The organism is Nocardia pseudovaccinii, from assembly GCF_050942345.1.
Taxonomy (GTDB): Bacteria; Actinomycetota; Actinomycetes; order Mycobacteriales; family Mycobacteriaceae; genus Nocardia; species Nocardia pseudovaccinii.
Genome location: NZ_CP192074.1, coordinates 1,835,021 through 1,891,165, shown reverse-complemented (window position 1 = coordinate 1,891,165; position 56,145 = coordinate 1,835,021). Strand labels below are relative to the sequence as shown.

The window sequence follows — 56,145 nt, the reverse complement described above, 5'->3', positions numbered from 1 at the left end:
CGGTCGCCAGTCGGCCCAGGCGCTGGGTGGCCAGGTAGTCGATCTGTTCGGGTGTCAGTGCTGCGCTCATACCGGCGACCGTAGAACCTGAACCGAAGTAGAGGTCAAGTTGTTCAGCCGAGCAGCTTTTTCTGCACCTTCCCCATGGCATTGCGCGGCAGCGAATCCACCACGCGGACCTCGCGCGGGCGTTTGTGCACCGAAAGCTGTTCGGCCACATGCTCGATGAGATCCTTCTCGATGGAATCCGGTGCGGCACCGCGCAATACGACGTAGGCGACGATCCGCTGCCCCAGGTCGGCGTCGGGGATTCCTACTACCGCAACCTCGGCCACATCCGGATGTCCGAGCAGTACGGTCTCGACTTCGCCCGCGCCGATTCGATAACCACCGGACTTGATGAGATCGACCGATTCCCGGCCCACAATGCGGTGGAAACCATCGGCATCGACGGCCGCGACATCACCGGTCTTGAACCAGCCGTCCTCGGTCCAGCATTCGGCGGTGGCCTCGGCGCGGTTGCGGTAACCGTCGAACAGCATCGGACCGCGCACCTGCAGGCCACCGATGCTCTCACCGTCATGTGCGACATCCGCACCGGCCTCGTCCCGCAGCCGGGTCTCGACACCCGCGACGGGCGTGCCGACCCATCCGGGACGGCGCTCCCCATCGAACCGAGTGGACAGCGTGATCATCGTTTCGCTCATCCCGTACCGCTCGATCGGCGCGTGACCGGTGAGTTCGCGCAGCCGCTCGAACACTGGCACCGGCAGCGGCGCACTACCCGAGACGAGCAGCCGCGCTTCGGCCAATCGCCTTGCCGCATCGGGATCTTCGACCACTCGCGACCACACGGTCGGCACCCCGAAATACAGCGTGCCCCGCGCGTCCGCATATGCCTGCGGTGTCGGCTTCCCGGTGTGGATCAGCGGGCTGCCCACCCGCAGTGGCCCGAGCACACCGAGGATCAGCCCGTGCACGTGGAACAGCGGAAGGCCGTGCACCAGAATATCGTTCGGCGTCCAGGCCCACGCGTCGGCGAGCGCATCGAGCCCGGCGGCGATGGCACCGCGATTGAGCACGACCCCCTTGGGCAAACCGGTGGTCCCCGAGGTGTACAGCACGAATGCCGTTGTGGCGGCATCGGGTTCGGGATAGGTATGCCACGAGCGCGCGTGCACGCGCACCGGAACCACCGGCAGATCCGTCCCTTCCGGCGCCACACCCAACCACGCCTGCGCACCGGAGTCGGCGAGGATATGCGCCAGTTCAGCGGTCCCTGAATCCGGTGGCACCGGCACCACCGTTACCCCGGCGATCAGACAGCCGACCACCGCGAGCACCGTGGTCACGGTCGGTCGCGCCAGTACCGCGACCCGATCGGCGCGCGCGATGCGCTCTGCCACCGACGTTGCCGCACCGAGCAGATCACTGCGCGACAATGTCACCCCGTCGATGGTGACGGCATCCGGGATATCCGCTCCCCCGGCGACAGCGAGCGGATTGAGCGAACGAAGCAGCAGCGGCGGACCGAACGACATTCGCTCACGCTACTTCGGCACGACACCGCACCATCAAGCTCCCCCTCGACGAGAACGTGACGGTTGACACACCCATGAGGCGGTGAGAACGTCTAAGCAATTCCTTCTCAACGATGAGACCCGGGGTCGACAATGACCAGCCCGTTTCGCAAGCCCGCGTCCACACCTGGCGAGGACGCCTTCGATATCGAGCGATACCTCGACGGTGTCGCAGCGTTCTTCGGCGGAACGGCGAATGTCATCATGCAGCTCAGCACGCTGCCGGTCGGCTACGGCGTGCTGGAGAGCACCGTTGACAGCGGCAAGGTCATGCTGCATCCGATCAAGCGGCTGCGCACCACCCTCACCTATCTTGCGGTCGCCATGCTCGGCACCGATGACGAACGCGATGTCTATCGCGAGGCCGTGAACCTGTCGCATCATTCGGTCAAGTCGACCGCGGCGAGTCCGGTGAAGTACAACGCCTTCGATCCCGCACTGCAGCTCTGGGTGGCCGCCTGTCTCTATTGGGGCGCCCGCGATCTGTACGAGCGCATGCACGGGCGGATGCACGACGCCGATGCGGAAGCCTTCTACCGCTACGGGTCTCGCCTCGGCACCACATTGCAAATGCGTCCGGAAATGTGGCCCGCCGACCGTGCCGCCTTCGACAAGTACTGGACCGAACATCTCGCGAAGACCACCATCGATCCCCCGATCCGCGACTACTTCAACGATCTGATCGATCTGAAGATGCTCCCGCGCGCCGTCCGGTTACCGTTCGCCCGGTTCCAGCGCTTCGTGGTCACCGGCCTGCTGCCGGAGCATCTGCGCGACCAGATGGGCATGACCTGGACCGCGGACGACGATCGGAAACTCGCCAGAATCATGCACACCACCGGCTCGATCACCGCCCGAATGCCGAAGCAGGTCAGGATGTTTCCGATCAACGCCTACCTGTGGGATATGCGCATCCGCAGGCGGTTCGGCCTGCGGCTGGTGTGATTGAGGGGGATGGCAGTCGGCGGGGCCGACGGGGTGGGTCAGCTACAGCTTGAACGAAACGACCACGTGGTCGCGCGCGAACTTGCGGATCGCGGCGTCGTCGTCCAGCGGAAGGACCGTTTGCGGCGTCAGCGCCAAGGACAGCGCCGTCCGTGCGATCATCTCGGCGACCGGCTCCGGATCGTATTCGGGCAACTTGCCCTCCCACTGCAGCCGGGTGATGAATTCGGCCACATAGTCGCGGCCGAGCTCGAGCACCGGCGCACCCTTGACCGTGAGATACGGCAGCACGATCTCCGGCTCGGTCTTCAACAATCGGTCGAGCAGCTTGTTGCCGCGCAGTCCGTTCAGGAAGGCGACGAACAGCTCCACGATCTGATCCTCGGCGTCGGCATCGCGATCGACCTGCCGCTGCTGCGCCGCATCCACCTCCTCGACGAATTGCCGCGCCTGCCGCATCCCGACGGCCTGGATCAGATCGGATTTGCTCGCGAAACGCCGGTAGAGGGTGGCCAGCGACAGGCCACACCGCCGCGCGACCTCCACCATGCTGGTCCGCTTGATACCGAAATCCAGGAACGCCAGCAGAGCGGCATCCAGCACCCGTGTCTGGTTGCGGTCCTCCGGGCCAGTGCTGCGTACCAGCGCCAGCAGTCTGGTCAGCGTCGCCATAACTTCCACCCCTATTCCGCTCCGATGACACGATGACATCGCTAGCATCGCATGCCGTCAGCCAACGCCACCCACGAACGCCCCCGGAAAGCGTGATTGACACCCCGGCGAGGCAATGAGAAGGTTTATATAGAACCTTCTCATCCATCCGTCCATGTCCCGGATGGCCACAGAAAGGCGAGGTCAACGATGACCGAACCCCTCCGCAGTGCCGATTACCTGCCGATTCCCGACCGCGGCGGCCCCGTCGAGCCCATCACCCCGGAAACCGTCGAGGAGTACGTCGATGGAGTCGCGGCCTTCCTGGGCGGTGCCGCCAATGTGATCATGCAGCTGAGCCTGCGTCCGGTCGGGCGCGGCGTACTGGAGAGCACGGTCGACAGCGGCAAGGTCACACTGCACCCGATCAAACGGCTGCGCACCACGCTGAGCTACCTCGCGGTCGCACTGATGGGCTCCGACGAAGAGCGCGCGCGGTATCGGGAGGCGGTCAACGAATCGCATCGACCGGTCCGCTCTACCTCGGCGAGTCCGGTGAAATACAACGCCTTCGATCCCACACTGCAACTCTGGGTGGCCGCATGCCTCTACTGGGGCATCGACGACCTCTACACCCGCATGCACGGACCGATGAATCCCGATGTGGCCGAGGACTTTTACCAATACTGCGCCCGGCTCGGCACCACCTTGCAGATGCGGCCGGAGATGTGGCCCGCCAATCGTGCGGAATTCCAACGGTATTGGGACGAGAATCTGCCCGAGCGCGGTATCGAACCCGCCCTTCGCGACTACTTCGACAGTCTCATCGATCTGAAGATGATGCCGCGCCCCGTCCAATTCGCCTTCGCCCGGCTCCAGCGGTTCGTCGTAACCGGCCTGCTGCCACAGCATTTGCGCAATGAGATGCGAATGACCTGGTCCCAGCGCGATCAGCGCCGCTTCGATCGGCTGCTGCGGATGATTTCGGCGGTGCACACCCGGCTGCCGAAGCCGGTCCGAATGTTCCCGCTGAACGCCTACATGTTCGACGTTCGCCGCCGCATCCGACTGGGTAAACCGCTCGTATAAGGGGACCGTTTGACACGCTATCGAGGCGATGAGAAGGTAAATACCAATTCTTCTCATCACCTTTCGATTGCCGCTGATCAACCCCCCTGAAAGACGAGGCCAACGATGACCTTGCCACTACCCGTGGAGCCGCCCGATCCCGGACCGACCTGTCGCTACGGCACCATCGACAACTTCGCGATGGACGAATTCTGGAGCGGGGTCGCGGCCTTCCTCGGTGGAACGGCGAATGTCATCATGCAGCTCAGCCTGCGGCCGGTCGCGTACGGCGTCATGGAGAGCACGGTCGAATCGGGCCGGATCGATGTGCACCCGTGGAAGCGGACGCGTACCACGCTGACCTATCTCGCGGTGGCGCTGATGGGCACCGAGGAGGACCGTGCGAACTATCGCGAGGCCGTCAACGGCTCACATCGCGCGGTGCATTCCGAGCCGGGCGCCGCAGTCAAGTACAACGCCTTCGACCCGAAGCTGCAACTGTGGGTCGCCGCCTGTTTGTACTGGGGCCTGGTCGATCTGGAGGAGCGGCTGCACGGGCCGATGGACGAGGACACCGCGGATGTGCTCTACCAGTACGCCGCCCGGCTCGGCACCACCCTGCAGATGCGACCGGAAATGTGGCCCCGCGACCGAAAAGCCTTCCAGGAGTATTGGAATACCACTCTCGCGACCAAGACCGTCGATGCCCGCACCCGCGCGTACTTCAACGATCTCATCGATCTGAAAATGGTCGCCTGGCCGTTGCGCATACTATTCGCCCGGCTGCAGCGGTTCTTGGTGACCAGTCTGCTGCCGCCGCACCTGCGTGCCGAGATGCGCATGGATTGGAGCGAACGCCAGGAGCGCTTCGCGAACAAACTGCTGCGCGCGATCGGCGCCGTGCACCGCGTACTTCCCAAGCCCGCCAGGCTCTTTCCGATGAATCTCTGCCTGTGGGATATGCGCAGGCGGCATCGTCTCGGCAAGCCGCTCGTCTGAGCTCACCCACCCCACCGGCAGCCCCCGCTAGGACTTGCTGACCAATGCGCGCAGAAAGAATGTGAGGTTGGCCGGACGTTCGGCGAGGCGGCGGGTCAGGTAGCCGTACCACTGGCTGCCGTACGGCACATACACCCGCATGGCATTGCCCGCGGCGGCCAGCCGCAACTGCTCCGGGTCGCGGATGCCGTAGAGCATCTGGTACTCGAATCGGTCTGGGCCACGGACCGTTTCGGCGGCCAGCTGTTCGGCGGCGAGCATGAGCACCGGATCGTGGGTGGCCACCATCGGGTAGCCCGCACCGCCCATCAGAATCTCCAGACAGCGCAGATAGGAATCTCTCACTTCGGCGGAGCGCTGGTAGGCGACGGTATGCGGTTCCCGATATGCGCCCTTGCACAAGCGGATTCGCGATCCGGACAGCTCGCGACAGTCTTCCTCGGTGCGATGCAGATAGGCCTGCAGTACCGCACCGAGCCAGGGGAATTCGGCACGCACTTCACGAACCGTGGTCAGCGTGGCCTCGGTGGTGGTGTGGTCCTCCGCGTCGACGGTGACCCACACTCCGGCCTGGGCCGCCTTGGTGCACAGAATGCGCAGGTTCTCGGTGGCGATGGCCGGGCCGTCGGCGGGCAGCGCCTGCCCGAGCGCGGAGAGTTTCACCGACACCTCGGTACGCGCCGTGGCATCTCGGAAGCCGTTCATTGCCGCCAGATCGTTGATCAGCGAAAGATATTCGGCCACTGTGGCATCGGCCTGCGCCCGGTCGGTGGTGTTCTCCCCGAGGAAGTCGACGCTGATCAGCCGACGGCTCGCGAGCAGCTCCCGCACCACCGGAATCAACTCGGCACGGCCCGCACCGGCCACGAAGCGCCGGACGATCGCCGCGGCGACCGGCGTTCCGGTGACGATGCGCTTCATCCGCGGGGATGCGGAGGCCGCGAGAATGACCGGCCGCAGTGGATTCATTCCGATCCCATGTGCGGATACCGGTAGTCACCCGGCGGCACGAAGGTCTCCTTGATCGTGCGTGGCGCGACCCAGCGCAGCAGGTTCAGCGGCGAACCCGCCTTGTCGTCGGTGCCCGAGGCGCGCGCACCGCCGAACGGCTGCTGACCGACGACCGCACCGGTCGGCTTGTCGTTGATGTAGAAGTTGCCCGCGGCGAATCGCAGTGCGGCCGATGCCTGTTCGACGGCCTTGCGGTCCTGCGCGAAAATCGCGCCGGTCAGTGCGTAGGGTGCCGCCGACTCCACCTCGGCCAATACCGCCGCGTAGGAGCCGGGTTCGGCATCGTCGTAGACGTGCACCGCGAGGATGGGACCGAAATATTCGGTGGCGAAGGCGTCGTCGTGCGGATCGTCCACCACCAGCACCGTGGGCCGGACGAACCAGCCCTCGCTGTCGTCGTATTCGCCGCCCGCCGGGATGGCGATCCCCGCCGACTTGGCGCGCTCGATGGCGGCGACATTCTTGTCGTAGGCGCGCCGATCGATCAGTGCCCCACCGAAATTCGTCAGATCGGCGACATCGCCGTAGCTGATTTCGCGGGTCAGTTGCAGGAAGTCGTCACCGATCGTGCGCCACACCGAGCGAGCGATATACGCGCGCGAAGCCGCCGAGCATTTCTGGCCCTGATATTCGTAGGCACCGCGAATCAGTGCGGTACGCAAGGCATCCGGATCGGCGGACGGGTGCGCGACGATGAAGTCCTTACCGCCGGTCTCACCCACCAACCGTGGATACGAATGGTAACGGCCGATATTCGCGCCGACCTGGGACCACAGGAACTGAAATGTCTTGGTGGAGCCGGTGAAATGGATACCCGCGAGCCGCGGATCGACGAGCGCGACCTCCGACAGTTCGACACCGTCGCCGGTCACCATATTGATGACACCCGGTGGCAGTCCCGCCGCCTCGAGCAGCCGCATCGTGTAGAAGGCCGCGAGCGTCTGCGTCGGCGAGGGCTTCCACACCACGGTATTTCCCATCAACGCGGGCGCGGTCGGCAGATTGCCCGCGATCGCGGTGAAGTTGAAGGGCGTGATCGCGTAGACGAACCCCTCCAGCGGGCGGTAGTCCATCTGGTTCCACACCCCGGCACTCGACTGCGGCTGCTGCTGCAGAATCTGGCGCGCGAAGGCCACATTGAACCGCCAGAAGTCGACCAATTCGCACGGCGCATCGATTTCGGCCTGCTGGACCGTCTTGGATTGACCGAGCATGGTCGCGGCGGCGACCGTCTCCCGCCACGGCCCGGCCAGCAGATCCGCCGCACGCAGGAAGACGGCAGCCCGCTGATCGAAGGTCGTGCTGCGCCAGCCCGGCGCCGCCGCGATCGCGGCTTCGATGGCGCCGTGGGCTTCCGAATGTGTGGTGTCGGTGTAGGTGCCGAGCACCTGCCGATGTCGGTGCGGGGCGACGATATCGTGCCGAGCCCCGATGCCCGGCCGGTGTTTGCCACCGATGACCAGCGGAATGTCGATGGATTCGGCGGCGATCTCGGTGAGCTCGTTGATCAGCAGTTCCCGCTCGGGGCTGCCCGGCGCGTAGGAATGCACCGGCTCGTTGCTGGGGACAGGGACTACCGTGACAGCGTCCATACCCCAAGGCTATCGCCGTTCCCGGGTCATCGGGCACGACTGCGGGACGTGTCAGGCCAGGCGTTGCGCCGCGGCCTCGATGCGTTCGTCGGAAGCGGTCAGTGCGATGCGCACGTACTCCCCCGCACCCGGTCCGTAGAAGTCGCCCGGTGCGGCGAGAATGCCACGCTCGGCCAGCCAGTCCAGGGTAGTGCGGCACGGTTCGCCTCTTGTCGACCACAGGTAGAGGCCCGCTTCGGAGTGATCGATGCGGAAACCGGCTTCCTGCAAGGCCTTTCGCAGCACCTCGCGACGCGCACGGTAGCGCTCACGTTGTACTGCCTCGTGGGCGTCGTCACCGAGTGCGGCGGTCATCGCCGCCTGGATCGGGAACGGCACCATCATGCCGGAGTGTTTGCGCACCTCGAGCAATTCGGCGACGAGTTCCGCATCGCCCACCACGAACCCGGCGCGGTAGCTGGCCAGGTTGGAGGTCTTCGACAGCGAGTGCACCGCGAGCAGGCCGGTGTGGTCGCCGTCGCACACTTCCGGATCGAGGATCGAGACGGCACGACCCTCCCAAGCCAAGCCCAAGTAGCACTCGTCGGAGGCCACGACCGCGCCGCGCTCCCGCGCGAACTGCACCACCTTGCGCAGATGCTCGACACCGAGCACCTTCCCCGTCGGGTTCGATGGGGAGTTCACATAGATAAGGGCAGGCGATTGCGGACCCAACTGGGTCAGGCCATCCGCTCGCACCACTTCGGTACCGGCCAGCAGCGCACCCACCTCGTAGGTCGGGTAGGCGACCTCCGGGATGACGACCAGATCGTTCGCGCCGAGGCCGAGCAGCCGCGGCAGACCGGCGATCAGCTCCTTGGTGCCGATCACCGGCAGCACCGCGGCCGGGTCGAGTCCGGTGATCCCGTAACGCCGCTTCAACGCATCGACCGCCGCGGCCCGCAGTTCGGGCGTGCCGTGCGTAGTCGGATACCCGGGCACGTCGGCGACCGAACTCAATGCCGCACGGATCAGCGGGTCCACCGGATCGACCGGGGTGCCGACCGAAAGGTCGACGATCCCGTCCGGATGCGCGGCAGCCTTCGCCTTCACCGACGCGATGGTGTCCCATGGAAAATCGGGCAGCAGACTGCTGACCCGGCGACGCGGTGACACAGAACTCACTCAGTACCTAATTACTCATTCAGTCGCCATCGGCGGCAGCTCTTTGATGAACGGCGGGTCGTAATCCACCTTGCCGACCTTCGTCGCACCGCCGGGCGATCCCAGCTCGTCGAAGAAGTCGACATTGGCGTTCACGTAGCCGCTCCACTGGTCCGGGGTGTCGTCTTCGTAGAAGATCGCCTCCACCGGGCACACCGGCTCACATGCACCACAGTCCACGCACTCGTCGGGATGGATGTACAGCATGCGACCACCCTCGTAGATGCAGTCCACGGGGCATTCTTCGATGCATGCCTTGTCCTTCACGTCAACGCACGGTTCAGCGATGATGTACGGCACTGCCGCTCTCCTAGTCTGTCCTCACGGGGATACTCCGCCCAGCGTCACACTATCCCGGCAGCCCACGTTACTCCGGGGCAGCCTGCCCTAACCAACTTCGTCCTGCCTGCCACCCGCTGGATATGAAACACCCCTGGCATCCGCGCCTTTGCGAATACTCCGCGCCCGACGACCGGGAATCTGGTATCGACTAGCCCACCGTCAGTGGCAGCGCCGCGGAGATCTTCCGTGGTGGCACCCCATAAGTAGTGGTCCGTTCGCGCACCGGACGGCCGATGCCCTCGGCGATCTCGGTGAGTTCCGCGACGGTCTTGGCGGAACCGTGTTGCGATCCGGCCATGCGGGAGATGGTCTCCTCCATCAAGGTACCGCCCAGATCGTTGGCACCGCCGTTGAGCATCATGCGGGTGCCCGCTGTGCCGAGTTTCACCCAGCTGGTCTGGATGTTATCGATGCGGCCGTGCAACATGATCCGCGCGAGGGCGTGCGCCGCACGGTTGTCCCGGATGGTCGGGCCCGGTCGCGCCGCACCGGCGAGGTACAGCGGTGCGCTCTGATGCACGAACGGCAACAGCACGAATTCGGTGAAACCCCCTGTCTCGTCCTGGATTCCGCGCAGCACCCGCAGATGTCCGACCCAATGCTTCGGATTGTCGACGTGGCCGTACATCATCGTGGAACTCGAACGCACGCCGACCTGATGTGCGGTGGTGATCACCTCGACCCACGCGGAGGTCGGCAGTTTGCCCTTGGTGAGCACCCAGCGCACCTCGTCGTCGAGGATTTCCGCGGCCGTGCCGGGAATCGTGTCCAGCCCGGCTTCCTTCAACGCGACCAGCCAGTCGCGAATGCTCTGCCCGCCGCGAGATGCGCCGTTCACGATCTCCATCGGGCTGAACGCGTGCACATGCATCGATGGCACCCGCTGTTTGATCGCGCGCACCAAATCGGCATAGCCGGTGACCGGGAGGTCCGGATCGATGCCGCCCTGCATGCAGATTTCGGTCGCGCCGTCGACGTGCGCCTCCCAGGCGCGGTCGGCGACCTCGTCCATGCTCAGGGTGAAGGCGTCGGCATCACCCTTGCGCTGGGCGAACGCACAGAAGCGGCAGCCGGTGTAGCAGATATTGGTGAAGTTGATATTCCGGTTGACCACGTAGGTGACGTCGTCGCCGTTGACGTCGCGGCGCAGTTGGTCGGCGAGTGCGGCCACCGCATCCAGCGCCGGTCCCTCGGCCGTTGCCAGCGCCAGGTACTCGGTGTCGGTGAGCCCGGCCGGATCGTTTTCGGCGGCGCGCAGCGCGGCGAGCACATCGGAATCCAGTCGCTCGGGTGCCGCGACGGCGAGGTCACGAGCCTGTTCGCGAATGGTGTCCCAGTCGCCGAAGGCCCCGACGACATCGGTGTCTGATTGGCGGCGTTCGCGGGTCCCTTCGTGGTCACGCAAGCTACCGCCTCCGGGCCCGTCACTCACGCCGCGGCCGAGTGCGGAATCGCTGCGGCTCTCGGTATTTCGCCCCTCGGTATCGATCGAGGTATTGAGGTCGATCCGGCCCGCGGATTCCCACGACTCGTCCGGTTCCTGCCAGGGCAGGCCGACTGGGAGCGCCGCCGGATTCGCCAGACCGGTTTTCGGATCGGTGAGTGCGGCGACGTGTGCGCCGATACGCGGATCGACCCACGGGTTGCCCGCGCGCACGTATTTCGGGTGCGCCGAGGTGCGTTCGACGAGTTGGTAGCCCGCGGCCTCGGTGATTTCGCGCAGCGTATCGAGGTTCGGCCAGGGCCGTTCCGGATTCACGTGGTCGGGGGTGACCGGCGAGACGCCACCCCAGTCATCGATGCCCGCATCGATCAGGGCCTGGCATTCCTCGTGCGACACCAGGTTCGGCGGCGCCTGCACCGGAACGTCGGGGCCGAGCAGCAGCCGGGTAACCGCGATGGTGGCCCGGAACTCTGCCATACCGGCGTCGGGAACATCGCGCATGGCGGTGTTGTCCTTGGCGCGGAAGTTCTGGATGATCACTTCCTGGATATGCCCGAATGCCTTGTGCTGCTTGCGAATCGCCATGATCGACTCGGCGCGCTCGGTCAGCGTTTCGCCGATGCCGACCAGAATGCCGGTGGTGTAGGGCACCGAAAGCCGACCGGCGTCGGTGATGGCGCGCAACCGCACCGCCGGATCCTTGTCCGGACTTCCGTAGTGGCAGTTGCCCTTTTCGGTGAACAGGCGGGTGGCGGTGGTCTCGAGCATCATGCCCATGGACTGCGCCACCGGTTTGAGCCGCGAGATTTCCTCCCAGCTCATGACGCCCGGATTCAGATGCGGCAGCAGACCGGTCTCCTCGAGCACCATGATCGAAACGGCGCGCAGGTAGTCCAGCGTGGAGTCGTAACCGCGTTCGTCGAGCCACTGCGCGGCCTCCGGCCAGCGGTCCTCGGGCCGGTCACCGAGGGTGAACAGGGCCTCTTTACAGCCGAGTTCGGCACCCCGACGAGCGATTTCCAGCACCTCGTCGGGCTCCAGGAACATGCCCTTGCCCTCGGCGCGCAGCTTGCCCGGCACCGTGACGAAGGTGCAGTAGTGGCATTTGTCGCGGCAGAGCTTGGTCAGCGGGATGAAGACATTGCGGGAATAGCTGATGGTCTTCGGCCGACCCGCCGATTCCAGTCCGGCATCACGCACCCGGGCGGCGCTGCGACACAGGTCGACGAGGTCGGCACCGCGTGCGTGCAGCAGTACGGCCGCCTCGTCCACATTCAGTGTCACACCGTCACGGGCCCGCCGCAGCGCACGGCGCATTGCCGACGGCGTTGGCGGTGCGGGCGGGACGCTCGGGGTCGCTAGCTCGGTCACGCCCTCGATCATGCGCTACACATCCTGGGCTGTCTCCCTCCAGTGCTTGTGAGGGGTGATAACTGTGCGGTCTCACGCAGTATTCCGGTACGTCCGGGCGAATTATTCCCGTGCAGGTAGGCGGGTCGGGGGGCGGACGAAGGAGACGGCCGCGCCGTGACGTGGAACCATGGCAAGCATGTCGCAGCCGCGCACGATCATGGCCGATCCGGCCTGGCGTCCGAGCACCAAGGCCAAGCTCTTGTGGACGATTCAGGCCGCGCTCGGCTGGGTGATTCCCGTCGTGGCGCTGATCTTGTGGGTTGTCGTCGACGCCGAGCATCGCGGTGCGCAGCTGGTGGTGTTCGCGGTGGCGCTCGTACTCGCGGCGGTGAGCATCGGGGTGGTGCCGCTGTGGCGGTTCGCGGTGCATCGGTGGGAGGTGACCGATGAGGCGGTGTACACCCGGGTCGGGTGGTTGACGGTGGAAAGCCGGGTGGCGCCCATCTCCCGGGTGCAGACCGTCGATACCGAGCGCGGGCCGCTGGAGCGATTCCTCGGGCTGGCGACGGTGACGGTCACGACGGCGTCCTCGGCCGGTGCGGTGCGGATCTCCGCCCTCGATCTGCCGGTCGCCGAACAGACCGTCACGCGGTTGACCGAGGTCGCCGCGTCGCACCGCGGGGATGCGACGTGAGTTCGTACCTTCCGGAGACCGATCTCGCCCCGCCGTGGTTGCGGCTGGATAAGCGAATGTTGTTGGTACACCCCGTCAACGAGGTCGTGCGGTTCATTCCGGTGCTGATCGGGTCGGTAATCCTCGGCACCAATACCGGTAATCCCGTCTGGGGGCTCGCCGCACTGGCGGTGATCGTCGGCTTCGCGCTGACACGCTGGTTCACCACCACCTATCGGGTCGGGCCGACAGACGTCGAGTTGCGGACCGGGTTGATTCAGCGCAAGAAGCTGTCGGTACCGCGGTCGCGGATCCGGTCGGTCGATATCGAAGCCGATCTATTGCATCGGGTGCTCGGGCTCGCGGTGTTGGCGATCGGCACCGGGCAGCACGCGGATTCGGGTGAGAAGTTCAAGCTCGACGCGTTGGATGCGGATGTGGTGCCCGAGTTGCGGACGGCGCTGCTCGCCCATACCGCCGGTTCACCGGAATCCACTGCTGGACAACAGGTTCCCGACCTACGAAAAGACCGTCCGGTGTCCGGGAACGCCCGCGAGATCGGTCATTGGCGAGCGAGCTGGGTGCGTTATGCGCCGCTGTCGCTGACCGGTTTCGCCATCATCGCACCCGTTGTCGGTTTGGCGATTCAGTACGGGTTCGACCAGATCGTGGTCAGTTCGGACGCGGTGCACAGCATCGAGGACGGTAGCGCGGCGCTCATCGCCGTCGCCATCGCACTGCTGGTCGTCGCGATCGTGGTGATCGTCAGCCTCGCGGCCTGCGCACGTTATCTGACAACGTATTTCGGACTGCGAGTGCTCGATGACGACCGCACCTTGCATCTGCGCCACGGGCTGTTCACGACCAGACAGATCACGCTGGATCTGGCTCGTTTCCGCGGCGCGACCGTCAACGAGCCGCTGCTGCTCCGCATGGCCGGTGCCGCCGAGCTCGAAGCCATCATGACCGGCCAGAGCCCGCGCCAGAAGATCCTGCCCCAGGCGCCGCGCTCCGCCATCGAACGCACCCTCGCGGAATTGCTCGTACCCCGTGGCGCCCGACGTCCCCGTACCACGAACGAAATCGCACGGGCCGGGGATCCGGTGGGCCAAGCACCGCGACAGGAGCCGACCGGCCACACCCCGCGCGCGACGGTGAGCACCGCACCGCTGATCGCGCACGGCCCGGTCGCGCGCCGCCGCCGGTATACCCGCGCGCTGAGCCCGATCGCGCTGCTCGCGGTCGCGATGCTGTACATTTCCCATGCCGGAGAGCACTTTTCACCATGGTGGTGGCTGCTGCCCGCCCTCCCGGCCCTGATCGCCGCCGCGCTGGCCGCCGACCGTTACCGCGGCCTCGGCCACGCTGTGCTACCCGCCACCGACAGCAGTCCGGCCTGGCTCATCACCCGATCCGGCTCGCTCGACCGCGACCGTGACTGTCTCGAGGCCCCCGGCATCATCGGTTGGACTGTCCGCCAATCCTTTTGGCAGCGCCGCTCCGGCATCGCCACCGTCGTGGCCGCCACCGCAGCCGGTAAGAAGCGCTACCTCGTCGTCGACATTCCACTCGAGCAAGCCTGGGACCTCATCGAATCGGCAACCCCCGGCCGCCTGGGCACCCGCTGACCCCGCCGATACGTGCGGAGTCGATCAGCTTGCCGCCGGGCGGGATCGGCTCGGGTCGGTGAGGAAGTGCCGGAGTGCGGTGGCCACCCGTTCCGGTGTTTCGACGTTGGGTGAGTGGCCTGCGGTGTCGATCACCTCGATACGTGCACCTGCGGCGGCGTATCGGTCGATGGTGTTGCGCCAGCCGTAGAGGCTGTCGTGTCGGCCGTGAATTACCAAGGCGGGCAGGCCGAGAGCGCGGATCTGGGCGTCCAGCGGCCGTGCCGCCAGCGCCTGCGGGCGCTCCACCAGGACGGCGCGATATGCGCGCCAGGACATGGCGCGGTGATCCGAGCGCAGCTGAGACCAGCCCGGACCGGTGGCATCCGGATCGAATCCGGGTGCGAATCCGGCAGCCATCGCCTGACGCAATGCCCAGTTGTTGTTCAGCACCGCATGTACAGAACGCCCGATCGGAGCCAACGCGAGCAGCCGCAGCACCGGGCGCATTACTTGAAGAATTCGGAGCTCGTTGCAGTCCGGGGCCTGATCGACCACGACGACCTCGCTGACCCGATCGGACAGTTCGGCGAGTCCGAGCGCGCTGTCAGCACCCCACGAATGTCCGATCGCGGTGACGTCGGTGATATCGAGCCGTTCGAGCACCGCGGCCAGCATTTCGCTCTGCGAGCGCTGATCGAATCCGGGTTCGCCTGTGGTGCAACCGAATCCGAGCAGATCGATGCGGACCACGCGGTAGGTGTCGGCCAGCAGCGCGACCAGTGCGTCCCACCAGTGCACCGAACCCTCGAAACCGTGCAGCAATACGATGGGTTTGCCATCGGCGGGCCCGTCCTGCCGGACATGGATCGCCCCGGCGGGAACCTGGACAAGCTCCCCGATCATGCGCCGTTCCATCATTGCTCCGTACCTGAGTGAGTGTCTGAGACCGTTCGCTCCGAGAATAGAGCGCGACCGCGCCGATCCGACTCGCACAGTGTCGCTGACCGATTGCTGACACTGCGCCGAGTTCAATAGTGACCGTGGTCGAGACCCCGATATCACCGACGCGGGAGTTGCCCATCGCCGATCGCCGCGTGCGGCGGATGCAGCGGGGTGACAAATATCGACTGACCGCGATCGGCGGTTTGGCGGCGTTATCACTGGATGCGCTGTCCAGCGTGGCATACGGTCCCGAGGCGATCGTGCTGGTTCTTGTCGCGGCGGGCGCGGCGGCGGTGTCGTGGACATTGCCGGTGTCGCTGGCGATCGCGGCACTGTTGCTGGTATTGGTGCTGTCGTATCGGCAGGTTATCGCCGTGCATCCGGACGGCGGCGGGTCCTATGCGGTGGCGAAGAAGGATCTCGGGCGCGGTGCCAGTCTGCTCGCGGCGGCGAGTCTGGTGGTGGACTATGTGCTGACCGTCGCGGTGAGTCTCGCGGCCGGTGCGGCCAGTTTGGCCAGCGCGTTTCCGGTGCTGGCCGATCATCTGCTGCTGATCACGCTGAGCGGGCTGGCGCTGCTCACCGTGATCAATCTGATCGGGGTGGCCGAATCGGCGAAAGTGCTGATGGGGCCGACACTTCTGTTCATCGTCGCGATTCTCGCGGTGATCGTGGTCGGACTGTTCCGCACGACACCGGTCGCGGTGATCGGTACCGATCTGGGGCCGATCGTGCCGTATGACACCGTCGGAATTCTGTTACTGCTCAAGGCATTTTCGGCCGGGTGTTCGGCGCTGACCGGCGTCGAGGCGATTGCCAATGCCGTGCCGTCGTTCCGGACGCCCGCGGTGCGGCGGGCCCAGCACACCGAGGTCGCGCTCGGCATGCTGCTGTGCACGATGCTGCTCGGTTTGGCGGTGCTCATCCGTCGCCATCACGCGGTGCCGCGCGGCGACGTCACCCTGCTCGCGCAATTGTCCGCGGCGGCATTCGGGACCGGGTGGCCGTTCTACGTGACCAGTCTGGCCGTCACGCTGGCGCTGTGCCTGGCCGCGAATACCAGCTTCGGTGGACTGCCCGTATTGCTGTCTCTGCTCGCGAAGGATCATCGGGTCGCCCACTTGTTCGCGCTGCGCTCCGAGCGCCCGGTGTTTCGCTATGGCGTTGCGGCCCTTGCCATTCTGGCCGCCACCGTGTTGCTGGTCGTGCATGCCGAAACCCACCGCGTGCTACCGGTTTACGCCGTGGGCGTCTTCATCGGTTTCACCATCAGCCAGGCCGGGCTGGTGCGGCACTGGCGCGAACAGCGTGGCGCCGGTTGGATTCCGCGCGCCATCCTCAACGGCTTCGGTGCGGTGCTCACCGCCGTCGCCGCCGTGGTTCTGCTCATCGAGAAGTTCAACGAAGGCGCGTGGCTACTGCTGATCATCGTGCCCGCGTTGATAACCCTGTTCGCGCACACCGAAGACTACTACCGCAGCGTCGCCGATCAACTCAGCCTCGGCCGAATCCCTGTACTCCCACCGCAATCTCCCGATCAGGAACCGATGCTCGTCGTGGTTCCGGTGGTCGCGGTCAGCGAAGTCACCGCGCGCGCCTTGCGTACCGCCCAGGCCTTCGACGGCGAAATCGTCGCCGTCGCAGCCGAAATAGAACCCGCCGCAACTCGTCGGCTCAGCGCGCAATGGAAGCATTGGGATCCGGGCGTCCCCCTCACCGTCCTCCCGAGCCCACACCGCAGTCTCATCACCACCCTCGTCGGCTACGTCCGCGCCCAAACCCGAACCGGCCGCCAAGTCACCGTTCTCCTGGCCCAGGTAGAAGCCGCCCACTGGTACCACCGTCCCCTGCACAACCCCCGCGGTCCCGTCCTGGCCGCCGCACTCCGCGCCCGCACCGACGCCGTGATCGCCAGCCTGGCCATTCGCCTCGACTGAGTCCACGTTGCGCCCGTAGGCGTTGCCGCGATACCCGAATGTCAGGTCCGAATGAACCGGGGGGTTAGACATGATTCGACGGTGGTCCATCCATGCCACAGTGATCGCGGCGGTGCTGCTCGGCGCGGTCGGCTGCGGATCCGACGACCCGGCACCGCGGCACCGGGACCTGTACGCCTACGGCAGCGACCACGAATTGATCGTCGCGGACGGGACGACGGTGCTCTCGCGCACACCTGGGCAGTTCACCTCCGCCGACGAGCTCCGATTCTCTCGAGACGGCAAATACGTTGTACGCAACGAGTTCCCCGGCAATAACGACCCTGCCGGAATAGTCGCGGTGAACGTGGCGGAGCCCACCGAGGTGCGGCGATTGCAGTGTGGATGTGCGGAAGTCTTCCCGACCCAACTCGGAACCATCGCATGGCAAGCGCCCGACGGCTCCATCATGCGCGCCGATCTCACCGCACCGAACCCTGAGCCGACGGTATGGCGCACCCTACCCGTCGCCTTTCCACCGGAGGGCGTGCGCTACGACTTCCGCCTCCTGTCCACCGACGGCGATCGGCTTCTGTTCGTACGCACCGAATTCCGGTTCTACGACCACTCCTACCACCACGAACTCTTCACCATCGAGCCCGATGGCACGACTCGTTCGCTCGGGGGGATACCAGCAGGCACCGAACGCTTCATCGACGCGGCCTTCAGCCCCGACGGCACCTCCATCGCCGTCTCCGGCGACGCCCCGGCTCCCGGCCGAAACCCCTACCGCTGCCGCCGAACCACCCTCACCCTGGTCACCATCGGCTCAGCCGGTATGAAAACCACCATCCCAGACTTCGAAAACTGCACCACCCCAACCAAAATCCGGTGGGATAACCCGACCGGCGCATCTGTCACCATCAGGCAACGCGCCGAAACGGAAGACCTGACGGCCGGGCAGTCGATCCGCTGGCTGTCCCGAGGTGGTCTCTGGTTCCCCAGCGGCGACGCAACCGTCGACACAACGTCGACCGCCACCGGCACCGAATTAGAAGTCGACCAACCCACCGACACCCTCTACCGCACCGCCAACGGCACCCGAACGGAACTCGCCACCGACATCACCGCCGTAGCCGTCCCACAGTCCGAATCCCCATAGCGACAACAGGACTCAGCGGGTAGTGAACAACCCCGCGTTTGTTCGGATGTAGATATAGAGCAACGGCGGGACCAATCCGCAGAACAGGAGCAGCAGGGTGCGCCAGTCGCTGCCCAGCATGATGTCGCCGCCGGGGCCGGTTACGGCGCAGGTCAGGAAGCCGAGGGTCCAGGCGGCTATGGGGAGGAACATTGCGCCTACGCGGTGGGTTATGGAGCGGACTCCCATCACCAGGAGGACGTTGACCACACCGGCCAGCACTGCGGACAGGGGGAAGGCGACGGTGTTGATATAGGTGGGGAGGTAGAGGACCTCGAGGGCGAGGGTGATCAGAGCGTCCAGGACCAAGACGGCGATGATCACCGGCCCCAAGGGCAGAGTGTCATGGGTGCGGTCCGGAGCCTTGTCGAAAGTGACCCTCACGCGACCGGCGGGAAACCGAGGAGGGTGAGCAGGTGGCTCTGCATATCGACGAACGCGTACAGCACCGACATATAGAGGTCGTGCTGTTGCTGCGCGCCAGGGCGCAAGCTGTCCACGAAGGCGGCGATGGCGTTCTGCAGATCCCAGTTGTACATGATCGGAGTCTAAGCCGAAATCACTCGCCTTCAACTGGGGTTGTGCAAGGAATCCCGACCCCTTAGGGCTTTGGGCGGAAGTGCGGACCGGACGCTGGTCCAGTCGTTCTGCTGGTCGAGGTACTCCGTGATCACCGACAGCTGCGTACCGCCGCACGGTGTCGCGAAATACGACGGCGACCAGAAGTGCCTGCTCCACAAGAAGTTCCGAACATGATCGGGAAACTCCTGCCGTAATTTAGTGTGTTGGGGTGAAGCTGGTCGTGCAGGTCAAACTGCTCCCCGACGCGGGGACCGCGTCCGCGCTGTGGGAGACGCTGACGCTGTGCAACCGGGCCGCTAACCAGGTCTCCCGTGCCGCGTTCACCACCGGCATCATCGGTAAGCAGGCCCTGCAACGGCTGACCTATACCGCTGTCAAGCAACTCGGGGTATCAGCGCAGCCCGCCCTGCATTGCATCCGCAAGACCGCCGGGGCCTACGCCACACTGAAAGCGAATCTGGCGGCCGGGAACTACGGCCCGGCCGGGTCGAAACGACGCGAACGTGTTGAAGCTGAACCGATCCGGTTCCGCAAGGACGCCGCGCAACCGTTCGACGATCGCAGCCTGTCCTGGCAGCTCGACGCCCGCACCGTATCCATCTGGACCGTCCACGGCCGCGTCAGGAGCGTTCCGTTCGCCTGCTCCCCGCAACAGGCGAAGATACTCACCGATCACCGACACGGCGAATCAGACCTTGTGTATCGGGGCGGGCACTGGTACCTGTACGCGACCTGCGAGGTCCCCGAAGCTGAACCCATCACCCCGACTGCCGGGTTCGTCGGGGTGGATCTGGGCATCGCCAACATCGCTACCACCAGCGGCGGCGCTCGCCACGCCGGGAAACAGCTCAACCAGGTCCGGCACCGCAACCGGCGCATCCGCCAACGCCTGCAACGGAAGGGAACGAAATCGGCGAAGCGGCTGTTGCGTAAGATCTCCGGCCGCGAGAAGCGGTTCGCCGCCGACACCAACCACCGCGTTTCCAAGATGATCGTGACCGAGGCTCAACGCACCTCACGCGGTATCGCCCTAGAAGATCTGGGCGGTATCCGCGAGAGGGTACGGCTACGCAAGCCCCAGCGGGTCACGCTGCACTCCTGGAGTTTCGCGCAACTCGGCAGTTGCATCGCCTACAAGGCGCGACGCGCCGGGATCCCCGTCACCCACGTCGACCCGAGGTATACCTCCCAGCAATGCTCAGGGTGCGGGCATGTGTCGAAGAAGAACCGGCCGAACCAGGCCAGTTTTGTGTGCACGTCATGCGGTTTCGCTGAACACGCTGACGTGAACGCAGCCCGTAATATCGCCGCACGCGCTGCTGCGGGCTGGGCAGTGAGTCACGCTGCCGACGACGCGGCCGAGCCCACGCCAGCCAGGCGCGGGTAAGAGCTGCAAGCTCGGCCCTTCAAGGCCGAGAAGTTGACTGGGGATGTTCGCGAGGGTATCCGTGATCCTCGATGCTGAGGTGAGCTTTGTCGCCGACCGCTGTCATGAACCGCTATGCCCTCCGCATCGATGTCCGAAATCACAAAGACGGTACTCGCCGCCGAAACCAGCGACGACAGCAACCCTCAGGCAACGATCAGAGATCACAAGCCCGCGAACAAGTCGTGTTCACGCCCGTCGGCCCCGACCGGACCGCGCGTACCACGGATCAAGATGAAGTGCTCCTCCGGAAGAACCGGCTGCGCAACATTATTGGACAGCGCGAACTCGCGCCCCGACGGCGCGACCGTCACCTGCGTGGCATGCGCCCGCAAGGCCGCCCGCTTGGCGGCCAGCGAATCGGATACGTCGATGGTGGTCGTCACCGTATGACTCGGCACGCTCGCGAGTTCTCCCGCGGCGGGCAACCGCCAGCCACGCGGCAATGCGCCGGGCAGCCCCTCCGCGGTCCGCCGTGCCAGCGCCTCGGTGTGCAGGCGCAACATATCGGCGTCGGTGACCGTCCAATAGAACTTCGGGGTGTCCCAGCCCTGCTCGGCCGCCGCGGTCACCGCCGCCGAGGTGACCCAGTGCGCCCGAATATGGTCCGGATGCCCGTAACCGCCGCGCGGGTCATAGCCGATCACCACCTCGGGCCGCAGTTCCAGCACGATCGCGGTCAGTGCCTCCACCGCAGCGGCACCGGAATGCACGAAGGCCCGTGGATTATCGGCCGCCGCCGTGCCCGCCATACCGGAGTCGCGCCAGCACCCCGCACCGCCGAGGAACCGCGGCGGTCCGGCCTTCAGCGCGGTCAGCGCCTCGGTGAGCTCCGCGATCCGGTAGCCGCCCAACTGATCGGCCTGCTCGGCGGCCAGCTGTGCCCATTCGTCGCCGATCACCTCACCCTCTTCACCGAGGGTGCAGGTCACCACCGTCACCGGTACGCCGCGGCTACGGTAGTGCGCGATGGTGCCCCCGGTGGTGATGGACTCGTCGTCCGGGTGGGCGTGCACCAGCAGCAGTCCACCCTTCATGGGATCCTGCGCCACATCGCCGCATCGCCGAAGATGCCGACCTGGATGGCACCGCTCAGCGACGCACCGTCCACGCGCGGGCCGGATGCGGCGACCACATTGTCCTGCACGATCGGCAGCACCGTCGCCAATGCCCACAGCCGCGGCTCGGCATCGGCCAGCGCCCGGCCGACCTCTACACCACGCAACGATTCGTCGATCAGGGGCTGCAGTCCGGGCTCGCAGATGCCGGACAAATTGCTCGGCGCCTTCTTGGCCGCCTCGATGGCGGTCTGCGAATCCCCGTTGGCGGCACCGGTATCCACCGGCGGACAGCCGTAACGCGATGCGAGCACGGTGGCCGGATCCGAACCGGCGACCTCCCAGCCGACAATGGCGTCCACGCCGCCCTCGGTGAGTTCCTTGCCGTAGAGGGTATCGGCCGCGAGACTGCGCACGCTGGCATCGATTCCGGCACTGCGCAATTGGTCCGCGGCGGTATTGGCGACGGCGAGGGCGGTGGCGTCACCGGTTACCGCGCCGATCCGAATAGCAAGCGCCTTACCGTTTTTCGCGACCGAACGGGGCTGCGGTGCGGGTGAGGTAGGCGACTGCACCGGCGGTGTCTCCGGCGCCCGACCGTAACCTGCCTCGGCCAGCAGTGCGAACGCCTCCTCCGCGGACGGTCGCGGCGGCGCGGTCGGTGCGTATCCGGGATCCGACGGTGTCAGGATCTGCGCGCGCACCGGCTCGACCCAGCCGCCGGTCTGCCCGGCGACGGTGGCCAGCAGCGTCGGATCGATCAGCGCGGTCACCCCGCGCCGCACCCGCGGATCGCTGAGATCGCCACTGCGCCCATTGATTACGAACTGCAGCTCACGCGACTGCGGCATGATCACGGTGCGCACCGACGGGATCGCCGCCAGCTGCGCCTGGGTAGCGACACCACCGTGCACCAGCGCCATCTGCGCATCACCGGTGCGCAGCGAATCGGCCAGCTGCGCGGGAGTTCCGCCGCGGCGCAACAGAATCTGATCCGGAGCCGCGGGCGTACCCCAGTACCGATCGTTGCGTTCGAGCAGGATCTCGTCGCGTCCGCGGTCGGTCGATTTGATCCGGAAGTTGCCGCCCGACACCTGAACTCCCTCGACCAGACCGGTGGCGAAACCGCCGGGCTGGTCCTTGATCAGATGTGAGGGCAGCAGATTCGTGAACAGCTCACGCCAGGCCGGATACGGCTCGGTCATCGTGACGGTAACCGTCTTGCCGCCGCCGGAGGAGCTGATATCGGCAATGTGGCGATAGCCCGCCGGATCGACGACACCCGGCTGGGTGATCATCTGCTGCCACAGGAACCGGAAGTCCTCCGCCGCGATCGGCGCACCATCGGACCAATTCGCCTGGTTGCGCAGCGTATAGGTGATGGTGAACGGTTCCTGCGCGGTCACCTCGGCCGAGACCACCAGCGCGGTATCCGGCACCCACTCGGTGGCGCCGGGCACGCCGGGATTCGGCACCGGCCGGAACGGGCTCGGCAACACCATCGAACTCACCGCGGCGGTGGCCGGTGACTGATCGGAACGCAGGTGCGGATTGAACCCGATGCCGATGTCGTCGATGGCCACCACGACGGTGTTCTTGCCGGGCTTTGCCGGTGTCGTCTTCGGGCTGTCGGTGCTCTCGATCGGCGGTGGCGGATTCGCGGTGCAGCCGGCGAGCACCATGGAGGAGGCCGCCATCATGATCAGCAACGCGCGTCGTATAGCCCCCGAGCTCACGTGCCGCACTCTACTTGGCCTCGCCGTCGCTCGGCCGGATAGACCGCGACCTCGCCGAAATGGCCCCATGCCTTACAGCGCAGCCCGGTCCCGAGCCTTCCGTCGCGACAGTTCGCGCCCGCGTTCGGTGGCACCGAGGATGACCTTGCGCACCCGCACGATCTCCGGAGTCACCTCGACACATTCGTCGGCGGCACAGAACTCCATCGCCGCCTCCAGGTCGAGCTGCAGCGGCTTGGCGAGCGTCTCCATCACGTCGGCGGTCGAGCTGCGCATATTTGTCAGCTTCTTCTCGCGAGTGACATTGATATCGAGATCCTCGGCGCGCGGGTTGATGCCGACGACATGCCCCTCGTAGGTGTCCGCACCCGGCTCCACGAAGAACTGACCGCGATCGGCCAGCTGGATCATGGCGAACGGGGTCACCGAGCCCGCGCGGTCGGAGACCAGCGAACCGGTGTGGCGGGCGCGGATCTCACCGGCCCACGGCGCGTAGCCGTGCGAGACGGCGTTGGCGATACCGGTGCCGCGGGTTTCGGTGAGGAAGTCGGTGCGGAAGCCGATCAGGCCGCGCGAGGGAACGATGAACTCCATCCGCACCCAACCGGCGGCGTGGTTGTTCATCTGGACCATCTTGCCCTTGCGGGCGGCCAGCAGCTGGGTGATCGCGCCGAGGTACTCGTCGGGGCAGTCGATGGTCAGCTCTTCGTACGGCTCGTGCACCTTGCCGTCGACCTGCTTGGTGACCACCTGCGGCTTGCCGACGGTCAGCTCGAAGCCCTCGCGACGCATCTGCTCGACCAGGATGGCCAGCGCCAGCTCACCGCGGCCCTGCACCTCCCAGGCATCCGGGCGGCCGATATCGAGCACGCGCAGCGAGACATTGCCGACCAGTTCGGAGTCCAGGCGCGACTTCACCATGCGTGCGGTCAGCTTGTGGCCCTGCACCCGGCCGACCAGCGGCGAGGTATTGGTGCCGATGGTGACCGAGATGGCGGGCTCGTCGACCGTGATGCGCGGCAGCGCAACGGGATTGTCGATATCGGCGAGGGTGTCGCCGATCATGATCTCCGGGATGCCCGCGATGGCGACGATGTCACCGGCCACCGCGACCTCACCGGGCTGCCGCTCGACACCGATGGTCTGCAGCAACTCGGTGATCTTGACCTGCTTGATGCCGTCGGCGTGCATCCACGCGACATTCTGGCCCTTGCGCAGCTCACCGCTGTAGATGCGGACCAGCGCGAGGCGACCGAGGAAGGCCGAGGCGTCGAGGTTGGTGACGTGCGCCTGCAGCGGCGCGGTCGAATCGCCCTTGGGCGCCGGGATGTTCTCCAGCAGCACGTCGAACAGCGCGTCCAGGTTCTCCGCGGCGGGCGCGCTGCCGTTCTCGGGACGTTCCTTGGATGCCTTGCCCTCACGGCCGGAGGCGTAGAGGACCGGCAGGTCCAGCGCGAGTTCGGCGGCCTCGGCGGCCTCGTCGTCCAGATCGGAGGCCAGGTCGAGCAGCAGGTCGTGGCTCTCCTCGACGACTTCCTCGATGCGGGCGTCGGGACGGTCGGTCTTGTTCACCACCAGGATGACCGGCAACTTCGCGGCCAGCGCCTTGCGCAGTACGAAGCGGGTCTGCGGCAGCGGTCCCTCGGACGCGTCGACCAGCAGCACGACACCGTCGACCATGGACAGACCGCGCTCGACCTCACCACCGAAGTCGGCGTGGCCGGGGGTGTCGATGACGTTGATCACGGTGACCGAACCGTCCTGATGGTGCCGGTGCACCGCGGTGTTCTTGGCGAGAATGGTGATGCCCTTCTCGCGCTCCAGGTCACCGGAGTCCATCACACGATCGACGAGCTCGGCGCGTTCGGCGAAGGCGCCGGACTGGCGCAGCATGGCGTCGACCAGCGTCGTCTTACCGTGGTCGACGTGGGCCACGATGGCGACGTTGCGAAAATCGCGTGCAGACGACACGCCTCAATCCTCCTGCTGTTGGTATAGATGCCGGCCGACCCCTGCAAACAGGTGGAGAATCGAAACTCACCAGGGCATTGCGGCCAGTTACACAGTACCGGCATCCGAGCGGCTCGCAGACCGCGCACTCCGCTAAGGGTATGCTAACCAATCATGGGCAAGGTCAAGGCGAAGAAGGTTTCTAGCCTCAAACCGAAGAAGAAGTGCTGTCGCAAGAAGACGCGCTGCTTGAAGTGCCCGGTTGTCATCATGCGGATGAAACGCCTGGAAGCGGCCGGTTGCTGCGGCAAGGAACTGAAGAAGGGCCTCAAGAAGGCCCGCGCCGCCTGAGCGACGAATCCGGATTCCCTGATGCCTTCGCGCCCCCCGGGGTACAACTCGGATATGAGCGAACGCAGTGAGCGAACAGACAACACAGCCGCCCGAGCGGTCATGCCGGAGCCGAGCGCCAGCGAGGTGGAGGCATGAGCGAACGCAGTGAGCGAACAGACAACACAGCCGCCCGAGCGGTCATGCCGGAGCCGAGCGCCAGCGAGGTGGAGGCATGAGCGAACGCAGTGAGCGAACAGACAACACAGCCGCCCGAGCGGTCATGCCGGAGCCGAGCGCCAGCGAGGTGGAGGCATGAGCGCTCCGAAACTAACCGAGGCAGAACTCACCGAAGCTTTGACCGAACTGTCGGACTGGACCCGGTCCGGCGACACCATCACCCGCACGATCGCGGCCGCGAGCTTTCCCGCGGGCATCGAACTCGTGCGTCAGGTCGCCGAAGTCGCCGAGAAAGCGAACCATCACCCGGATATCGATATCCGCTGGCGCCGGGTGACCTTCGCCCTCTCGACCCACGACTCGGGCGGACTCACCGCGCTGGACGTGTCGCTGGCTCGCGAGATAGATCGGCTTGCGGCGCAATCCGATTGACCATGCGCCCGGACCAGATCACCCAGCCGTAGAGCACCAGCACGCCGAGCACGTCCACGGCGCCGAGCCAGGACAGCACCCCCGGGCGCGAGATGGTCCAGATCGACGGCTGGGCGAACGAGAGCACCCACGGCACGCCGACGAGGGTGGTAACCAACCAATATCCGGCGAGTATCCGAGCGCCGGGCGCCTGTCCCAGCGGCCCGTACCGCAACCACATCACCGTGGGCAGCAGCCACACGAAGTGATGCGACCAAGAGATGGGCGAAACCATCAGCCCGAACAGCTGCACGATGATCAGGGTGCCCAGCCGATCGTCGGGACCCAGTGCGCGCCAAGCGAATAAGGCCAGGACGGCTACGACGACAACAGCCGCCAGCCACCACGGCCCGGATTGGACGTCATGGCCGAGCAGACGGCTCAGCGCACCGCGCAGGGACTGATTCCAGACCGAGCCCACCGGACCGATCCGATCCGCGTCACCGAGCAGCGTGCCGAAGTACCGCTCGGCCTCTTTGTGGTTGATCAGGAAGCTGACCCCGACCGTCGCACCGAACACCACCGCCGACCACACCGCGGTCCCCCACCGCCGCCGCGCCACGAAGTACAGCCCCGAAATCGCCGGTGTCAGTTTGATTCCCGCGATCACACCGATCAGGCCGCCGGACAGCCACCAGCGCGAACTGCGCACCGCGAGCATGGCCCCGAGCACCAGGAACACATTGACCTGGCCGTAGTCGATGGTGGTCCGCACCGGCTCCATCCAGATGCCGATCGCGGTCCACCAGACCGCGGCGGTGCGCCACCGCGGCTCGTGCATCCGCTCCGCGCCGAGGATCAGTTCGAAGGCGATCCACACCACTACATAGAGCGCGACGGCAATGGCCAGCAGCCAGAGCACCGCGATCACGGTGAAGGGAAAATAGTGCAGCGGGAAGAAGACCAGCGCCGCGAACGGCGGATAGGTGAACGGCAGCGGGAAGTCCGGGGTCTTCTCGGCGTAGGTGAAGTCGTAGAGACGGTCGGTGAGCAGGGCCGCCGAACCGTCGACATAGACGTGCAGATCGACGAGATTCATCCCGTTCTTCGTCAGCAGCATCCACAGCAGCCTGGCCAACACGGACAGACCGAGCACCGGCACAGCCAATCGGAGACTTCGGTTCAATTCGCAGGCTTTCGAGTCGGTTCCGGGAAGGCTGCGACTAGCCTAACCGGCGCCGTGAGAGATCCCATCAATCCCCTGGACCGACCCCGGGGTGCGCGTCGAGCCCGGAGACGGTATCTTGCGTACCGCAACCCGCCGATTATCACTGATAACATTTGCATCACCTTTCACTCTGGTAACAGCGGAAAAGCGATAGCGTCTGATAACACTGATCGTCCACAACAGAAGTAGGGGCACGGCGGCTGTACAACACGGCGGTCATGTCCCTAGAGTGACCCCGAAACGATGGCTTTTTGCATCGCTCCTGTGATGTACCCGAGGTTAAGGACGGCTAGACCAGTGCTTCGCACCCGAGGATCGCGGATCGCCTTGTCCGCGCTCGCCATCGCAGCGAGCGCGTCGCTCGTTGCGCCGTCGACGGCAGTCGCGGCACCGGCCCCCGCACCCGTCGCACCGAGGAACACCATTCCGATGGTTCCCGAGGGCGTCCCGATCGATACGCTCGCCTCGCTGGCCCCGGCCATCGTCGGCGCCATCGCCGGACCCGCCGATGCCAAGCCCATCGCGGATGCCCCGAAGAACGCCATCCTCGACCAGGTCCGGGCGCTGCTCAATGCGCTGAACCTGCCGCCGCAGATCAAGTCCACGCTGGAACGGATCATCACCTTCCTGGACGGCAGCGGTGGCGGCGGCCCGGAGGTCCCGCAGGGTGGCCCGGCCATCGCCCAGTTCCTCTACCCGACCATCGGCAAGGGCTGCATCGCCGCCGGTGCCGATTCGATCGGCACCGCGCTGGCTGTCCCCGGCCCGGCCGAGCTGCCGCCGCCGGGACCGCAGGCCGGTCAGACCGGCTTCGTATTCACCGCGCTCGGCACCAAGTCGCCGACGCCGGAGCAGAATCCCCCGATGACGGTCCAGTGGCTGAATCTCGACACCCGTCAGTCCGGCGTCCAGCCGCTGACCGACGAGGCGCATATCAACCCGGACGGTCCAGCCACACTTTCGGCGATCGTCAACACCGGCTCGGGCCGGGTCGTCGCGGTCGTCGGTGGTTCGCTGACCACCAAGGCCGATGACGCCGACCCGCGGACCTGCTCGTTCCTGCCGACGCTCGGCTTCTTCACCGTCGCCTAGCTGCTGCTTTCGAAGCCCGGTGCACCTGAGGGGTCACCGGGCTTCGCTCTTTGTCGACACACGTGGTGCGAATCGCCGCGATAGCGCGCCGTCATGAAGGGACTGTGGTAGACCAAAGTCATGGCGACTGTCGATGATTCGCTTCGGTCCGGTCCCTCGATCCATCCGGGTCATTCGATCCGGAGCAGGCGTTCGCGTCGATCGATCCTGTCCTTCCGATCGGAGGGCTCGATTCTGTCCATCGGCTCGGCCTACTCGATCCTCTCGATCGGCAGCGTGGGCTCGGTGCTGTCCATCGGTGCCGTCGGATCCTTCGGCTCGGTGATCTCGTCCTTCTCCATCGGCAGCCTCGGCTCCGCCTTCTCCGGCATCTCCCGCTGGTCCCTGTTCTCCTGGCGCGGCGACCACGAAGCCCCCGACAACCGCCCCACCCTCCGCGTCGTCCCCGACGACGAACCCGAACTCCGCCTGGCCCCCACCTGCCACTCCCAAACCTGACGGATCAAGATCAGGTGGAATCCATGGCGGCATCGCCCGAGAAGCCGCCGCCACCAGTTCCACCTGATCTTGATCCGTTAGTCACCATTGGCCGTATTCGGCGGCGAGGATGTTGTTGACGTCGACGCCGATGCCGTCGATGGCGCGTTTGTCGATCTCGATCTGGTGCAGATGCGCGGACGGGTGTACGAAACCCTTGGGCGTGCCCCAATTGTGCTGCCAGTACCAGGAACCCAGGCCCGCGGCGCTGGCCAGTTCGATGGTCGGCGCGTTGGCGTAGATGCCGACGTTCTGTTTGCCGAGCACCGACTCCCAGCCGAGGATGTACGGCGCGATCATGGTCGCGAAATCGGCCGGGGTCGGATTGTCGTCGATAGAGGCGTAGATCGGCCGGTTTTCCGGACCGCCCGCGGCCAGATGCAGTTCCAGGCCTCGATCGGCATGCTTCTTGCCCGCCTCCATGCCACCGCGCCAGTCGGCGGTCGAGCCCTTGCCGAACTGGTAGTTCGACACGATCGTCAGCCCGGCGGCGTGCAGTTGATCGACCTCCTCGGCGCGCAATGGCTTCCCCTCCATCCATTCGGCGCCCGGACGACGATCGGAGACGTAGCGGATGGCGCCGAGGTGACCGTCATCCAGGATCGCCGCGGCGGACGGAACACCGCCCGCGTAGTCGACGAGGGTGCCGAGCACACCGGCCGCCGAAGCGCGGGGCGCGACGACTCCGACGGCGGCGGCCGCGGCGGTGTAGGCGAACAGCTGGCGGCGAGACACAGAGATGGAACGCATCGCAGGACTCCTTCGCGCAAACCCGACATGGACAGGTAGCGTGCCCGGCGCACCTTCCCCAAGGTTCATTCGCGCGCCGGGAGCCTCGAACGTGCACTTATTTCACCATATTCACATTGGAACCGCCAGACCCACTGGAAACAGGAATTCACACTTGTCACACGGGTCAAGGGCTGGTTCTAGGCGATGCTGTCGAGCCGCGCCGCGACATCGATGGTGCGACCCGAACTGTCGCCGAGCTCGTCACGCACCACCCCGGCCACCTGCGCGACGACCTGTTTCTTGATACCGGCCAGCACACCGAGCGTCGCCGCCCGCACACCGCGCGCCTTGAACTCCAGCCGCAGTTCATCGGCTGCGGGCGGCGGCACATCGACGACGATCAGCAGCGGATCGGCCGCCCGCGCGGTCAGCACCAGCGGAATCTCGACATCGGCGCGATACTGATTGGCCTTGAGCACATCGACGGTGATATCCAGGCTCACCGGCAGTGTGAGATCGAAGGAGACCGGCTCGTCCGAGCGATCCGTCAGCTGCGGCGTTCGAACATTGCCCTGCACCGTGACGGTGGCGGAGTCGCGCGGTCCGGCGCGCAGCGGCCCGACCTCGATGGGACGGCCCGCTATCCGCTCGACGAATTCGAAGACCCGATCGCGGGTCACGATGCGGGAGAAGAACTGATGCCCGAATTCGTCGTAGCCGATCCAGTCGAACTCGGCCTGGTCGACGTGCGCGGAACGGACGCCGTTGATGATGGCCTCGACGTCGAAGACCCGGCCGCGCCGCGCCTGCGGTTCGGCGAGCATCGCATTCACCCGATTGGCGACCTCGCGCTGCACCACCCCGGCGATCGGATCGAGCAACCACTCCCAGGCCGAATCGATGGCCTGGGCGCGCAGCACGAAGCTGACATCGCGTGAGGTGATCGGCGGGATATCGATGACGATGAGCAGCGGGTCCGCGGTGCGCGCATGCAGCGTGAGATCGATTTCGGCGACCGCCTCCAGCCGCATTTTCCGCCCGCCGAGCAGCACCTTCACCGACATCGTCAGCGGCACGGTCACCTCGAAGGTGACGTGCGGGCCGTTGCGCAGAATAACCGGCTTGCCCACCTTGCCCTCGGCCATGAATCCGGCCAAACCCACCGGTCCGAGGGAGAACGGACCGATCGCGATGCCGTGATCGGTCATCGCGGAGACGGCGGCCTCGATCCGTTCGGCCGTCACCGCGTGGGTGACGAATCGTTCCCCGAACGCGGCGTAGTCGATCCACGCGGGATCGTCGGTCTTTTCCTCGATTGGCAGCATCAGAGTTTCCGAAACCCTCACCTCTCAACGGACAACCGACACGGTACGCGACGCAGATTTCGGCAAGGCCGGGCCGACATCCCCCACCCAGAGGTCCCTGTCCTGCTGATGAGGGGGTAGCAGGACAGGGACCGAAAGACGGCGCTGCCGGGCGCCGCCTAGTCAATGGTAAGTGCTAGCGGAGGACCCGCCGACAATGCATAGCCACTAGAAAGACCGGCTGAGTCACAACACTATTCACAAACGACCGAATCCCACCACCCCAGGCACCTCCACCAGTGCGAAACGATGGATCGCGACCTCACCGAATTCATTGCCGCCGATGGTCGTGACGGTCCCGTTCGCGGCCGTGAGCACGAAATTCGTGTGCTGACTGAAGGGGCTCCCCTCGGCGTAGAGCAGCACGTCACCGGTGCGCGGCTGATATCCCGAACCGGTCGGCGCGAAGCGGTCCGTGCCCTGGTAGTACTCCTGCAGCGTGTAGACACCCGGGATCCGCCACGATCCGGAATTCGGATTGGCCAGCGGCGCCCCCGCCTCGCGCAGCACCCAGCTGACGAAGTCGGCGCACCACGGTTCGTCGGAACCTTCGGCGTACTTCGGACCATCGCCTTGCGCCTTGAATTCCCGTTCGAGAATCGCGACGATCCGTCCCTGTGTGGGGTCCAGCCCGGACCTGTCGATCGCGGGAAATGCGGTCAAGCGGTCTCCGGCGATTGCGGTTTGCGCGCGATCCTGCCACCAGCGCAGACCGACCACACCTGCCGCGACCAGCGCAACCACCACCAGGCCGAGCACCGGCCACCGATACCGTTGCCGCTGGGCCACCTCGTGCTCCGACATATCCCCCTCCAGGCTTTCGACTCTTGATCATTAGGACGAACGGGCCCGCCCCGCGGTTCCCGCAGATGTGGTTTCGACTGGATGGGTGTGGGGCAGTCTCTCGAAGGCATAGCGGCGGTGGGCAATTGCCGCCTGCGGTACCGCGAATCTCGTCCCGGCCGAGCGGCAGGCGCGATAGTCTCCGAGGACACCGGGCGACGGGGAGGTAAGGCCCTGGACACACTGTGGACATTCGTGGTGCATCGGCGCGCACAGCTGGTCACCGATTCGTATTTGCATGTCTCGGCGGTGGTGCAGTCGATACTGCTCGCGACGATCGTGGCCGTGCTGATCGGCATACTGGTCTACCGCAGCCCGTTCGGATCCTCGGTCGCGACGGCGCTGGCAAGCGCCGTACTCACCGTCCCGTCGTTCGCGCTGCTCGGGCTGCTGATTCCATTCCTCGGACTCGGTGTCGGTCCGACCATTACGGCGCTGGTGCTCTATGCCCTGCTGCCGATTCTGCGCAACACCATCATCGGTTTGGCCTCGGTGGACCCGGCGATCGTGGACGCCGCGCGCGGGGTCGGCATGAACCGGCTCCGGGTACTCGCGCGCATCGAATTGCCGCTGGCCTGGCCATCGATCCTGACCGGGATGCGGGTCAGCACCCAGATGATCATGGGCATTCTGGCCATTGCCGCCTATGCCAAAGGACCCGGACTCGGCAATCTGATCTTCTCCGGCCTGGCCCGGCTCGGTAGTCCGAATGCGGTGCCGCAGGCGCTGGTCGGGACGATCCTGATTGTCGTACTCGCGCTGATCCTCGATGGGATCTTCGTCATCGTCGGGCGACTCACCACCTCGAGGGGACTACGTGACTGATACCGAAATCCGCGGCGACAGTATGGCATCGGCGGTATCCGGCGTCGAGATCGTGCTCGACGAGGTCACCAAACACTATCCGGGCCAACGCGATCCGGCTGTCGACCGGGTTTCGCTGACCATCCCGGCGGGCGAAATCGTCGTCCTGGTCGGGCCGTCCGGCTGCGGTAAGACCACCACCATGCGGATGATCAACCGCCTCATCGAGCCGACCTCGGGCACCATCACGATCGGCGGACGCGATGTCATCGGCGTGAATCCGGACCAATTGCGTAGGGGCATCGGCTATTCCATCCAGCAGGCCGGTTTGTTCCCGCATCTGACGGTCGCGAAAAACGTTGCGACAGTGCCGGGTCTGATCGGCTGGGACCGAAAGAAGGTCGCCGCGCGGACCGACGAAATGCTCGAGCTGGTCGGCCTCGATCCCGACACCTACCGCCATCGCTATCCCAGGCAGCTCTCGGGCGGTCAGCAGCAGCGTGTCGGAGTGGCACGCGCATTGGCGGCCGATCCGCCGGTGCTGCTGATGGACGAGCCGTTCGGCGCGGTCGATCCGATCACCCGCGGCCTGCTGCAGGACGAGCTGCTGCGCCTGCAATCCGAACTGGGTAAAACCATCGTGTTCGTCACCCATGATTTCAACGAGGCGGTGAAGCTGGGCGATCGAATCGCGGTGCTGGGCAATCAATCCCGGATTCTGCAGTACGACACCCCTGCGGCGATCCTGGCCGATCCCGCGGATGAGACCGTGGCCGGTTTCGTCGGCGCGGATGCCTCGCTCAAGCAGCTCACGCTCACCCGGGTCCGCGATGTCGAGCTCGGCAGCTGCCCGACGGCCCCCGAGTCCGATTCGGTCGACAGCCTCCGCGCCGCGCTGGCCGGACGGGATTGGCCATGGGCGCTGATTCTCGACGCGCAACAGCGGCCATTGCGTTGGGTGTCGAGTGAGCAACTGGCACAGGCGAATTCGCTGCGCGATGTCGGCTCTTCGGTCGGTGAGCAGCTGTCACTGCAATCGACACTGCAGGATGCTTTGGAGGCCTTGCTCGCCGAGCAGACCGCCACCGCGGTCGTCACCGGTCGGCGCGGTGAATACGCCGGATTGATCACGATCGACACGCTCGTCGGTCATCTGTCGGCCATGCGCGCTACCCATGCGGGCGCGGAGACGGATGCGACGACATGACCACGGCGACCACCGCACCGGCCACGGCATCGCCGACGACACTGCGTCGGGCCGAACGCATTCGGCTGCTGGTCCAACCGGCGCTCGTGCTCGTGCTCACCGCGGGTGTGCTGGTGTGGGCATTCCGGCGCGACCTCACCGTCACCCAGCAGGCCAGTATCAGCGTTTCCAATATCGCGACGGTCACCTGGCAGCATGTGCTGATCACCGCGACGGTCGTGGTGATAGTCGTCGCGGTGGCGGTACCGCTGGGCACACTGCTCACCAGGCCCGGATATCGCCGTCCGGCACCGCTTTTCGTCGGCATCGCCAATATCGGCGCTGCCGCGCCCGCGATCGGTCTGATCGTGCTGTTCTACCTCGCCACCCGCACCACCGGGTTCTGGATCGGCGTAGCGCCGATCGCCTTCTATTCGCTGCTCCCGGTGCTGCGCAATACGATCCTGGGCTACCAGCAGGTGGATCCCGCAGTCATCGACGCCGGACGCGGCCAGGGCATGTCGGCGCTGACGGTATTGCGCCGCATCGAATTTCCGCTCGCCATCCCCTATATCCTTGCCGGACTGCGCACCTCGCTGGTGCTGGCCGTCGGCACCGCTACGCTGTCGTTCCTGGTGAGCGCGGGTGGTCTCGGCATTCTGATCGATACCGGGTACAAGTTGCGCGATAACGTCACGCTGGTGGTCGGAGCCGTCCTCGCGGTCGCGCTGGCGCTGCTCGTCGACTGGCTCGGTGCACTGGCCGAACAGTACCTGGGGCCGAGGGGGTTGAAGTGAGGGCGTGGGTGCTGGGCCTTGCGGCCGTATTCGTATTGAGCGCCTGCGGATTACAGTCCGGGAGCGCGGTCCCGCTGCGGGTGGGTCCCGGCAGTATTCGTCCAGTGCCCGAACTCGACGGTGTCTCGATTACGGTGGGTTCCAAGGACTTCACCGAGCAGAACATCCTGGGATATCTCATCGAATTCGCCCTGTCCGCAGCGGGTGCGCAGGTCCGGGACCTGACGAATATCCAGGGCTCCAACAGCGTTCGCGATGCCCAGCTGCACAGTCAGATCGACATCTCCTACGAATACACCGGCACCGGGTGGATCAACTATCTCGGCAACGAGACACCGGTCCCGGATGAAGTCGGACAGTTCGAGGCGGTTCGCGACGCGGATCTGGCCGCGCACGGCATCGTGTGGACGGATATGGCCCCCATGAACAACACTTACGCGCTGGTGATGAGCGCCGATACCGCGAAGGAAACCGGTGTCGTCACGCTGTCCGACTATGCCCGGCTGATCGCCACCGATCCGGCCGCCGCCGCCACGTGCGTCGGCACCGAATTCAATGTGCGCCAAGACGGTTATCCCGGAATGGCGCGTAAGTACGGGATCGATGTCGGCAAGGTGCACAAGCAGATCGTGCAGGATGCGGTGGTCTATCAGGCCACCGCCGATGCCGGGCAGTGCCGGTTCGGCTCGGTCGCCGCCACCGACGGCCGGATTCCGGCGCTCGGGCTCGTCCTGCTGAAGGACGATCTGGGCTTCTTCCCGAAATACAATGCGGCGCTGGTGATGCGGAAGTCCTTCGCGGACGCGCATCCACAGGTTGCCGACATCATGGCGCCGATATCGAAGAAGCTGACCAATGAGGCGATCACCGAATTGAATCGCCAGGTCGACGTGGATGGCCGCGAACCCGCTGAGGTAGCGCGGGATTGGATGGTGGCGGAAGGGTTCGTCACCGCGCGCTGACCGGTCCGAGCGTGCACTCTGCACGCTCGGACCCGGTCGCATCAGGCTTGCGGATCGCGACCCAGGTAGCGCAGCAATTCGGCGATCGCCGTGTCATCCGCCGCGCCGTCGACGATCGCGGCGTAGGCACCCCACTGACGCAGCGGCTCAACGATTTCCGCCTCTGGGCCGCCGCCGGGCGCCGGGTTCATGGTCCGCGCCGCGGTGAGCAGGTGTCCGGCGAGTTCATCGTTCAACGGGGACGGCTGTCCGGTCGCGATCGCGATATCCCAGGCGTGCACGGCCGCGTCCAAGGCGCACATGACCGCGGCGACGGGGGTCGGCAGGTCGCCGTGCGGCAGCGGGGTGGGTACGGTCTCCGTCTCGTCGGTGACGGTGGCCCAGGCGGTCGCGGTCTGCTCGACCGCATCGCGGACCAACTCGACGGCCGTGCCGTCGATGGCGCCGGACGGTGCGAAGGGGTTGTAGGTGGGGCCGATTCCGATACCGAGCGCCTTGGCGAAGGCGAGCTGATCGCCCGCGGCGTGCTGAATCACCTGCGTGACATCCCATTCCGAGCACGGGGTCGCCAGCTGCCACTGGCCGTCGCCGATACCCGCGACCACATCGGTCAGTGCGCGGTAGGAGGTGGCGAGGACATCACGCCAGACGGGGCGCAGGGTCGCGGTGGCGTCGGCGGCGGTGGTGATGTTCATGGCTGGCCTTTCTTTTTCCTTCTTGCTGATGTCACCAAGCCTATGAGGCCATTAGGCTAGTTTCATTCCTAATACATCGGCTTCATCCGAAAAGATTTCCGGAGGCGACAGTGGCGGCCACCACAACGCGCGTTCTTCGCCTGCTCTCGCTGCTGCAAGACCGCGCCCATACCGGCCGTGAGCTGGCCGAACGGCTCGATATCACGGACCGGACGCTGCGCAACGACATCCAGCGACTGCGCGAACTCGGCTATCCGGTGCATGCCGAGCGGGGTGCGATCGGCGGTTACCGACTCGGCCGCGGCAGCACCATGCCGCCGCTGCTGCTCGACGACGATGAGACTGTCGCGGTGGCCGTGGCCATCGGCTTGGCCGAGGACGGCTCCACCGGCATCGCCGATATCACCGAGAACGCGGCCCGCGCACTGGCCAAACTCGAGCAGATCCTGCCGAAACGCTTGCAGCGCAAGGTGACTGCGCTGCGCAACGCCACCGCCATCGGACCGGCGACCACCGGCTCACGCGAACCGGATGCACCGGTGCCGGCCGCGATACTGACCACACTCGCGAGCGCCATCCGCGATGGCGCCACCGTGCATATCGGCCTGAATCCCGACGCGGACAACGAAATCGAGCCCTACCGGCTGATCAACTGGCAGCGCCGCTGGTATCTGGTCGCCTATGACCTCGAAACCCATTCCTGGCGTGCGATTCCCGTCGCCCAGGTGCAGCGCGCCGTCGCGGGGTCACGTCGCTTCGCCGCACGGTCACTGCCCGACGACGATCTGGTGGCCTTCGTCATGCGCCATGTCGCCAGCACGGGCTGGAAGGTGCATGCCCGGGTGACGGTCCTGGCGCCCGCCGAGACGGTGATCGCCCGCATCAACCCGGCCGTCGGCGTGGTCGAGGCCGTCGACGCCGATACCTGCATTCTGCTGACCGGCGCGGATGCCCTGGAGACCATTGCCATCTACCTGAGCATGCTGATGATGGACTTCCGGGTCGACGGCCCACCGGAACTGGTTGCGCACCTGCGCACCCTCGCGCGGCGTTATGCCGAGTCGGTGGAACTGGCACCTTAGCGTTATCGAAAGCGTTATCGAAGGTTGCGGCAAGGCTTTTGGAGCGAGGCTAGGCTGCTGACCCGGCTACATGAACGGGGGGATCAACTCTTGATCCCGAGGGAATCAGGAGGCATACCACCATGGCGGCTACCCGCCCTTCGATCGCCCGCTACCTGCGCGAGCGCCGTGCAGCGGCCGGGCTCACCCAGGCCGCGATGGCCGTGGCCACCGGATTCCCGCAGACGGTGATCGAGGATTTCGAACAGGGGGTGGTCGCGCCGACCCCGGCGACACTTGGCCGGTTGTTCGATGCGCTGGGCGTACCGGTGTTCTTCCGCGACCACATTGTGAGTCTCACACAGGCGAGCCAGTTTCCGGAGACCTTCGGCCCGGCGCCGAGCGTGCCACTGCCCACCGATCTGCGCACTTTGCGCAGCCTTGCCCAGCCCGCCTGGTTCCAGATCGTGCCCACCTTCGATCTGGTCGCCGCGAACTCCGCTTACCTGCGGCTATTTCCCGGACTCGAGCCCGGCGACAATATCCTCGAGTGGACGATGCTGAATCCGGCGGCCCGACACGCCGTGCACGAGTGGCACAACGAGGCGCATCTGATGGTCTACGCGCTGCGGATGATGGCGCCTGGCCTGGTGCCGCAGGAGCGACTGGACAAGATCATCTCCGCCTGCCGGTCGGCGCCGGAGTGGGAGCAACTGTGGCTCACCGATGTCGCACCGGCCGATATCGCCAGACCGTGCATCCATGTGCGCGATCCGGCGCGTCGCGAACCGCGCCGAATGACATTGAACGTCTTCATGTCCGAATTCCCGCGGCGGCCATGGTGGATGTACACCCTGGTGCCGATCGACTGAACCGCAGGCCATCGAACGACAACGGGGCCGATCCTCGCCGTTGCGGATCGGCCCCGTGGCCGTTCGTGCTCATGACCCGATGATCAGGCGTGCCCGGTCTTATCGGCGGCATCGGCTGCCTTGCGCATCGGAATGACGAGCGTGAGCACGATGGCGACCAGAGCCGCGGCCGTGGCGATCAGGAAGGTGGTGTGGAAGCCGTCGCGCGAGGGCAGTACATGCGAGCCGAGCTGCATCGTCATGTGGGCGAGCACCACGCTCATCACCGCCGCCGAGGTCGAAGTACCGATCGAGCGCATCAGCGAATTGAGGCCGTTGGCCGCGGCGGTCTCCGTGAGCGGCACCGCGCCCATGATCAGCGCGGGCATCGCGGCATAGGCCAGACCGACACCGCCCGCGACGATCATCGCCGAGATCATGAGCTCCCAGACACTGTTCATCAGCACTACGGCACACAGATAACCGACCGCGATCACCGCCGAACCGAGCGCCAGCGTGACCTTCGGGCCGCGCGCCGCCGACAGCCGCGCCGACACCGGCGACAGCAGGATCATCACGAATCCCGTTGGGGCCAGCGCCAATCCGGCATTGACCATGGACAGGCCGAACCCGTATCCGGTCTGCTCCGGCGCCATCATCAGCTGCGGGAAGGTCAGCGACATGCCGTAGAGCGCGAAGCCGACCGCGATGGAAGCGAGGTTGGTGAACAGGACACGCGGCCGCGCCGAGACCCGCAGGTCGACCAGCGGTGAGCGCTGCTTCAGTTCGAAGTAGCCCCAGATGAGGAATGTCACGAGGGAGAGCGCGAACAGGCCGAGCGTGCTCGCACTGCCCCAGCCCCAGTCCGCACCCTTGGTGATCGGAATCAGCAAGGCCAGCAACGCAATCGACAGTCCGACCGCACCACCGAAATCGAAACGCGCGGGCGTGCGCACCGGTGACTCCGGTACGAAGACGAAAACCAGTGCGGCACAGACGACACCGAGCCCGGCCGCGGTCCAGAACAGCATGTGCCAGTCCGCATTCTGCGCGATCGCCGCCGCCAGCGGCAGGCCGAGCGCACCGCCGACACCGAGCGTGGCACTCATGATCGCCATCGCGGAACCCACCTTCTCGGCGGGCAATTCGTCACGCATGATGCTGATGCCGAGCGGGATCGCGCCGACCGCCGCACCCTGCAGCGAGCGCCCGATGATTTCGGGCGCGAGCGAGGAGGACAGCGCGCACACCACCGAACCGGCGACCATCGACACCAGATTGGCGAACAGCACCCGGCGCTTGCCGAACATATCGCCGAGTCGGCCACTGATCGGGGTCGCGACGGCACCGGCCAGCAGGGCCGCCGTGATCACCCAGGACGCATTGGACGCCGAGGTGTCCAGCAGCGTCGGCAGTGTGGGAATGATCGGAATGACCAGCGTCTGCATCAGCGATACGACGACACCGACCATGCCGAGGGTCGCGATGAGTAGGCCGGATGCGGGACGGCGCCGGGCGTCGTTCTCGGTGACGGTCGAGGACGCGTCGGCTGCAACAGTCATGAATATGTACGGTACACACCCTATGTATCGTGCACAATTTGCAATCGGCGTGATTCAGCCGACATAGTGTGGGCCATGCCCGAATCAGGCCCCGAGAATGACGATGAACTCACCCGCCTCGTCTTCGAGTTGACCCTGCTCTCCCGGCACTTCCCGGCCTCGCTGTTGCGCAGGCCCGGCTTCCAGCTCGACCGGTCGGCGTATCTGATCCTGACCAGACTGGAGATGGACTTCCCGCTCAGCCTGCGCGAGCTGTCGGAGGCCTTCCAGCTCGATATCTCCACCATCAACCGGCAGGTCGCCGCGATGCTCAAGCAGGGCTTGGTCGAGCGCGTCCCCGATCCGGACGGCGGCATTGCCCGCAAGATCCGGGCCAGCGCCAAGGGCCTGGAATTGGTGACCGCCGATCGCGAGCAGAGTCAGGAGGGCATCGGCGCGGTCGTCGCCGACTGGACGGCCGCCGATATCGCGCAGTTGAGCGGGCTCATCTCTCGGTTCAATATGTCGATAGAGCATCTCGAGGAGAATCCGTGGCCGCGTCCGCCCGCTCGGTAGGCCACCGAGTGGCGCGGCACCCGGGGCGTCGGGCAATATCGCTGCGGTGAGGTTCGGGTTCGGGGTGGTCGCGGCGTCACTGTTCGTGGCGTCGCCGCTCGCCGTGGGCTGCGGACTCGATACCGAGGCCGACGAATGGAACGGCTGGACGGTGACGGTGTACTACACCGCAGTCGAGTCCTACCACTCCGGACCGCTCGAAACCGTGCGCGGCTGCGGCGATCTCGAATGCACCGAGGCCAATGTCGAAATCGGCTCGTTACCAGAGGATTTCATCGATGTGGTGCGCGATGAGGGCACCGGCCGGATCACCAGCGGCGGGCACGCGGGTCAATATCTGAACTGGTCCTACGATGTCGGCTTCTGGCTCGACACCGAACCGCGGGACACCCGGGGCGAGGCGCTGCATCCGTTCGAGAGTGCGGCCGCCGATGGCATCGAGCCGGGAACTCGATTGCGGCTCACCGGTTGTGGGAACGCAAAATCCGACAACGTATGCGGCAAATTCAGCGCCGCGACTTGGACGATCGGCGACGAATTCACGCCGGGACTCGGCGGCCCACGGCATCTGGACCTTTACATCGGCGAGGAAACCTCCGAAAGTTTCACCGAGGGACCGGATTTCGTGACGTTCACCGGTGCGACACTCGAACCCGTCGAGCCCTGACCCCCTTCGAAATACACTCCGGGCGTAATGCCGTAGCAGCGCCGGAACCAGCGGGTCAGATGGGCTTGATCGGCGAATCCGGCATCGATCGCCGCCTGGCTGATCGGTCGGCCCGCGGCGATCAATCTGCGCGCCGTGCGCAGCCGCAGCAGTCGTTGGTAATCGCTCGGCGCCAGACCGTAATTGGTGCGGAAGGCACGATACAGTGCGAACCGGCTGCATTCCGCGGCTTCGGCCAGATCGTCCATCGAGATGGGGTCGAGATAGCGATCGTGCAGTACCGCGCGGACCCGTCGTGCGATATCGGCTGCCGAACCAGCCGGTACCACAGCGGTTCTCGTCGGCGTTCGGGTGCCGCGCTGGACCAGTGCCGCGACCGACGCGGCCAATGCCTCGTCGGCGGCGAGTTCGGTGGCGGGGCCGATCAGACTCGCACAAAGCCGGTGTAGAGCCGATGAGAGCACCGGATCTCGCAGCACCGGGTCGGCGAACAACGGCAGACCGGTCGCGCGGCCCGCGCGGTCGGAGAGCAGATCGGTGATCAACTCGGATCCGATATGCGCGATCCAATAGGTGAATCCGAGTTCGGTCGTGCTGTGGCCGTCGTGCGGCTCGTCCGGATTGAAGGCCATCACCATGCCCGCCGCGCTGGTGCGCGTGGCGCCGCGGCAGTCGAAGGTCTGCGCGCCGAATTCGGTCAGTCCGAACGAGTACGTCTCGTGACTGTGCAGGTCGTAGACGTGCCGTTCGAAATGCGCGTGCATGACCTCGACCGGGCGGTCCGCCATTCGCCGGTAGTCGACCCATTCACGCTCGGTCACCGGTCCATTGTCACCGCACCAGCGTTCAATACTCGGGCGCGGCCCCCGCCGATGATCGACCTGTGCGTATCCGATTGCTGTTGGTCCTGGTCATGGCGCTGTGGGGCAGCGCGTTCGCCTCCTCGAAACTTGCGGTGAACGAGGTGCCGCATGCGGTTGCCGGATTTCTGCGATTTCTGATCGGCACGGTTGTGCTGCTCATCGTGCTGCGAGCACCGCGGCTGCCCGCCGCCGATGCCGCTCGCGCGGCCGGGCTCGGATTGGTCGGGGTATTCGGCTATAACTTTCTGTTCTTTCTCGGGCTTGCCTTGGCCCCCGCGGCGGACGGCAGCGTGATCGTGCCGATGGCCGCACCAATTTTCACGGTAGCCGTGACGACATTGCTCGGCCGTACTCGGTTGTCTCGCATCCGAATGGTGGGGCTGACCCTCGCGATCGCCGGTGCCGGTGTGTTCTTTCTCGGCATCCCCGCGACCGGATCCCATCGGCTCCTCGGCGATCTCGTTTTCCTTGCGGCGGCGGCCTGTTGGGCGAGTTACACGATGCTCGGAGCGCCGCTGTTGTCTCGGCTGTCCGCTCCGACCGTCACCGTGTACGCCACCGCCGCGGGCACGCTCGCGCTCGGGCTCATCGCCGCTCCGGAACTTTCCGACGTCCGGTGGTCGGAGTTGGACCTCGGATTCTGGCTCAATCAGGCCTATCTCGGCGCGCTGCCCACCGCCCTCGCATATGTCCTCTATTACCGAGCGGTGAGTCAGGTCGGACCGGCGACCGCGGCGGCGGCGATGTTCCTCGTGCCCGCCTTCGGTCTCAGCTGCGCGTGGATATTGCTCGGGGAGTCCATCTCGCTGACGCAAGCCCTCGGGGCCGCACTGATGTTCGTCGGCGCCTGGCTGAACAGTCGCCGCACCGCGCCGCGCGAAGCGACGCCCGTGCCGGAGCCGGTCGACGTGCGTTCCTGAGGTTTGGATGGGCGTCGGCGAGGCATTACGTGGATGACACGACCGTCTGAGCTAGGAGGATCGCGTGTCTTCTGCAGTGATAGCAATTGTGGTCGTCGTGGTGGTGGTTTTGGTCGTGGCCGGGTTGCTGGTCGCGGCTTGGCCGGTGCTGCGGAGAAAGCGGCTGCGCGAGAAGTTCGGGCCCGAATACGACCGGACCAGGGAAGAGCTGGACAGCCGTAAAGCCACCGACCGTGAACTGACCGAGCGGGAGCGGCGTCATGCCGAGCTCGATATCCGGGAGCTGTCGGAGCAGGAGAAGCAGCGGTATCGCACCGAGTGGGCGCGGATGCAGGAGCGCTTCGTCGACGCTCCGGCGGATGCGGTGACCGCGGCCGATGTGCTGGTGGCCGACATCATGGCCGAGCGCGGCTACCCCACCGAAGGGTATGACCAGCAGCTCGCCGATCTGTCCGTCGAGCACGCGGCGACGGTGGGTCACTATCGCGCGGCGCACGAGATCGCGATCCGGCGCTCCGATACCCGAATCTCCACCGAGGACATGCGATTCGCGGTGGTGCAGTACCGCGAGTTGTTCGAGGACCTGCTCGGCGGTACGCCGGAAGAGAAGAAGGACGCAAAGCGATGAGTACGGAACAGGACCGGGAGCGAAATCTGGAAAACGAAGTGCCGAAAGGTGTTTCGCCGACCGGAACACGCACCGGAACCGAGGTCGATTCGGCTGCTTCGTATGGCTCGGCGCCGATTTCGGAGGCCGAGGCGAGCGGGGGCGGGGCCACTTCGGCTGAGCGGGAGGGCGCAGGCGAGAGCGCTGCGGACGAGCGCGAAGCTGCGGGCGGTGACACGGCTGCGGGCGAGAGCACAGCGGCGGCAGACGAGCGCACGGCCGCAGGGCAGCAGGAAATCGGAGATCAGCCGCTCTTCGGTGCTGCCGATGTCGAACGCCTGCGCACCGCATGGCGGCAGTTGCAGGGCGGTTTCGTGGACAGCCCGCACGACGCGGTGACACAGGCCGACGATCTGGTCATGGCGACGGTTCAGCAGTTGTCCGCCGCGCTGGCCGAGCGGAAGCAGTCGCTGGAACGGCTGTGGTCGCGCGAGGAGGACGGCGATACCGAGGATCTGCGGCTGGCGCTGCGCAGCTATCGCGCCTTCTTCGACCAGTTGGTCGGCACCGGGAAGTAGCGCGGTTCAGGCCGAGGCGGCGAATGAGTTCAGCTGCAGGCTCTTGTATCGAGCCCGGATCTTCTCGTATCGGAATCGGTTGTGGGCCAACGGCGTCAGGGTGAGCCGACGCGGCAGGTGTTGCCAAGCGAGGGTGGCAACCGTTGTGTACAAGGCGAATTCGAGGCGGTGCCGGGTCTTCCAGTCCGAGCCGAGCAGCTCGCGCATTTTCGGATGCGCCGCGCCTACCGAGCAGATCAGGACCGGGCGGGTCGCGACGGGCAGCGTGGCACGCCACAGCGGTTCTGCGAGCACGCGGATGATCGCAGGTAGCAGCAGCGTCGGAAACGGAAGGGTAGTGAGGCTGCGCCGGGCGAACTGCAGGAATTCGTTGTCCGCCAGCTTGTTTCGTGCGACATCCGCGTAGTACTCGGTCATTTCGGCCAGCGTCGCCGGAAGTCGGGTGCCACGGCCGGGCAGCTCCAGCGGCTCGACGCTCGCACGGATCGTCTGGTAGACGAGTTCCCGCTCGGCCGGATCGAGTCGACGGCCCGCGGTATGCACATACGCCTGATAGATCACAGTGAGACCACTGACCGCGACCCCACCAAGAGCGAGTTGGTGAAGGCCGCGACCATCCACCTCGCGGAGGTCTTCGTCGAAGCCCTGCGCGCCGATCCACCGAACGCCGATACCGAACGCGAGCGCGCCGCGCTGCTGGTCGACGTGCTCTGGATGGCCGCCAACCAACCACTCACCGCTGCGCTGCTGGAATTCGTCGCCGCCGCCCGCACGGATCCGGAAATCGCCGACGCTGTCGTCGACCTCATCGCACAGATCGACACGCTGGCCTTCGCCACCGTCACCGATATCGCGGCGACCCTGGCCGCCACTCCCGGTGCGCGCGACTGGCTACGCATCACCGTTTCCTCGATGTGCGGCGCGGTGGCGGTGACCGCGCTCCCCGGCGGCGCCTCGTTCGCCCCAGCCTGGCCCAACCTGCGCGACAACATCCTCGCCGGGCTGGACCGCCTCATCTCCGCCGGATGAGGTATGTGAAACACGTATGTCGCATAGGCGCGCCGATACCATAGGCTTGCGCCGTGATTTCCGAGCGTGCAGTGGTCGACGGGCGTTTCGAGTTGCTCGAGCCGCTCGGTAGCGGCGGTATGGGGACGGTGTGGCGTGCGTATGACCTCGCGCTGCACCGAGAGGTCGCACTCAAGGAGGTGCGGGCCGAGACCGATGGCGCAGGCTCGCCCGGGGTGCACCGCGAGCGAGTGCTGCGGGAGGCCAGGGCGCTGGCCCGGATCGGTCACCCGAATGTCGTTGCCATCCACCACATCGTGGATTCACCCGAAGTGGCGCATCCATGGATCGTCATGGAACTGGTTCGCGGCCAGAGCCTCGCCGATCACCTGGCGGGTGGGCCGATGCCGCCTTCGCAAGTGGCGCACCTCGGCCGGGGTATCCTTGCCGCCCTCCGTGCCGCGCATCAGGTGGGCGTACTGCACCGCGATATCAAACCCGCGAATGTGCTATTGCGCGAAGACGGTTCCCCGGTCCTGACCGATTTCGGTATCGCAGCGCTCAACGATATGACCGGATTGACCTCCACCGGCAGTGTGGTCGGCTCGCTGGATTATGTTGCGCCGGAACGGCTCAGCGGCCAGGAGGGTCATACGGCCTCTGATCTGTGGTCACTCGGTTTGCTGCTGTATTTCGCAGTGGAAGGGTTTCACCCGATGCGGCGGGAGTCGACCGTTGCCACGCTCGCTGCCGTGATCAGAGGGGAAGTGCCGCCGCCGCAGCGGGCCGGAGTGTTGACGGCGGTGTTGACGGCGCTGTTGGTGCCCGATCCGGATCGTCGGCCGAGTGCCGAGCAGGTGGATCTGATGCTCGCGCAGGCGGTTGGGTTTGCCGGTGCGCCAACGGTGTTCGATGTGCTGGGTGGGGGCAGTGGTGCGGGGGCTTCTGGTGGACTGGGCGCGGGCAGTGGTCCGGGAGCTTCTGGCGAGCAGGGCGGGCGCAGTGGTCCAGAGGCTCTTGGCGGGCAGGGCGGGTTCGATGTGGCCGATGCGCCGGGTGGATTCAATGCCCGAGGCGCGGCCCAAAGACCTGGCTTCAGCACCCCAGGGGCAGCCTATGGACTCGGTGGATTCGACGCCCCAGGTGCAGGAGATGCACGCAGCGGATTCGAAGCGCCGAGCGCGGGCAACGTGCCTGGCGGATTCAGCACGCCAGGCGCAGGCAACACGCCCGGCGCATTCAGCACGCCAGGCGCACGCAACACAGCTGGCGCATTCAGCACACCCGGTGTCGGCAATACACCCGCATTCAGCATGCCAGGCGTGGCCGACACACCCGGCGCATTCAGCAGACCCGATGCAGCCCGTGCACCCGGCAGGTTCAACACGCCAGGCGCGGGCAATGCACCCGGTGCCTTCAATGCGCCTGGCTCAGTCGGGGAGTTCCACGGATCCAGCGGCACGACACCCTCGCCGCACCCATACGGCTCCACGAATCCCCCTGCGCACAAACCACGCTCACGCGGGATCGTCATCGGTCTCGCGGCCGCCGTAGTCCTCGCTGCCATGGTCGCCACGTTGGCGATAGTCGCCTTGCGCCCCGATTCGTCCGGCAACCAGGCCACTCCTGGCAATCCACCCGCGACCAACGAATTCCCCACGACAAGTCGTTCCGCAAGCCCGTCCGGAGCGCCCGGGACCGGCAAACCCGTCGACCTCCTGACCCCGACCAGCATCCGCCAGGCCATCGCCGCACTCGAAAAGGTCTCCGGCAGCGACGAATTCAATGAAGCGACGTTCTACCCGACCTACGCCAACGTCGGCGCCCCGGTCAAGAACAACCCCAACCTCTACGACCTCTTCGTCTACCGCGACGGAACGGCCACCCGAAAGGGCGCAGGCGGCCCACTCTCGGACAAAGCCACCGTAAAGCTGAGCTCGATCAACTGGGACATCCTCCCCGACCTGTTCCGCACCGCCGACGAAAGCCTCGGCATCCCCACCCCCACCCTCCGCTACGTAATCGTCGACCCGGCCTGGACCTTCAACAACGACAAGCCGACAGTCATGGTCTACCTGACCGACGACTACGGCGGCGCCTACCTGGCCGCCGACACCGACGGTACAGTAGTAAGCAAATACCCCAGAGGCCGCTAGCCTCAATAACTTTCACCCCGACCGACACGAAACCCACTGCACCCGAATCGAATCAGGTGTAACAGCGGATTCAACAGCCTCAAATATTCGTACCGGGAATAACACATCGCCCATCGGGCCCGATATTCCCGATGATCATCCCATCCGACAACGTACAAAAGCTGCCGATCTGAACGCACTCCTGGTGCGTATTCATAACCATCTGGTCCCCACAGGGCGTCCCAGGATCACCCGGGCCAGCCTGCGCACTCACCGGAAAAAGCACCGCGCCGATCCCTGCGGCACCAGTTGCGACCAATAGTGAAATACGAAGCATGATCAATCCTCCAATCCGATGACGGATCGCGAGTACTCCTCTATTCAAACCGCCCGATCGTCGGCATTTCACACCGACCAAAACCCATCCCCGACCAGCACGATCCTACTCTCGAGCCGAAATGCTCAGCTGAACCGTCGACCGTAACGGACTACTTCGCGGCCTGGTCGGTCACCGCGCGCACGACGTTTTCGAGGGCGTCCGCGGTTTGGTCGAGGGGGCGGGTGCTGCGTTGGGCTCGGCACATGGCGACGGTGCCTTCCATGGCGGCGACGATCAGGGTGGCGGTTCGGTCGGCGGCGGCGGGGGTCGCGCCGTGGGTGCGGAGAGAATCGGCGAGTAGTTCGGTCCAGTGGTCGAAGGCGGCGGCTGCGGCGCGGCGGGGTTCGTCGTCGGCGTCGGACTGGTCTTCGACCGAGACGGCCAGTACCGGACATCCGGCACGGAAATCGCTGTCCACCACTACTTTTCGCCACATGTCCGCGAATGCTCGTAGCCCGGCGACCGGTCCGGCGGGGAGTTCCCTGGCGAGTTTGCGCGCGGCCAGGGCGTCGGCGAAACGGACGGCTTCGGCGGCGAGTTGGGATTTACCGCCGGGAAAGTAGTGATAGGTCGAGCCGAGAGGGGCGCCGGAGTGCTTGGCCAGTTCGCGCACGCTGGTCGCGTTCAGCCCGCGACGGCGCAGCATGTCGGCCGCACCGGCCACCATTCGATCTCGCGCCTCCGATTGCGCCATCACACTCCCTTGCTCATAACGACTGTCATAGCGTACCGTGCACGACATATAACAGTCGTTATAACGGAGGTGTTCCCATGCCGATGATCCAGCTCACCCTGCCCGCGGCGGTCTTTTCCCCGGAGACCCGCCGAACCTTGCAGCAGACGCTGCCCGCCACCCTGCTGAAGTGGGAGGGTGCACCTGACACCGCGTTCTTCCGCGCGCAGGCGTGGTGCCGCATCGATGAAGTACCGGATGGTGGCTTCAGCAGCGCCGAGGACGATCTGCCGCGGTTCCGAGTCGATGTCACCGTGCCGGAGGGCGCGCTTTCCGATCGGCGTAAGGAGGGCTTGATCAAAGAGGTGACCGCCGATGTGCTGGCAGCGGCCGGACTCGGCGCGGATGACGCACTGCGAGTCTGGGTGCTCATCCACGAACAACCCGAGGGCACCTGGGGCGCGGCAGGCACCGTCGTGCGCTTCGCCGAACTGAAAGCCCTTGCGGCACAGGCGCGCGGCTGATGCGGGAACTGAACTTCCTGCGCACCAACCACCTCGAGTGGCGTGAACGCCCCGATCCGGTCCTGACCGACGCGCGGGATGCCATCGTGCGCCCGTTCGTCGCGGGCCGCTGCGACGGCGACACCCTACCCATACACCGCCACGTCTCGCGTGCCATGCAACTGGGTATCCGGGCCGGGCTGATCGACCAGGTAGTGTCCGGTATCTGCGGACCGGTCCCGTTCCAGGGCCCCTTCGGCATCGGCCATGAATGCATCGCCGAAGTCCTCGAAACCGGTTCGGGCGTAACCGGTCTCACGCGCGGCGACTTCGTCGTCGTGCCGTGGGCGGTGTCCTGCGGCGAGTGCCGCGAATGCGTGCGCGGGCTCACCGCCAAATGCTCCACCACCCGCACCGGCCCCCTGGCCGCCTTCGGATTCGGACCTGCCAGCGGACCGTGGGGCGGCATGGTCGCCGACCGCCTGCGCATCCCGTATGCCGACCACATGCTCGTGCGCCTACCCGACGGACTCGACCCGCTGCGGGTGGCCGCCGCCAGCGACAATCTCGCCGACGCATGGCGGTGTGTCGTCGCGCCGCTGACAGAACGACCCGGCGGGTCGGTGCTCCTCCTCGGTGGCGCAGCCCAGAGCATCGGGCTCTACGCCGCCGGACTGGCCGTCGCACACGGCGCCGAGGTCGTCGACTACGTCGATCACCGGTCCGAACGCCTCGCGATCGCCGAAAAGCTCGGTGCGCGAGCACATCCGGTCAAGAAAGGAAAGCTACGTCGCGCTGATCTGCCGTCACGCCGCTACGACATCGTCGTCGAAGGCACCTCCACCGCCGCAGGTGTCGACGCCGCCCTGCGTGCGTTGCAACCCGGCGGAATCTGCACACCCGTCGGCTACTACCTCCCGCCTGGTACGAAGGTGCCGCTGATGCACATGTACGCGAATGACGCGACCCTGAAAATCGGTGTCTCCCAAGTGCGTCCGGTGCTACCGGCCCTGCTGGATTTCGTCGCACGCACCGAGTTCCCGGCCGAAACCGTCACCACCCTGCTCGCCGACTGGGACGATGCCCCCGACGCCTACCGAGCCCACACCACCAAACTCGTCCTGCACCGGCCACCGCTCGGCGTCGACTGACCACACCCGGCTATCTCGGCTCGAGTGCCGGGGCGACCCAGGTGGTGAGGTAAGTGCGAAGTTCCGCGCCGCGCCGGGGCGGGCGGCCGGGGTCGATGACGAACGACTGGACGATGCGCAGCATGTGCTCGACGAGTTCCTCCAGATCGGGATCGGAGATCCCGGCGGCCGCCCAGTCGACCGCGAAGCGTTGCAGGATCGAGCGGCCGAACGCCAGTGCGGTGTCGGAAGTTACGCCCGCGGAGAAGGCGCTGGCGCGGCCAGGGGTGAGCAGCAGGTTGAGGTACTTCTCGTGGGGCAGACGTTCGAGGGTGTAGGCGATGCCTTCCACGACGGCGGTGGCGGGGTCACGGATCTTGCTCACGTGCTCGGTGAGGACGTCGAGGAAGTGCGTCGTCTGCGCGATGGCGGTCGCGGTCAAAAGTGCTTCCGCACTGGGGAAATAGCGGTACACGGTCTGGCGGGTGACGCCGAGGTCGCGCGCGACCTCGGCGATGCTGAAGTCGCCGCCCGATCGGTCGATCGCTCGACGCGCGGCGGCCAGGATGCGATCGACGGCTTCGTCGTCGTCCACGGGTGCCGTGCCCGACCATCCATGCGTGCGCACCGGACTGCTCACCCCTTCACCCGCGCCGTCTCGACCGCTCGCTTGACCATACACATACGACTAGATGTATGGTCAAGCCAGTCGGCCTGATCGAAGGAACGCAATGACCCCTCCACCACGCCCCAAACAGCTCGACTCACCTGTATTGCCGAAGATCTTCAAATACACCGGCAAAATCCAAGTTTGGGTCTACAAACGCACCGGTGGACGCATCGGCGGAAAATGGCGCATCGGCGCCGGATTCCGCAAGCCGGTACCGACGCTGCTGCTCGAGCATCGAGGCCGGAAGTCCGGGATCACCCACACCACACCGCTGCTCTACATCACCGACGGCGCCGACACGATTATCGTCGCGTCCCAGGGCGGCCTCGCCAAACACCCGCAGTGGTACCACAACCTGCGCGCCACCCCCGACATCCACATCCAGATCGGCCGCGAACGCCATGCCGTGCGCGCGGTCACCGCCGACCCGCAACAACGCGCACGTCTATGGCCGCGGCTGGTCGACGCCTACGCCGACTTCGACACCTACCAAGCATGGACCGAGCGCGAAATCCCGGTCGTCATCCTCCGCCCCCGCACCGCGCTCGGCTGATCCTGCCGACCGTCGATCCGAATGCACCGTAGCGCCGAGCCGAAGGCAGGTAGGCGAGGCGAAATGCCCGCACCGCTGGTGCTCGGCGAAGACCGGGGCTGACTTCTCCGCGCACCCGGGAAAGGGTGGCAGGATCGTCTCTGCGCGGATGCGAGAATGCTTGCGCGACAGGCCACGTCCGCGACAATGCTCCGTCGGCGACTACGCTCACCGCAATATCGGCATGGGTCAGGTGATCGACGAGGGAAGGCGTAATGGTGGATCTCGCCGCGCGATTCGAGGAGCTGGGTCGCCTGGTACCGATCCCCGACCCGTGGGACATAACGGAATACATCGCGCGGGTGGCAGAATACCGGGAACGGCCGATCACGTTGTGCCCCATCGACATCGGCGCCCTCTTGGGAAACGGATGCGGCACCGGAAGCGGCCTGTGGATTGCCCGGGAAGACGATGACGTGATCATGTACGGGGCCGACACCGAATGGCATGCCGATCACATCATCGCTCACGAGATCGGTCACATGCTGCTCGGCCACGCAGAGACCGCGAGCGCTCCCGGTGCTGCCGCGGCTGATCTGCCGTTGCGCGAATTGATGCCCTCGCTGTCGCTGGAAACCATCCGCAGCGTACTGCGCCGCCAGGACTACGGCAGTGAGCGTGAGCACGCCGCCGAAACCTTCGCCGACCTGCTGCTGGTCGAAGCGATGCTGCCGAAGCGGTCGGCGAGCCGGTTCCGCTCGACGTTCTTCCGGAACCGGCATCGCTGAGATGACCTCCCCGATCCCGGGTCTGATCACCTGGCCCGTCCTGACATGTATGACATTGGTGCTCGCCGGTCGGTGGTGGCTGTTGCGCGACAGCATCGTCGACCGGCTCATCAACCGCGCGCTCGCCGCCGGTCTCTTCGAATACCTGTTGCGGGAGGCATGGTTCCAACAGTCACTGGCCTGGCTACTGCCCGGCCACGACAGCGACGTGGTGAACATCGCCCGACAGCTCTCGCTGGGAGCAACCGTGTTGGCCGTCTCGAACATCTACGGTTTTGTCAAGTTGTGGGCAGGCGCCGATCCCGCCCACACCTGGCGCAGGCAGTGGCGCTATTACCTCGTCACGCTCACCGCCACCGCCGTCATCCTGATCGCAGGGACACCCGCCCGCCACGCCGACCAGTTGATCGACCAAGCCCTCGGCTGGCCGGCTGTCGTGGTCTGGGTCGCGTTCTCCCTGCCGCTCGGCGCTACAGCCCTGCTCGCCGGCCGGGTAAGTGTGCGCGAGATGCGCGCCGCAGGCGCCACCACCTGGCAGGAACGTGCACTGTACACAGCGCTCCTGGCCACCATAGTGGGCCTGGGGGCCATAGCGGTGGTGTTCCCGCTCGAGACCGCCATCAGTGTCATGACAGGCCAACCGTCATTCGATCCCGAGATGCACTGGAAAGCCTGGAGTGGCTTCCTTCTCTCGGCCGTCGGCGCTCCGGCTGTGGTCACGGTGCCGCTGATCAGCACCCTGCTCACCCACACCGGATGGGACCGCACCGGCCGATACTGCCGCCGCCTGCGCCCGATGTGGACCGATCTCACCGCAGCCGTACCCGAAATCGTCCTCGAGATACGGCACGACCACAACCGCCGAACAGACCCCGCCATCCGCCTACACCGCATGACCGTCGAGATCCGCGACAGCCTGCTCCACCTCAAACGCTACAGCCACAACCCCGACAACCTCACCACCACCGAAGGCGACCCACACACCTACGCCCGCCGCATCGCCGAAGCCATCGCCACCAAAACAGCCGGACACCCCCCGAACGCGAGCCGACTCACACCCCGACACCAAATCCACCCGGGCGCACGAGACCTCACCGCCGAACTACGCCAGCTACTCGCACTCGCCAAAGCATGGCCACACGTCCGCAGCCCGACCAAGTCGCCCCGTCAACCTCGAACCACCTGAGGTAATGCGGAGGCCGGGCGACTCCACCGGTGATGGGCATGGCTCAGCCCGGGCGGAGGTTCGTGACCGGCAGGCCGTGCCCGGCGCGCACGCGCGCGGCCACGAGCGAACGGTGGCATGCCTGCGGATCGCGCTCGACGCAGAAGAGGGCGGTCGCCGAGTCGCTCGGAAGTTCGGCCACGAACGCGCCGAGGTCGAACGGATCGAGGATCTCACGGGTGTAGCGCTCGGCGTACTCGGGCGCCAGCGCGATGCGGTTGCGTTTGCCCACGCCCTGCTGGTCGTCCTCGGGGTACTGGAGCAGGCGCAGCTCGGTCGTCGGCGCCAGCTGCTTCACGTGCCGGTAGCCGATGCCTGCCGCGGCAAGCGCACTGCAGCCGCGCCGAGTTCGCCCAGAAGTAGTCGGGGCCCCGAACGCCGCGGCGCTGGCGAAGGTCGAGCAGCAGACCCACGCCTTCGCCGGTGAGCTTTTCGAGGAAGGCTTCGGCGGTGAAGCCGTAGACGCCGATCGTCACGACGCACCGCATCACTGCACCCGGCTGGCTCGGTGGCGTGGCAGGGCGGCGGTGGCTCGGTCACGTCGACCCACCGCCGCACCGTTACGCGCTACGGCACGAGTGCGGGCTGGTCCACGGTCCATAGCCACGACCCGTCGGGCTGGCGTCGGGCGATCTCGACGGTCACCTCGCCGGTGGTCAGCGTGGACGCTGTCAGGGCCAGGTCGCCGCTCACCAGCGCTGGATGCTGCCTCCCCGGCGAGAGCACCGGCGCGGCGGCGACGAACTGCTCGTACACCTTGCGGATCTCCGCATGTCCGGTCGCGAGGTTGCCCGGAGGGAACGCCAGTACGGCGTTCGGCTCGTACAACGCCACCAGCCCGTCGACGTCGCCCGCGTTGGCGCGCTCGATGAAGTACCTGCCCAGGTCGTTCGGGTCAGTGGCCACTTTCTCATGTGTCATGTCGATAAGCCTCCCAACGAATCACGACATCCTGTGTCGTGTATTTCGATAGAGTTTTTCGTATGCGCGCCGACCGGTTGGTCTCACTGGTGCTGCTGCTGCGCAGGCACGGGCGGCTGTCCGCGCCCGCGCTGGCCCGCGAACTGGAGGTATCCACCCGCACCGTGCTGCGCGACATCGAGGCGCTGTCCGCAGCCGGCGTCCCGGTATACGCCGAACGCGGCAGGCATGGTGGTTTCGCATTGTTGCCCGGTTTCCAGACCGAGCTGACCGGACTGAACCACGACGAGGCACTTGCCCTGCTGGTCGCCGGATCACGGCGCGGCGCACAGGCATTCGGCCTCGGCTCGGCACTCACTTCGGCCATGCGCAAGGTGGTCGACGCGCTACCCGAAAGCCATCGGGCCACCGCGGCCGGTGCGGCCCAGCGACTGCTCATCGACCCGGAGACCGACCTCCTCGCACGTCGACTGGTCGATGAAGAGGCGCCCGACGCCGTAGTGACCGAGGTCCGGCGCGCGGTGTTCGCCGGACACAAGCTGCGCATCCACTACGCGGCTGTGGACCAGACCCCGAAGTGGCGCACGGTGGATCCGATCGGCCTGGTCACCGTCCGCGACCAGGTCTATTTGCTGGCCACGAGGTCCGGCGCGGACCGCACCTACCGGCTGTCCCGGGTATTGGCCGCCGTGGAACTCCCCGAACCCGCCCAGCGACCGGACCGGGTCGATCTGGACCGAACCTGGCAGGAACGCAGCACGCGGTTTCGAACCGGCGGCGACCAAGTCACCGTGCTGGTACGGGTGAACCCCGCGGGGCGGGCGGACCTGGTGGGCACCGCGCTGACCGTCCACGCCGAAGCAACCGACGCGGACGGCTGGCTGCGGCTGGAGGTGACCTTCCAAGATCGGAAACACGCCGAATGGGCACTCTGGCAGCTCGCCACGAACGCGGAAGCCCTTGCCCCGCAATGGTTGCGCAACTCCATGCGCAACCGCGCCGCCGCGATCGCCACCAGCTACGGAGCGTCACCGTGCCGAACGTCTATCTAGGAGGTCGCGGTGGCTGAGAGGCTCACCGGCAAGGTCTGTGTCATCAACGGGGCCGCCAGTCTGATCGGCGGGCGATCAGCCGGGGCGACCTACTTCTTTGGTGCGAAATGCGCGTGGTCCCATGCCTTTCCAGCGTCGGAAGGCGTGGGAGAAGCTGGAGACTTCGCGGTATCCGAGCCGCCGGGCGATCTGTTCCGCTGGTAGTCCGCCGGTGATCAGCAGTTCCTCTGCCAGGTGTTCGCGGACCTCGTCCAGCAGGGTTCGGAAGGAAGTTCCTTCGGCGGCGAGTCGGTGTCGCAGCGTCCGGTCGCTCATGTGCAGTTTCGCGGCGACGCCTTCCGCGGTCGGCTGCTGCGGCAGTTCCGCGAGCAGTGCATTGCGCACCTGCCCGGCCAGCCCGGTGCGCGCTCTGCGCCGGGTCAGCAGGTCGCGGCATTGGACTCGGGTGAGCGCGGCGGTATGCGTATCGGCCTGTGGCAACGGCAGGTCCAGCAGAGCGAGATCGAGGACCAACGCGTTCTCCTCGGCCTCGAACTGCACGGGCTGACCGAAGACCGCGTCGTATTCAGCACGAACGGCGGCGACCGGAGCCGGGAAAGCAAACTCTATGCGGCGCAGCGGGACCGCGAACGCGGCCAGTTCCTGACGGAGGGTCTGCAGCGCGCCCGCATCACGCTCGATGAAGAACCTCCGCAGTCCGAGTGGAATGTCCGGCGCAGAAAGGATCAGCCTCGCCTCGCCGCTTTCTGCTCGGGTTTCGATCCGGCAGAAGGAGAACGTCAGGTCCACATAACGCAGTCCGACCTCGATGGCGCTGCGCACCGTTGGGCTGCTGAACAAGGCGAAACCCCAGATGCCGTAAGTCGTCAGCCGATATCGGGTGCCCATCTCCAGCCCCAGCGCCGGTGGGTGCCCCAATGCGTCGAGCAGGTTGCCGACTACGGCCAGCTCCTGTTGCGCGCTCACCTCGGTCTCGGGATCGAGGAGCTGCCGCAGTGCCAGACCCGTCCCGCGCAGGCAGG

58 protein-coding genes and 1 pseudogene (2 of these 59 only partly in view) are annotated in these 56,145 nt (G+C 66.0%); 31 read left to right on the top strand and 28 right to left on the bottom strand.

The genetic code is table 11. From position 1 onward, the window contains the following. Together ACQPZ2_RS08520 and ACQPZ2_RS08515 are read right to left on the bottom strand one after the other, a co-directional pair. Positions 1-70, bottom strand: partial view of a PPOX class F420-dependent oxidoreductase gene (locus tag ACQPZ2_RS08520; protein WP_357470839.1) — the start only. The gene continues 320 nt to the left of window position 1, outside the view; the window shows 70 of its 390 coding nt (coding positions 1-70); it begins with the start codon at positions 68-70; its stop codon lies off the left edge, out of view. A gap of 43 nt (positions 71-113) precedes the next feature. Further along, positions 114-1,541 carry an acyl-CoA synthetase gene (locus tag ACQPZ2_RS08515; protein ID WP_433525050.1) on the bottom strand — a complete coding sequence of 476 codons (1,428 nt, stop codon included), beginning with the start codon at positions 1,539-1,541 and terminating at the stop codon, positions 114-116. Positions 1,542-1,673: 132 nt separating this feature from the next. Here ACQPZ2_RS08515 and ACQPZ2_RS08510 point away from each other — a divergent pair, with 132 nt between their 5' ends. Beyond that, positions 1,674-2,525, top strand: coding sequence for an oxygenase MpaB family protein (locus ACQPZ2_RS08510; protein WP_433525049.1), 852 nt, complete (start codon positions 1,674-1,676; stop codon positions 2,523-2,525). A gap of 42 nt (positions 2,526-2,567) precedes the next feature. Here the strand turns inward: ACQPZ2_RS08510 and ACQPZ2_RS08505 are convergent, their stop codons facing one another. Next, positions 2,568-3,197 carry a TetR/AcrR family transcriptional regulator gene (locus ACQPZ2_RS08505; protein ID WP_433525048.1) on the bottom strand — a complete coding sequence of 210 codons (630 nt, stop codon included), beginning with the start codon at positions 3,195-3,197 and terminating at the stop codon, positions 2,568-2,570. Between the two features lie 189 nt (positions 3,198-3,386). Between ACQPZ2_RS08505 and ACQPZ2_RS08500 the strand changes: the two genes are divergently transcribed. Both ACQPZ2_RS08500 and ACQPZ2_RS08495 read left to right on the top strand, forming a co-directional pair. Beyond that, positions 3,387-4,265 carry an oxygenase MpaB family protein gene (locus ACQPZ2_RS08500; RefSeq protein WP_433525047.1) on the top strand — a complete coding sequence of 293 codons (879 nt, stop codon included), beginning with the start codon at positions 3,387-3,389 and terminating at the stop codon, positions 4,263-4,265. 105 nt (positions 4,266-4,370) lie between these two features. Then, on the top strand, positions 4,371-5,243 hold the full coding sequence (locus ACQPZ2_RS08495; protein WP_433525046.1) for an oxygenase MpaB family protein: 873 nt from the start codon (positions 4,371-4,373) through the stop codon (positions 5,241-5,243). A 27-nt stretch (positions 5,244-5,270) separates the two neighbouring features. Here ACQPZ2_RS08495 and ACQPZ2_RS08490 read toward each other — a convergent pair whose 3' ends face one another. From ACQPZ2_RS08490 to cofH, 5 genes are all read right to left on the bottom strand, one after another. Next, positions 5,271-6,212 (bottom strand): proline dehydrogenase family protein, encoded by a 942-nt coding sequence (locus ACQPZ2_RS08490; protein ID WP_433525045.1) that lies wholly within the window; start codon positions 6,210-6,212, stop codon positions 5,271-5,273. Beyond that, a complete protein-coding gene (pruA, locus tag ACQPZ2_RS08485; RefSeq protein WP_433525044.1) occupies positions 6,209-7,846 on the bottom strand; it encodes an L-glutamate gamma-semialdehyde dehydrogenase in 1,638 nt (545 codons plus the stop codon). The genes ACQPZ2_RS08490 and pruA overlap by 4 nt, the downstream gene beginning before the upstream one ends. A 51-nt stretch (positions 7,847-7,897) precedes the next feature. Beyond that, positions 7,898-9,001, bottom strand: coding sequence for a succinyldiaminopimelate transaminase (gene dapC, locus ACQPZ2_RS08480; RefSeq protein WP_433527362.1), 1,104 nt, complete (start codon positions 8,999-9,001; stop codon positions 7,898-7,900). A 24-nt stretch (positions 9,002-9,025) separates the two neighbouring features. Further along, positions 9,026-9,349 (bottom strand): ferredoxin, encoded by a 324-nt coding sequence (gene fdxA / locus ACQPZ2_RS08475; protein ID WP_040695137.1) that lies wholly within the window; start codon positions 9,347-9,349, stop codon positions 9,026-9,028. Between the two features lie 190 nt (positions 9,350-9,539). Beyond that, the gene (gene cofH / locus ACQPZ2_RS08470) at positions 9,540-12,218 is read right to left on the bottom strand and encodes a 5-amino-6-(D-ribitylamino)uracil--L-tyrosine 4-hydroxyphenyl transferase CofH (RefSeq protein WP_433525043.1); all 2,679 of its coding nucleotides are present in this window, start codon (positions 12,216-12,218) and stop codon (positions 9,540-9,542) included. Positions 12,219-12,384: 166 nt separating this feature from the next. Here cofH and ACQPZ2_RS08465 point away from each other — a divergent pair, with 166 nt between their 5' ends. Together ACQPZ2_RS08465 and ACQPZ2_RS08460 are read left to right on the top strand one after the other, a co-directional pair. After that, positions 12,385-12,882, top strand: coding sequence for a PH domain-containing protein (locus tag ACQPZ2_RS08465; protein WP_433525042.1), 498 nt, complete (start codon positions 12,385-12,387; stop codon positions 12,880-12,882). 56 nt (positions 12,883-12,938) lie between these two features. Continuing rightward, the gene (locus ACQPZ2_RS08460) at positions 12,939-14,489 is read left to right on the top strand and encodes a PH domain-containing protein (protein ID WP_433527361.1); all 1,551 of its coding nucleotides are present in this window, start codon (positions 12,939-12,941) and stop codon (positions 14,487-14,489) included. A gap of 24 nt (positions 14,490-14,513) precedes the next feature. Here ACQPZ2_RS08460 and ACQPZ2_RS08455 read toward each other — a convergent pair whose 3' ends face one another. Further along, complete coding sequence (locus ACQPZ2_RS08455; RefSeq protein WP_433525041.1) at positions 14,514-15,374, bottom strand: alpha/beta fold hydrolase; 861 nt, start codon at positions 15,372-15,374, stop codon at positions 14,514-14,516. Positions 15,375-15,511: 137 nt separating this feature from the next. Between ACQPZ2_RS08455 and ACQPZ2_RS08450 the strand changes: the two genes are divergently transcribed. Further along, on the top strand, positions 15,512-17,350 hold the full coding sequence (locus ACQPZ2_RS08450) for an APC family permease (protein WP_433527360.1): 1,839 nt from the start codon (positions 15,512-15,514) through the stop codon (positions 17,348-17,350). Positions 17,351-17,420: 70 nt separating this feature from the next. Continuing rightward, entirely contained in the window at positions 17,421-18,491 is a 1,071-nt protein-coding gene (locus ACQPZ2_RS08445) for a hypothetical protein (RefSeq protein WP_433525040.1), read from the top strand. 12 nt (positions 18,492-18,503) lie between these two features. Here the strand turns inward: ACQPZ2_RS08445 and ACQPZ2_RS08440 are convergent, their stop codons facing one another. The 3 genes and pseudogenes from ACQPZ2_RS08440 to ACQPZ2_RS08430 all read right to left on the bottom strand — a co-directional run. Continuing rightward, positions 18,504-18,914, bottom strand: coding sequence for a hypothetical protein (locus ACQPZ2_RS08440; RefSeq protein WP_433525039.1), 411 nt, complete (start codon positions 18,912-18,914; stop codon positions 18,504-18,506). After that, complete coding sequence (locus ACQPZ2_RS08435) at positions 18,911-19,069, bottom strand: hypothetical protein (protein WP_169338103.1); 159 nt, start codon at positions 19,067-19,069, stop codon at positions 18,911-18,913. Before ACQPZ2_RS08435 ends, ACQPZ2_RS08440 begins: the two co-directional genes overlap by 4 nt. A gap of 30 nt (positions 19,070-19,099) precedes the next feature. Next, a pseudogene (locus ACQPZ2_RS08430) lies at positions 19,100-19,297 on the bottom strand (transposase); the annotation flags it as partial. A 23-nt stretch (positions 19,298-19,320) separates the two neighbouring features. Between ACQPZ2_RS08430 and ACQPZ2_RS08425 the strand changes: the two are divergent. Further along, entirely contained in the window at positions 19,321-20,499 is a 1,179-nt protein-coding gene (locus tag ACQPZ2_RS08425; protein ID WP_433525038.1) for an RNA-guided endonuclease InsQ/TnpB family protein, read from the top strand. 203 nt (positions 20,500-20,702) lie between these two features. Here ACQPZ2_RS08425 and mshB read toward each other — a convergent pair whose 3' ends face one another. The 3 genes from mshB to typA all read right to left on the bottom strand — a co-directional run bounded on the left by mshB (position 20,703) and on the right by typA (position 25,303). Further along, complete coding sequence (gene mshB, locus ACQPZ2_RS08420; protein WP_433525037.1) at positions 20,703-21,575, bottom strand: N-acetyl-1-D-myo-inositol-2-amino-2-deoxy-alpha-D-glucopyranoside deacetylase; 873 nt, start codon at positions 21,573-21,575, stop codon at positions 20,703-20,705. Next, positions 21,572-23,341: an ABC transporter family substrate-binding protein gene (locus ACQPZ2_RS08415; protein ID WP_433525036.1), complete on the bottom strand. Its 1,770-nt coding sequence runs from the start codon at positions 23,339-23,341 to the stop codon at positions 21,572-21,574. Before ACQPZ2_RS08415 ends, mshB begins: the two co-directional genes overlap by 4 nt. A 63-nt stretch (positions 23,342-23,404) precedes the next feature. After that, the gene (gene typA, locus ACQPZ2_RS08410) at positions 23,405-25,303 is read right to left on the bottom strand and encodes a translational GTPase TypA (protein WP_063046604.1); all 1,899 of its coding nucleotides are present in this window, start codon (positions 25,301-25,303) and stop codon (positions 23,405-23,407) included. 153 nt (positions 25,304-25,456) lie between these two features. On the opposite strand from typA, the gene ACQPZ2_RS08405 reads away from it, so the two are divergent. Beyond that, complete coding sequence (locus tag ACQPZ2_RS08405; protein WP_085998628.1) at positions 25,457-25,633, top strand: hypothetical protein; 177 nt, start codon at positions 25,457-25,459, stop codon at positions 25,631-25,633. 294 nt (positions 25,634-25,927) lie between these two features. After that, on the top strand, positions 25,928-26,224 hold the full coding sequence (locus ACQPZ2_RS08400; RefSeq protein WP_433525035.1) for a 4a-hydroxytetrahydrobiopterin dehydratase: 297 nt from the start codon (positions 25,928-25,930) through the stop codon (positions 26,222-26,224). Here the strand turns inward: ACQPZ2_RS08400 and ACQPZ2_RS08395 are convergent. Then, entirely contained in the window at positions 26,163-27,389 is a 1,227-nt protein-coding gene (locus tag ACQPZ2_RS08395) for a mannosyltransferase (RefSeq protein WP_433525034.1), read from the bottom strand. The two genes, ACQPZ2_RS08400 and ACQPZ2_RS08395, sit on opposite strands and share 62 nt — an antisense overlap. Before the next feature lie 339 nt (positions 27,390-27,728). On the opposite strand from ACQPZ2_RS08395, the gene ACQPZ2_RS08390 reads away from it, so the two are divergent. Continuing rightward, positions 27,729-28,523, top strand: coding sequence for an Rv1157c family protein (locus ACQPZ2_RS08390; RefSeq protein WP_063046598.1), 795 nt, complete (start codon positions 27,729-27,731; stop codon positions 28,521-28,523). Between the two features lie 120 nt (positions 28,524-28,643). Further along, positions 28,644-29,021, top strand: a complete 378-nt coding sequence (locus ACQPZ2_RS08385; RefSeq protein WP_433525033.1) for a hypothetical protein — start codon at positions 28,644-28,646, stop codon at positions 29,019-29,021. An 81-nt stretch (positions 29,022-29,102) separates the two neighbouring features. On the opposite strand, the gene ACQPZ2_RS08380 is transcribed toward ACQPZ2_RS08385, so the two are convergent. From ACQPZ2_RS08380 to ACQPZ2_RS08370, 3 genes are all read right to left on the bottom strand, one after another. Then, entirely contained in the window at positions 29,103-29,810 is a 708-nt protein-coding gene (locus tag ACQPZ2_RS08380) for a DUF1906 domain-containing protein (protein ID WP_433525032.1), read from the bottom strand. A 179-nt stretch (positions 29,811-29,989) separates the two neighbouring features. Then, positions 29,990-31,117, bottom strand: coding sequence for a hypothetical protein (locus ACQPZ2_RS08375; RefSeq protein WP_433525031.1), 1,128 nt, complete (start codon positions 31,115-31,117; stop codon positions 29,990-29,992). A 237-nt stretch (positions 31,118-31,354) separates the two neighbouring features. Then, complete coding sequence (locus ACQPZ2_RS08370) at positions 31,355-31,960, bottom strand: CHAP domain-containing protein (protein WP_433525030.1); 606 nt, start codon at positions 31,958-31,960, stop codon at positions 31,355-31,357. Positions 31,961-32,173: 213 nt separating this feature from the next. On the opposite strand from ACQPZ2_RS08370, the gene ACQPZ2_RS08365 reads away from it, so the two are divergent. The 4 genes from ACQPZ2_RS08365 to ACQPZ2_RS08350 are packed head-to-tail and all read left to right on the top strand — an operon-like array spanning position 32,174 to position 35,748. Then, positions 32,174-32,824, top strand: a complete 651-nt coding sequence (locus tag ACQPZ2_RS08365; RefSeq protein WP_433527359.1) for an ABC transporter permease — start codon at positions 32,174-32,176, stop codon at positions 32,822-32,824. Between the two features lie 22 nt (positions 32,825-32,846). Then, on the top strand, positions 32,847-34,010 hold the full coding sequence (locus ACQPZ2_RS08360; protein WP_433527358.1) for an ABC transporter ATP-binding protein: 1,164 nt from the start codon (positions 32,847-32,849) through the stop codon (positions 34,008-34,010). After that, the gene (locus ACQPZ2_RS08355) at positions 34,007-34,786 is read left to right on the top strand and encodes an ABC transporter permease (protein ID WP_433525029.1); all 780 of its coding nucleotides are present in this window, start codon (positions 34,007-34,009) and stop codon (positions 34,784-34,786) included. Before ACQPZ2_RS08360 ends, ACQPZ2_RS08355 begins: the two co-directional genes overlap by 4 nt. After that, a complete protein-coding gene (locus tag ACQPZ2_RS08350; protein ID WP_433525028.1) occupies positions 34,783-35,748 on the top strand; it encodes a glycine betaine ABC transporter substrate-binding protein in 966 nt (321 codons plus the stop codon). Before ACQPZ2_RS08355 ends, ACQPZ2_RS08350 begins: the two co-directional genes overlap by 4 nt. Before the next feature lie 41 nt (positions 35,749-35,789). Here the strand turns inward: ACQPZ2_RS08350 and ACQPZ2_RS08345 are convergent, their stop codons facing one another. Continuing rightward, positions 35,790-36,443, bottom strand: a complete 654-nt coding sequence (locus ACQPZ2_RS08345) for a TIGR03086 family metal-binding protein (protein WP_433525027.1) — start codon at positions 36,441-36,443, stop codon at positions 35,790-35,792. Positions 36,444-36,553: 110 nt separating this feature from the next. On the opposite strand from ACQPZ2_RS08345, the gene ACQPZ2_RS08340 reads away from it, so the two are divergent. Both ACQPZ2_RS08340 and ACQPZ2_RS08335 read left to right on the top strand, forming a co-directional pair. Beyond that, entirely contained in the window at positions 36,554-37,525 is a 972-nt protein-coding gene (locus ACQPZ2_RS08340; protein ID WP_433525026.1) for a helix-turn-helix transcriptional regulator, read from the top strand. Positions 37,526-37,647: 122 nt separating this feature from the next. Continuing rightward, positions 37,648-38,376, top strand: a complete 729-nt coding sequence (locus tag ACQPZ2_RS08335) for a helix-turn-helix domain-containing protein (RefSeq protein ID WP_433525025.1) — start codon at positions 37,648-37,650, stop codon at positions 38,374-38,376. A gap of 83 nt (positions 38,377-38,459) precedes the next feature. Here the strand turns inward: ACQPZ2_RS08335 and ACQPZ2_RS08330 are convergent, their stop codons facing one another. Then, the gene (locus ACQPZ2_RS08330; protein WP_433525024.1) at positions 38,460-39,917 is read right to left on the bottom strand and encodes an MFS transporter; all 1,458 of its coding nucleotides are present in this window, start codon (positions 39,915-39,917) and stop codon (positions 38,460-38,462) included. 75 nt (positions 39,918-39,992) lie between these two features. Here ACQPZ2_RS08330 and ACQPZ2_RS08325 point away from each other — a divergent pair, with 75 nt between their 5' ends. Together ACQPZ2_RS08325 and ACQPZ2_RS08320 are read left to right on the top strand one after the other, a co-directional pair. Further along, positions 39,993-40,472 carry a MarR family winged helix-turn-helix transcriptional regulator gene (locus ACQPZ2_RS08325; protein ID WP_387296057.1) on the top strand — a complete coding sequence of 160 codons (480 nt, stop codon included), beginning with the start codon at positions 39,993-39,995 and terminating at the stop codon, positions 40,470-40,472. Positions 40,473-40,518: 46 nt separating this feature from the next. Continuing rightward, positions 40,519-41,139, top strand: a complete 621-nt coding sequence (locus ACQPZ2_RS08320; protein ID WP_433525023.1) for a hypothetical protein — start codon at positions 40,519-40,521, stop codon at positions 41,137-41,139. Here ACQPZ2_RS08320 and ACQPZ2_RS08315 read toward each other — a convergent pair. Next, positions 41,049-41,960, bottom strand: coding sequence for an AraC family transcriptional regulator (locus ACQPZ2_RS08315; RefSeq protein WP_433525022.1), 912 nt, complete (start codon positions 41,958-41,960; stop codon positions 41,049-41,051). The genes ACQPZ2_RS08320 and ACQPZ2_RS08315 overlap by 91 nt on opposite strands. A gap of 62 nt (positions 41,961-42,022) precedes the next feature. On the opposite strand from ACQPZ2_RS08315, the gene ACQPZ2_RS08310 reads away from it, so the two are divergent. From ACQPZ2_RS08310 to ACQPZ2_RS08300, 3 genes are all read left to right on the top strand, one after another. Continuing rightward, positions 42,023-42,922: a DMT family transporter gene (locus ACQPZ2_RS08310; RefSeq protein WP_433525021.1), complete on the top strand. Its 900-nt coding sequence runs from the start codon at positions 42,023-42,025 to the stop codon at positions 42,920-42,922. Between the two features lie 64 nt (positions 42,923-42,986). After that, the gene (locus ACQPZ2_RS08305) at positions 42,987-43,550 is read left to right on the top strand and encodes a hypothetical protein (RefSeq protein ID WP_433525020.1); all 564 of its coding nucleotides are present in this window, start codon (positions 42,987-42,989) and stop codon (positions 43,548-43,550) included. Further along, the gene (locus ACQPZ2_RS08300) at positions 43,547-44,107 is read left to right on the top strand and encodes a hypothetical protein (protein ID WP_433525019.1); all 561 of its coding nucleotides are present in this window, start codon (positions 43,547-43,549) and stop codon (positions 44,105-44,107) included. The genes ACQPZ2_RS08305 and ACQPZ2_RS08300 overlap by 4 nt, the downstream gene beginning before the upstream one ends. Positions 44,108-44,113: 6 nt before the next feature. Here the strand turns inward: ACQPZ2_RS08300 and ACQPZ2_RS08295 are convergent, their stop codons facing one another. Further along, on the bottom strand, positions 44,114-44,668 hold the full coding sequence (locus ACQPZ2_RS08295) for an oxygenase MpaB family protein (protein ID WP_433525018.1): 555 nt from the start codon (positions 44,666-44,668) through the stop codon (positions 44,114-44,116). Positions 44,669-44,707: 39 nt separating this feature from the next. On the opposite strand from ACQPZ2_RS08295, the gene ACQPZ2_RS08290 reads away from it, so the two are divergent. Both ACQPZ2_RS08290 and ACQPZ2_RS08285 read left to right on the top strand, forming a co-directional pair. Further along, positions 44,708-45,136, top strand: coding sequence for a hypothetical protein (locus tag ACQPZ2_RS08290; protein ID WP_433525017.1), 429 nt, complete (start codon positions 44,708-44,710; stop codon positions 45,134-45,136). Between the two features lie 53 nt (positions 45,137-45,189). Continuing rightward, entirely contained in the window at positions 45,190-47,271 is a 2,082-nt protein-coding gene (locus ACQPZ2_RS08285) for a protein kinase domain-containing protein (protein WP_433525016.1), read from the top strand. Positions 47,272-47,738: 467 nt separating this feature from the next. On the opposite strand, the gene ACQPZ2_RS08280 is transcribed toward ACQPZ2_RS08285, so the two are convergent. Further along, positions 47,739-48,323: a TetR/AcrR family transcriptional regulator gene (locus ACQPZ2_RS08280; protein WP_433525015.1), complete on the bottom strand. Its 585-nt coding sequence runs from the start codon at positions 48,321-48,323 to the stop codon at positions 47,739-47,741. Between the two features lie 77 nt (positions 48,324-48,400). On the opposite strand from ACQPZ2_RS08280, the gene ACQPZ2_RS08275 reads away from it, so the two are divergent. Then, positions 48,401-48,826 carry a tautomerase family protein gene (locus ACQPZ2_RS08275; RefSeq protein WP_433525014.1) on the top strand — a complete coding sequence of 142 codons (426 nt, stop codon included), beginning with the start codon at positions 48,401-48,403 and terminating at the stop codon, positions 48,824-48,826. Next, positions 48,826-49,956 (top strand): zinc-dependent alcohol dehydrogenase, encoded by a 1,131-nt coding sequence (locus tag ACQPZ2_RS08270; RefSeq protein ID WP_433525013.1) that lies wholly within the window; start codon positions 48,826-48,828, stop codon positions 49,954-49,956. Before ACQPZ2_RS08275 ends, ACQPZ2_RS08270 begins: the two co-directional genes overlap by 1 nt. A 10-nt stretch (positions 49,957-49,966) precedes the next feature. Here the strand turns inward: ACQPZ2_RS08270 and ACQPZ2_RS08265 are convergent, their stop codons facing one another. Beyond that, on the bottom strand, positions 49,967-50,563 hold the full coding sequence (locus tag ACQPZ2_RS08265) for a TetR/AcrR family transcriptional regulator (protein ID WP_433525012.1): 597 nt from the start codon (positions 50,561-50,563) through the stop codon (positions 49,967-49,969). A 103-nt stretch (positions 50,564-50,666) separates the two neighbouring features. Here ACQPZ2_RS08265 and ACQPZ2_RS08260 point away from each other — a divergent pair, with 103 nt between their 5' ends. The 3 genes from ACQPZ2_RS08260 (at position 50,667) to ACQPZ2_RS08250 (ending at position 53,111) form a co-directional block, all read left to right on the top strand. Further along, positions 50,667-51,158 carry a nitroreductase family deazaflavin-dependent oxidoreductase gene (locus tag ACQPZ2_RS08260; protein WP_433525011.1) on the top strand — a complete coding sequence of 164 codons (492 nt, stop codon included), beginning with the start codon at positions 50,667-50,669 and terminating at the stop codon, positions 51,156-51,158. A 254-nt stretch (positions 51,159-51,412) separates the two neighbouring features. Beyond that, positions 51,413-51,925: a hypothetical protein gene (locus ACQPZ2_RS08255; protein ID WP_433525010.1), complete on the top strand. Its 513-nt coding sequence runs from the start codon at positions 51,413-51,415 to the stop codon at positions 51,923-51,925. A gap of 1 nt (position 51,926) precedes the next feature. Continuing rightward, positions 51,927-53,111 carry an MAB_1171c family putative transporter gene (locus ACQPZ2_RS08250; protein WP_433525009.1) on the top strand — a complete coding sequence of 395 codons (1,185 nt, stop codon included), beginning with the start codon at positions 51,927-51,929 and terminating at the stop codon, positions 53,109-53,111. A 43-nt stretch (positions 53,112-53,154) separates the two neighbouring features. Here ACQPZ2_RS08250 and ACQPZ2_RS08245 read toward each other — a convergent pair whose 3' ends face one another. Both ACQPZ2_RS08245 and ACQPZ2_RS08240 read right to left on the bottom strand, forming a co-directional pair. Further along, positions 53,155-53,448: a DUF488 family protein, N3 subclade gene (locus ACQPZ2_RS08245; RefSeq protein ID WP_433525008.1), complete on the bottom strand. Its 294-nt coding sequence runs from the start codon at positions 53,446-53,448 to the stop codon at positions 53,155-53,157. 269 nt (positions 53,449-53,717) lie between these two features. Beyond that, positions 53,718-54,071, bottom strand: coding sequence for a YybH family protein (locus tag ACQPZ2_RS08240; RefSeq protein ID WP_433525007.1), 354 nt, complete (start codon positions 54,069-54,071; stop codon positions 53,718-53,720). A gap of 62 nt (positions 54,072-54,133) precedes the next feature. On the opposite strand from ACQPZ2_RS08240, the gene ACQPZ2_RS08235 reads away from it, so the two are divergent. Next, complete coding sequence (locus tag ACQPZ2_RS08235; RefSeq protein WP_433525006.1) at positions 54,134-55,123, top strand: helix-turn-helix transcriptional regulator; 990 nt, start codon at positions 54,134-54,136, stop codon at positions 55,121-55,123. Positions 55,124-55,198: 75 nt separating this feature from the next. On the opposite strand, the gene ACQPZ2_RS08230 is transcribed toward ACQPZ2_RS08235, so the two are convergent. Then, positions 55,199-56,145 carry the 3' portion of an AraC family transcriptional regulator gene (locus ACQPZ2_RS08230; RefSeq protein ID WP_433525005.1) on the bottom strand. The gene runs 40 nt beyond the window's last position, so the window shows 947 of its 987 coding nt (coding positions 41-987); its start codon lies beyond the right edge, outside the window — the gene reads right to left on this strand; the stop codon is at positions 55,199-55,201.

Coding starts and splice junctions, on each gene's coding strand:
- ACQPZ2_RS08465 (WP_433525042.1), top strand. CDS start 12,385: ATGTCGCAGCCGCGCACGATCATGGCCGATCCGGCCTGGCGTCCGAGC.
- ACQPZ2_RS08400 (WP_433525035.1), top strand. CDS start 25,928: ATGAGCGCTCCGAAACTAACCGAGGCAGAACTCACCGAAGCTTTGACC.
- ACQPZ2_RS08345 (WP_433525027.1), bottom strand. CDS start 36,443: ATGAACATCACCACCGCCGCCGACGCCACCGCGACCCTGCGCCCCGTC.
- ACQPZ2_RS08435 (WP_169338103.1), bottom strand. CDS start 19,069: ATGTACAACTGGGATCTGCAGAACGCCATCGCCGCCTTCGTGGACAGC.
- ACQPZ2_RS08460 (WP_433527361.1), top strand. CDS start 12,939: ATGTTGTTGGTACACCCCGTCAACGAGGTCGTGCGGTTCATTCCGGTG.
- ACQPZ2_RS08250 (WP_433525009.1), top strand. CDS start 51,927: ATGACCTCCCCGATCCCGGGTCTGATCACCTGGCCCGTCCTGACATGT.
- ACQPZ2_RS08515 (WP_433525050.1), bottom strand. CDS start 1,541: ATGTCGTTCGGTCCGCCGCTGCTGCTTCGTTCGCTCAATCCGCTCGCT.
- ACQPZ2_RS08255 (WP_433525010.1), top strand. CDS start 51,413: ATGGTGGATCTCGCCGCGCGATTCGAGGAGCTGGGTCGCCTGGTACCG.
- ACQPZ2_RS08500 (WP_433525047.1), top strand. CDS start 3,387: ATGACCGAACCCCTCCGCAGTGCCGATTACCTGCCGATTCCCGACCGC.
- ACQPZ2_RS08385 (WP_433525033.1), top strand. CDS start 28,644: ATGGCGACTGTCGATGATTCGCTTCGGTCCGGTCCCTCGATCCATCCG.
- ACQPZ2_RS08325 (WP_387296057.1), top strand. CDS start 39,993: ATGCCCGAATCAGGCCCCGAGAATGACGATGAACTCACCCGCCTCGTC.
- ACQPZ2_RS08280 (WP_433525015.1), bottom strand. CDS start 48,323: ATGGCGCAATCGGAGGCGCGAGATCGAATGGTGGCCGGTGCGGCCGAC.
- ACQPZ2_RS08495 (WP_433525046.1), top strand. CDS start 4,371: ATGACCTTGCCACTACCCGTGGAGCCGCCCGATCCCGGACCGACCTGT.
- ACQPZ2_RS08260 (WP_433525011.1), top strand. CDS start 50,667: ATGACCCCTCCACCACGCCCCAAACAGCTCGACTCACCTGTATTGCCG.
- ACQPZ2_RS08235 (WP_433525006.1), top strand. CDS start 54,134: ATGCGCGCCGACCGGTTGGTCTCACTGGTGCTGCTGCTGCGCAGGCAC.
- ACQPZ2_RS08330 (WP_433525024.1), bottom strand. CDS start 39,917: ATGACTGTTGCAGCCGACGCGTCCTCGACCGTCACCGAGAACGACGCC.
- ACQPZ2_RS08300 (WP_433525019.1), top strand. CDS start 43,547: ATGAGTACGGAACAGGACCGGGAGCGAAATCTGGAAAACGAAGTGCCG.
- ACQPZ2_RS08455 (WP_433525041.1), bottom strand. CDS start 15,374: ATGATCGGGGAGCTTGTCCAGGTTCCCGCCGGGGCGATCCATGTCCGG.
- cofH (WP_433525043.1), bottom strand. CDS start 12,218: ATGATCGAGGGCGTGACCGAGCTAGCGACCCCGAGCGTCCCGCCCGCA.
- ACQPZ2_RS08360 (WP_433527358.1), top strand. CDS start 32,847: ATGGCATCGGCGGTATCCGGCGTCGAGATCGTGCTCGACGAGGTCACC.
- ACQPZ2_RS08270 (WP_433525013.1), top strand. CDS start 48,826: ATGCGGGAACTGAACTTCCTGCGCACCAACCACCTCGAGTGGCGTGAA.
- mshB (WP_433525037.1), bottom strand. CDS start 21,575: ATGAAGGGTGGACTGCTGCTGGTGCACGCCCACCCGGACGACGAGTCC.
- ACQPZ2_RS08275 (WP_433525014.1), top strand. CDS start 48,401: ATGCCGATGATCCAGCTCACCCTGCCCGCGGCGGTCTTTTCCCCGGAG.
- ACQPZ2_RS08380 (WP_433525032.1), bottom strand. CDS start 29,810: ATGCGTTCCATCTCTGTGTCTCGCCGCCAGCTGTTCGCCTACACCGCC.
- ACQPZ2_RS08375 (WP_433525031.1), bottom strand. CDS start 31,117: ATGCTGCCAATCGAGGAAAAGACCGACGATCCCGCGTGGATCGACTAC.
- pruA (WP_433525044.1), bottom strand. CDS start 7,846: ATGGACGCTGTCACGGTAGTCCCTGTCCCCAGCAACGAGCCGGTGCAT.
- ACQPZ2_RS08355 (WP_433525029.1), top strand. CDS start 34,007: ATGACCACGGCGACCACCGCACCGGCCACGGCATCGCCGACGACACTG.
- ACQPZ2_RS08335 (WP_433525025.1), top strand. CDS start 37,648: ATGGCGGCTACCCGCCCTTCGATCGCCCGCTACCTGCGCGAGCGCCGT.
- ACQPZ2_RS08405 (WP_085998628.1), top strand. CDS start 25,457: ATGGGCAAGGTCAAGGCGAAGAAGGTTTCTAGCCTCAAACCGAAGAAG.
- ACQPZ2_RS08505 (WP_433525048.1), bottom strand. CDS start 3,197: ATGGCGACGCTGACCAGACTGCTGGCGCTGGTACGCAGCACTGGCCCG.
- ACQPZ2_RS08510 (WP_433525049.1), top strand. CDS start 1,674: ATGACCAGCCCGTTTCGCAAGCCCGCGTCCACACCTGGCGAGGACGCC.
- ACQPZ2_RS08370 (WP_433525030.1), bottom strand. CDS start 31,960: ATGTCGGAGCACGAGGTGGCCCAGCGGCAACGGTATCGGTGGCCGGTG.
- ACQPZ2_RS08490 (WP_433525045.1), bottom strand. CDS start 6,212: ATGAATCCACTGCGGCCGGTCATTCTCGCGGCCTCCGCATCCCCGCGG.
- ACQPZ2_RS08240 (WP_433525007.1), bottom strand. CDS start 54,071: ATGACACATGAGAAAGTGGCCACTGACCCGAACGACCTGGGCAGGTAC.
- ACQPZ2_RS08445 (WP_433525040.1), top strand. CDS start 17,421: ATGATTCGACGGTGGTCCATCCATGCCACAGTGATCGCGGCGGTGCTG.